Origin of the sequence: Marinobacter psychrophilus (assembly GCF_001043175.1) — a bacterium.
In the GTDB taxonomy this organism is placed as follows: Bacteria; Pseudomonadota; Gammaproteobacteria; order Pseudomonadales; family Oleiphilaceae; genus Marinobacter; species Marinobacter psychrophilus.
Genome location: NZ_CP011494.1, coordinates 2189700 through 2247370 on the forward strand (window position 1 = coordinate 2189700; position 57671 = coordinate 2247370).

Sequence of the window (57671 nt, forward strand, 5' to 3'; positions counted from 1 at the left end):
ATCAAAGACCTTCGATATGGCAATTTGCTTGACGATGACTGGGAAGGTATCGATCAGGATGAGTTTCACCTCGACATACGCAAACCGGTCCCGCTGCTAGCAGGCACCAGGCACTACTTCCTGGCCGCCACCATTGGCGATCACCCAACAGACTTTTCCAGCACCCTGGTGGGAGACCTTCTGGTGCGGCTGGATAGCGCAAAAGGGCATCATTCTGATGCTTTGAAAAAATTGCGAATCCGCCCGGAGGACTGCCGGGTATTCGAAAAACTGAATCATCTGGCGCTGCTCGACAACAAAGTCGTGCATGACCAAATAGTGGAGTGGCTGGTTTAATTAAACAGCGACGAACTGGCCTCACTTGTAGACAGATTTTAAATCTGTCTACAATTTTTTAAAGCTCATTATGCCTGTTTATACGCCACCTAATCTGCGCATAATCTTTTTGGCAGTCAATTTTAGCTGACTTAACAGGATCTCCTGGTCACCCGGAGAGCTCATCACCGGATCTGGCCCACTGATGTTTATAGCCGCAATCACCTGGCCAGTAAAATTGCGCAGGGGCACAGCCAGCGCCGTGGAGTAATCCGAATAGTGCATATTCCAGCCCTGGCTGTGCTCTTTTTCGCACAATGTGAGTAGCTCCGGCATGGTTTTCGGTGCAGGTTTGGGGTAACCATCCAAACGCTGGCCCTGAAACAAGCTTTGTAAGTCCGCCGGCGACATGCCCATCAGCAAAGCCCGCCCCATCGCCGTAGTATGCAACGGAAATCGTGTACCTACCGGCACATTTACAGATACCCGCTGCAAGGCAAGCGCACGAAATACGTAAAGCACCTCTACGCCATCGCGAATACCGATGTGGCTGGACAAACTGGTATTGTCACGCAATTCTGTAATCAGCGGTGCTGCGACCTCAACAATTTCTCGGCTGCCCAAATAACTGAAACCGCGGGAAACAACCTGTGAGCCCAGGGTATAGGTGTTGGTTCCGATTTTGTTCAAATACCCCATCGCCGTCAGTGTTTGCACGATCCGGTACAACGAACTACTGGATACTTCCAGACGTTGAGCCATTTCAACCTGGCTCAGCGTGCGACATTGACTGTCAAACATTTCAAGAATCTTAAGCCCTTTCTGCAGAGCCGGCACCGTATAGTCCTTGGCACTCACTGTTCATACTCCTTTAACTTCGATCGCCGTTGGCTGCTGGTAGTGTCCGATACGATAGTTGCGCCCCAAAATTAATACAACCAAAGCGCCTGAAATAGCCAGGAACCACGGGTTATGTGCGACCAGTGAAAGACCAGCCAGGCTCAACACTGTTTTTTCCAAGCGCGACAAAGGCGCACTGAAGAAGCCAATGTAAGCCGCCGACAACGCGACAATACACGTGATGCCGCTGATCATCGCCAAGATGAACTCGGTCCACGTGAAGTCAAGGAACAAGAGACTTGGGGCGTAAATGAACATAAACGGCACGAGCACCTTACCCATCGACAAGCGGAACGCCGTAACACCGGTGGCCATCGGTTCTGAACCAGATATACCGGCTCCCGCATAGGCGGCAAGCGCCACAGGTGGCGTCACATCCGCTAGCACCCCGTAGTAGAAGATGAAGAAATGTGAAGCCAGCAACGCGATGCCAAAGTCATCCAGTGCAGGCGCTACTATAGCCGCTAAAATGATGTACGTTGGCGTGGTGGGAATACCGGCACCCATCAAAATACAAGCCAGCGCCACCAGAATCAGCGCAATGAACAACGTCAGGCTGTCAGTGGTGATCAAGTCAAACGGGATGAACGCGCTCAATGTAGTGCCAAATTCGACCGCCAGCCCAACAATCGCGCCGGAGAACTTAAAGCCCAGCCCGGTTAACGTTGTCACACCCAGCAAGAAGCCTACACAGGCACAAGCTGCGGTGATGGCGATAGACTGCTTAGAGCCTTCTTCCAACGCAGCAACCAAGCGCTTCGGTGTCAGCACACTTTTATGATCCAGCCTGAGAAACCCCAGCGGGCGCAGAATCAGCGGAATGTAAGAACAGGTTATGGTTAATATAATGCCCCAGAACGCCGCCAGAAAGGGCGTGAACTGCATCATCAGCAACGTCACCATAACCACCAGCGGAATAACCTGGTGCCAATGCCTCGCCAGTACATTGCCCAGCTGCGGAATCTGATCCGCTGGCATGCCCTTCAAATTCAAACGGCGCGCTTCAAAGTGCACCATGCACAAAGTTGCCAGGTAGTGAAAAGCCGCGGGGATAATAGCGATCAGGATCAGTTCGTTGTACGGCACGCCCAGCATTTCGGACATCACAAACGCTGAGGCGCCCATAATGGGCGGCGTTACCTGCCCACCGCAAGACGATGCGGCTTCGGTGGCAGCAGCGAAACGCGCGCTAAAGCCGTACTTTTTCATCATTGGAATAGTGAATGCACCGGTCGTGACGGTGTTTGCAACGGGAGAGCCGGAAATCATGCCAAAAAAGCCTGAAGACACCACCGATACTTTTGCCGGGCCACCGGCGTAACGGCCTGCAACTACCGTGGCCAGTTCGATAAACAGCTGCCCCAAACCAGACGCTTGCGCCAAAACGCCGAACAAGACGAAGTGAAATACGTAGGTGGCGACAACACCAATAGCGATACCGTAAATACCCTCGGTGCCCAGATAAAGGTGCTCAACCAGGCGGATAATGTCGTAGCCGCGATGCGCCATCATCCCCGGCATTTGGGTACCGAACATGGCATACAGTAGAGCCAGCACGCCGATAATCGAAAGCGACTCCCCCATGGTGCGGCGCGCGCCTTCAATCACTAGCATGATGGCGATACCACCCATCAGGTAATCGAACGATTTCGGGAAGCCAATATTAACAATGAAGATGTCTTTAAAGAAAATAACCAGATAGGCCGAGAAACCCGCGCCGGCCAGCATCAGTGGCCAATCAATCCAGCTGGGCTTGTTACGCCCCTCCAAGGCTGCAATCGGCAGCGCTGAAATGGACATCAACAGAGCAAAGCCGTAAATACCCCAGCCCCACCAGGCTGGGATCATCCCGTCGAGGGCTGAAACAAGCTGGTAAGCGATTAATAGGTAAAAAGCACCGTAAACCAAGCTCAGAACCGCATTCACCCGCAAATGCTTCGGCGGCCGGCGCGGAAACACGATAAACAAAAGACCCATAATAAAGGCCATATGCACCGTGCGGTGGGAAATCTCATTCAGCAGGCCAAAACCTGCGGTGTAAATATGAAACACGCTCAAAACGACACAGGTAATGGTTACCAGCCATTTCAGCACGCCTTTTAGATCGCGAAAGTTGGATTCGTTATCAAACTTCTTGATTAGGCCATCAAGTTCAGCCTGATGCATCTCAGGCGTGGCTGAATCGGAGCGATCGGCACCGACTGCGTTGGATTGGGTCATGCGCGTTTACTCAGCGTTATTTTGGACAGCTGGAAACCGGCTTTAGCAACAAACCGTTGTCTGGCCAGCGATTCAGGTTGGTCGTCTCAGACCTTGTATGTAATCGATTTTCGAAGCGCACATCGGTACGAACAATGAGTTGTTCAATCGGGCGGGACATTGTCAGCACAAATTGCCCGTTCTCGATCCTGAAATCCGTGGCATCTGGCTCATTCACTAACGAAGGCAGCCCTTGACCGTGTGCGAAAAACGTTTCAGAGGTTTGCACAATCTGAAAACCCATAGGCGACTGTACAACTGTGTAATAGTCGGTAACGGGTGTTAGCGATACCGAGTGAATAAAAGACAACTCGAATGTTGATTGCTCCAATACAACGCAATCAAGTGGTTTGCCTTCACGGTACACAGAAATACTGAGACCGATCGTGTTCGGGGCTCCAGCCGATGCTGCGACAGCATCGGCTGTAGCCGCCAGAATGCACAGCATTCCGGCGGCCAGCCGCAAACATTGTTTTGACTTAATCGATAATGCCTTTTTCACGATAGTAACGCTCGGCGCCAGGGTGTAACGGAATGGATACCGATTCCAGAGCTCTTTCCAAGGTGATTTCTTTACCTTTTACGTGAACCTTGCCCAGCGTCTCGGTGTTCTCATAAAGCGCCTTGGTTACGGCGTACGCAATTTCATCTGACAGACCAGAGTGAGTAGCCCAGATTGCGCGAACCGCAATGGTTTCAACGTCTTTGTCGATACCTTTATAGGTGCCAGCCGGCAAGATGGTTGATGCGTAGTAAGGTTGTGTTTTCTGCAGCTCTTTGATTGCTGCACCGGACAGCGGAATTACATTCACAGTATGACTGTTTGTCAGCTCAACAAGAGACGACGTCGGCGAACCGGCGGTAATCAGCGACGCATCCAGATTGCCGTCCTTGATTTTTTCAGCCGACTGGGAAAATGATGAATAATCTTCGGTTACGCTGTCACGTGACATGCCATGGGCTGCCAAGAGGTCGCCCAGCAGTTGCCACTGGCCTGACCCGGGTGAACCAGAGCTGATGCTTTTGCCTTCTAAATCGTTAAAACTGGTAATGCCCTCTTGGGCGATCAGCTGAACAGTTTCTGGGTAAAGCGCTCCGAGCGCGCGCAAGTTTTTCATGGCTTTGCCTTCAAACTGGTTGCGGCCGTTATAAGCGGCGTCCAGGATATCAGCGGCCACAAAGGCGGACTCGATGCTTTCGCGGCCCAGCAGGCTGGCGTTAGCCACGGAAGCGTTTCCAGTTTCCGCCGTTGCAGACAGCTTCTTGCCTTCAATATCGGCGTTGTTCGAAATTACTTGGGCCAACATGCCGCCTAATGGATAATAAGTACCGCCTGTACCGCCCGTGGCGATGCCGAAAAAGACTCTTTCCTGCGCTTGCACTGCGCCAGCTACAAGGCCCGCACTCAGCGCTGCCGTTAGCAGTACCGTTTTAAGCTTCATCATTTTCATTTTTTATTTCCTCTTATTTTGATTGCACTTCTTTGAGTCACCCTCATGTGAGGGTTCTGGAACACAGCAGAGTATTGGCTAACAACGCCGCTGTTCTGGCGGTCATACCGGACACATCGTAAATAGGGTTTAATTCACACATCTCGACCACTGGCATGCCTTGGCGCAGGGACGGCACGATGCTCAGAATTTCATCGATAATTTCTTCAACCACAACCAGCGGCACACCGCGAGCCGCGGGCGCACTCACTCCTGGGGCCTGATAATGTGGAAGTACGTCTAAGTCTATGGTCAGATAAATCAGGTCCAGATTTTGACAAAAAGTTCTTAACCGCTGTTTTATGTCAGACATTCGATCTGGCTGCATTTGCCAGTCTTCCATGTAGCTGACGCCTAGATCGTCAGCACGCTGAAACAGTGCGGACGTGTTGCTGGTGCGTGATACGCCAAGACAACAGTAATGGAAGTTATCAGCGCCTAACTGCTCGGCCATTTGATAAAACGGTGTGCCAGATGACGGACCCTGTTCGCCTACCTTTCGCAGATCAAAATGCGCATCCAGATTGATGATGCCAATGCGGGTCGCCGCCGGATCAAAAGCCTGCACCAAACCCCTGAACGTGCCCCAGGCCGTTTCATGGCCGCCACCGACAACGAGTAGCCGGGAAACTTTGGGCAATGCTCGGGAAACAGCCGTTGCCAACGCCGTTTGCCCCGCCTCCAAACGGCCTTCGTCAACGGTGACAGTGCCAAAATCCACAACCTGCCTGTTACCTCCGTGCCAAGCCAAATTTCTTAACTGGTCGCGCAGCACGAACGGCCCTTGCGCAGCACCAATGCGGCCTTTATTACGAGCCACGCCGGCGTCAGACGCAAAACCAATCAAGCCGGACTGAGCCTGTTTGTCAGCCCCTGCTCGAGTTACCACTCGCTGATGCCAACGTATCGATTCGTCGCCGTCTTCTGGGTCAGACCGACCTTGCCAGTCACTGGCTTCAATAAACGAGGTCATGGAGTGTCTCTTTATGAATATTTAACTCATATAAGCACATGTTAGTTGATATTTGAACCTTAAAAATAAACAAGTTATTTACTAATAAATACTAAATTTCTATATGTATTTTTAGGCGTAAAATTTAAGTATATTTTTACTCTCTGAAGGGCAGTTTTTTCATTAACGCGGTAACATAATATTTTGCAGGCACTCGTCGTTTCTGCAGCCCCTGCCACTCTGCCCGGAGACAATAGCCACCGCCATGAACAGAGACTCATACCCGCACTACCAACGTGACTGCGGCTGGACGCATCCTCGTAATCTGCAGCGCACACGGCCATCGCTTGAAGACGATGACGACTGCGACGCGATTATTATTGGTGGCGGCTATACCGGCATTGGCATAGCCGCCCAATTACAAATGCTGCGGCCCAACGACGACATCAGGATTTTGGAAGCCGAAACCATCGGATCCGGTTCGCCAGGGCGTAACTCCGGCTTTTTGCTGGAACACGCTTTTGGCGCGACAAGTCCAGGCATGGCGTCTGAGCTTTATCAACATTATCGCCGCACCCATCAAACTCTGTTGCAAAATGGCTTGGGCGACAAAAAGGCCCAACCTGCACGCATTTTCAAAGGTGCCGCCACAGAACGAGGGCTGAAAGCCCTGCGTACGCTCGAACAATTCCTGAACGCAAGCCAGCAGCCGTTTGCACCTCTGTCGGCGGACGCCATGACTGAACTGACGGGCAGCCGCTATTACAAAGCAGGCATTGAACTACCCGGCAACAGCTTGCTGAACCCGTTTGACCTGATCACTAACCTAGCGCGAAACTTACCCGCATCGGTGACCCTCTACGAACAAAGCCCGGCAATTCGGCTTTTCCGCGAACAGGGCATGTGGCGGGCGCAGACACCTAGAGGGACCTTACGCGCGCCGAAGGTGTTCTTAGCGAACAACGCCTTTGCCTCTGCTCTAGGCTACGGAAACGCATACAGCGTGAAGATTTTTACCTATGCCGGTATAACGCCCCAGCTGTCAGGCGCCATTTTTTCCCGTTATTCACAGCACGGCCAGTGGGGCCTTTTGCCCGCCCATCGATTGGGCTCCACCTTACGCTCAACTGATGACAACCGTATATTAATCAGGGGTTTATATGGGTACGAAAGCGAGGGTAATGATTCGGTAAAAGACATGCTGGCGACTAGCCTGTTTTCACGTTTCCCCGAACTTCAAGCTTACGGCCTGGAGGACTGGTGGGGCGGCACAACGTCTCTCACTGCCAACGGTGCGCCGCTTTGGGGAGAATTAAAGGATGGGCTTTACGTTTCTATCGGCTGTAACGGCGTCGGCATCATTAAAGGCACCCTGCTCGGCCAGCAGTTAGCAAATTACGCCTGCGGCGAGCCCCACATCGATGTGGCAAGACTGATGGACAAGCCGGGATGGATGCCCCCAGAACCGTTCCGCCGTCTCGGTTTCCAGGCGGTCAGCGCCTATGAGCGGCGTATGGCTGGTGCAGAACGCTAATATCGTAGTCTGCCAGTGGTTTGGGCGCCAACAAGGATGACCCTACTCGTGGTAGATCATCTTGCGCACCATGCCGCCATCCACCACGATGTTTTGCCCAGTGATGAACTTGGCTTGCGGGGAAACCAGATAATGCACCATCGCCGCAATGTCGTCGGGTGTGCCGACCCTGCCAGCGGGATGCTGGACGTGGTCCAGTGCGCTTAGGGGCGCGGGCTCCTCGCTTGCCTCCGGCTCGCGGGTATCGATCCACCCCGGGCTGATGCAGTTGACTCTCACCTCCGGCCCCAAGCTGATCGCAAGGGCGTGGGTCAGGGCTACCAGTCCGCCCTTGGTGGCGGCGTAGGCTTCGGTATTGGCTTCAGACTGCATCGCCCGCGTAGAGGCAATGTTGACGATGGCCCCCAGGGTAAGCCGCAGGTGCGGTACTGAGTGTTTCGCCATTAGAAAGGGACCGGTCAGGTTTACATCCAGTCGCTTCTGCCATTCCGCCAACGACAGATTTTCCACCGCGCCGGTCACGGGATCAGCCAAGCCAGCGTTGTTCACCAGCGCATCCAGCCTACCTCCCCAGTTTATAAGCTGACGCAACGCCAACTTAACGTCGCCCTCATCTGCCACATTGCAGCGCACGTAAAGCAAGTTGGCGAAGTCCCCAAACGCTGTGGCAATCTCATTCGCGGCAGTGTCATCCAGGTCGAAAAAAGCAACGCGCCAATTCTGCGTCAGCAGGTAAGACACTATGCCCCGGCCAATGCCATGAGCTCCACCGGTCACTAGGGCCACTTGGCGATCATCAGACATGGACCAGACTCCTTGGTAAACACAAACGAAGTAAACAGGCAGGGGCTCATAGATCTGTCAAGTTCACGTCCAGTTTACTACTGCATCTGTATAAAACGGCCAGAGAATTCAGAAAACCGGGGAAGAAATTCAAACGTACTAATATGAGCAGTAATGATTGCTGGGCGAAAGGATTTATTGCTGGGGAATATTAACTTGAGAAGAAAATGGCGGTGGGTCAGGGATTCGAACCCCGGGAAGGCTATTAACCTTCGGCGGTTTTCAAGACCGCTGCATTAAACCACTCTGCCAACCCACCACATTCTTCCTTTGCTGCCTAGCGACAGCCGGGGGAATCATACCGGAATTCTTATCTCTGTCAACGCTCTGCGCTAAATTCAGCACTAGAAACTGAAAAGTCAGCTCTAAAGTTACGTTAGAGCCGCAACAGAATTAAACAATGGTTGAACAAGAGTTACGTCAACTTAATGAAATTTTTCAAACTTGCGATTGTCACAGTAGTTACCGAAAAACCGGACAAAATTAGCCGTTTAATGATTGAAAGTTGTGAAATCGACATTATTATAGACTACAGTGAACGACCCTTTGAGATAGCATCTAACCCTTGTTAATAATACGCAGTTGGTTTAGAAAGCACCCAGTCGCTTTAAACGGAGATAGCAATGCAAAACAGACAGTACAACGTTCCACAGAGTGCTAGCGACAAGACTGCCCGCGGTTCCGCGACTGCACCTATCAGTGCTGCAGCGACCAAAGTTCTGCGCAACACGTACACCCTGCTTGCAATGACGCTGGCATTTAGTGCAGTTATGGCGGCTGTTGCAATGTCGGTCGGCATGGGCCGGGGCACAAGCCTGATGTGTAGCCTGGGTGCCATTGCCCTGGTTTGGTTTGTGTTGCCACGAACCGCCAACAGCTCTGCCGGTATTGCCGTCGTGTTCGCATTCACGGGCCTGCTGGGTCTTTCACTAGGCCCGATTCTGCTTCACTACCTTCAGTTCTCCAACGGCGGGCAGATTATAACCCAGGCTCTTGGCGGAACCGCTGTGGTGTTCTTTGCGCTCTCTGGCTACGTTCTGACCACCAAAAAAGACTTCAGCTTCATGCGCGGCATGCTGGTTGCGGGCTTGGTTGTGGTACTGATTGCGGCCGTAGGTGGCATAGTAGCCAGTATGTTTGGTGTTGAGATAACGGCCTTCAGCCTCGCTCTTAGCGCTGCTATCGTGCTGCTGATGTCAGGTTTCATTTTATACGACACAAGCCGTATCGTTAACGGTGGCGAAACCAACTACATCATGGCAACCACCGGGTTATACCTGAACATTTACAATCTATTTTTAGCCTTGCTGCACCTGCTGGGTGCGTTCGGTGGTAACGACTGATTTAATCGGCCGTTAACGTAACCCGAAGCCCCGGCACTTGCCGGGGCTTTTATTATCAGACAAGATCCCAAATCATGGCTGACATTTCTCTGCAAACCTACACACTGGTCATAACCGGGGCTCCCTACTCATCCCAAGCCCCTCAAACCGCGCTGGACTTTGCCCGTGCGGCGGTTACCGCAGGCCACCAGATTGACCGTGTCTTCCTCTACGGCGATGGCATTCACATGGCCTCGGCGCTGATATGCCCGCCCTCTGACGAGCCCCACTGGCCTCGGCTATGGTCTGAGTTCTTGGTGGAGCACCAGATCCCGGCCGTAGCCTGTGTCGCCTCGGCCCTACGCCGTGGCCTCATCGACAGCGGCGAACAAACACGTTACGAGTTATCCGCACACAACATAAGGACGCCATTTGAAATCGCCGGACTGGGCGAATGGGTGGAAGCCGGTACTTGCAGCAAAGTTATCTATTTCCACAGCGGGGTTTGATCATGACTGAGTTAATTGTGATTGACCACGCGCCTTATGGCAGCTGGAGCGGGCGCGAAGGCCTGGATATGGCGTTTTCACTTGCAGCTTTTGACCAAAGCTGTGCCCTGCTGTTCAGCGGTGCCGGTGTAAACTGGCTTCGCGCCGGACAGCAACCCAACGGCCTTGGCCAAAAGTCCGTAGCGCAAAATCTGGGTGCAGCGGCCATTTTTGGCGTTGAAGCTTTGTATGCCGATGCCCGGGCTTGCCAACGCTATGGCCTGGCGAATGACGCTATAATTGGCGGCGTAACCCTGATAGCGCCTGACCAGACGTTTATGATGGGCTTCGAAAAAGTAACGTTCGCCGGCTGATCAACGGCGACCAACACCCGCCCGTTCGCGAATTGATAAACCGCCTGTTAGGGCGAAAACCATTGGACCACCTTATGAGCCAGTCTGTTGCAGACTTACCCGCACACATTCATACCCTGCACATACTGAACAAAACGGCGGAGCACCCCAGGGCTGCACAGTGCATGGCAACGCTGGCCACCGCAGACACGTTGCTGCTGATTGAAAACGCGGTGTTAAGCGCGCTTGAAGTGGCTACTGCGGCGCCCTGCCCGGTGTTCATGCTGGCCGCCGACGCCCGCGCCCGCGGCCTGATTGCCAAATCCGGGGCGGGTGCCGAAGCGACAGGAGCTACACCACAGATAAGCTACGAGCACATGGTGCAATTGAGCGCTCTGGCCACGCGCATCATCAGCTGGTGAAATAATGATCAACAAGCCAACACGTAACAATGAAGGTTTTCTGGACGATGCCCAAAGCTGGACGTCGCAGATTGCTGAACAAATAGCCGCCGATAACGGTCTGGAACTGTCGCCGGCCCATTGGGAAATTGTGCAGTTTTTACGAGGTTTTTATCAGCAGCACGCTATATCACCGCCATCAAACCGGCTGTTTGTGAAGGCGGTAAAAGAAGCTCTGGGTGAAGACAAAGGCAATAGTATCTACCTTATGCAGCTGTTCCCCGGCACTCCGGCCAAAAGCGCCTGTCGCGTTGCCGGTTTGCCAAGGCCCACCAATTGTTTGTAGCGGGCCAGATCAACCGAGGACAGGTTTTGAAGCGGAGGATATAGGCCAGGTACAGATATGAAATCTGTACCTTATGTTGCGACTTGGGGACAGATTTCAAATTTGTCCCCAACATTGAGTGTGACGTTACTGATAATACGCGTTTTCAGTCACGGTATGATCCGTCACATCGCGCACGGCCGTTACTTCCGGCACCCGTTCTTTCAACGTCGTTTCAACACCTTGCTTCAGCGTAAGGCTAACCGCAGAGCAGCCCTGACAGCCGCCGCCAAAACGCAGTACCACAATGGAGTCGTCGACAATTTCAACCAGCGACACTTCACCGCCGTGGGACGCCAGGCCGGGATTGATTTCCGACGCAAGAATGTAATTCACCCGATCTGGCAGGGGCGCGTTTTCATCGACATTGGCTACCTTGGCGTTTGGCGCCTTGATTGTAAGCTGTCCGCCCATTTGGTCCTTGGAATAATCCACGTAGGCTTCTTCCAAAAATGGCACAGAAGCATGGTCCAGATACAAAGTGAACTTTTCCAGATCGAACTGCTCATCTGTCGGCACAATTTCATTAGGCGGGCAGTATGCAAGACAGGTTTCGGCATTTTTGGTGCCGGGCTGGGTGACAAAAATGCGCACACCCATACCTTTAACGTCCTGTTTTGAAATCAGTTCCGCAAGATAATCCCGCGCGGGGTCAGTCACAGTTACCACGGACATATTCTTAACTCGCTTTAGAATTTCATCCTATTTTACGGCAGATGGCGGCAACATGAAAGACCAACCAAATTGGTTGGTCTTTATGCGGTATAATTACTTTCCGCTATTGCTCCAGAGCGGATTGTCCAGCGTATGAACTACGCCAGAGGCGCTAAGTTTGCTATGATTTGCCGCCGAAAATGCACAGTCACGCCCGCACCTGTTTTAAAACAATCGACGAAAGAGAACCCCATGACCGACCGCACCACCCGCCTGAAACAACTGCACCAAGCCCTTGAAGAACGCATTGTAATTCTAGACGGCGGCATGGGCACCATGATCCAGCAACTGAAGTTGGACGAAGCAGCATTCCGGGGTGAACGATTTGCCAATTACGCAAGCGATCTGCAGGGCAACAACGACCTGCTGAACCTGACCCAGCCCGCGCTTATGCGCAATATTCACGCAGATTACATGGATGCGGGCGCAGACATTATTGAAACCAACACATTCAACTCTTCACGTTTGTCGCAAGCGGATTATGGACTGGAAGACATCGCCAAAGAGCTGAACGTGGCTGCCGCGCGGATGGCGCGAGAAATCGCTGATGAATTTACTGCCAAAAACCCCGCAAAACCGCGCTTCGTGGCCGGTGCTGTGGGTCCCACGTCGCGCACCGCCTCGCTTTCACCGGATGTGAACAACCCGGGCTATCGCAACGTGAATTTTCAGGCTCTGGTGGATAACTACTACGAAGCAGTGGAAGGCCTGGTTGAAGGCGGCTGCGACCTGATTTTGATCGAAACCATTTTTGACACACTGAACGCCAAAGCTGCCATTTACGCCACCCAGCAATATTTTGAAGACAGCGGTATCGAGCTGCCCATCATGATTTCCGGCACCATTACCGATGCCTCTGGCCGCACGCTTTCTGGCCAGACCACCGAGGCTTTCTGGAATTCCATTGCCCATGCCAAACCCATCTCGGTCGGTCTGAACTGTGCTCTGGGCGCCGACGCCCTGCGACCATATATAGAAGAGCTGTCCGCTAAAGCGGATACCTATATCAGCGCTCACCCCAACGCCGGTCTGCCCAACGAATTTGGGGAGTACGACCAGACCCCGGAGGAAATGGCCGACATCATCGAAGGGTTTGCCCGCGATGGTTTTCTTAACATTATTGGTGGTTGCTGCGGTTCGCGCCCGGACCATATTGAAGCCATTGCCAACGCCGTCGCCAAATACCCGCCACGGAAAATCGCGCAGCCGAAGCCAGCACTGCGCCTGTCGGGCCTGGAACCCTTTACCGGCGATGAACACACCCTGTTCATCAATGTGGGTGAGCGTACCAACGTCACCGGTTCAAAGCGGTTTTTACGCCTGATCAAAGAAGAACGCTACGAAGAAGCTCTAAGCGTAGCCCGGGACCAGGTTGAGAATGGCGCGCAAATCATTGATATCAACATGGACGAAGGCCTGTTGGATTCGGAAGAGGTGATGGTCACCTTCTTGAACCTGGTGGCTTCAGAGCCAGACATCTGCCGCGTACCCATCATGATTGACTCCTCCAAGTGGGACGTCATCGAAGCCGGTTTACGCTGCATTCAGGGCAAAGCCGTGGTGAACTCCATCAGCCTGAAAGAAGGCGAGGAAGAATTCTTCAAGCGAGCCCGGGACTGTATGCGCTACGGCGCCGCCGTGGTGGTTATGGCATTTGACGAAAAAGGCCAAGCCGACACCTTCAAGCGTAAAACTGAAATCTGCAAGCGCTCTTACGACGCATTGATGAGCATTGGCTTTAAACCGGGTGACATCATTTTTGACCCGAACATTTTTGCCATTGCCACCGGCATTGAAGAACACAACAACTACGCGGTGGACTTCATCAACGCCTGCCGCTGGATTCGCACCAACCTTCCCCACGCCTCGATTTCCGGCGGTGTCAGTAACGTTTCGTTCTCGTTCCGCGGCAACGACGTGGTGCGCGAGACCATTCACTCGGTGTTTTTATACCACGCCATTAAAGCCGGCCTGAATATGGGCATCGTCAACCCCGGCCAGCTGGTGATTTACGACGACATTGAGGCGGAACTGAAAGAAGCTGTAGAAGATGTGGTGCTGAATCGCCGCGAAGATTCTACCGACCGCCTTCTGGAACTTGCCGAGCGTTTCAAAGGCCAGGGCGTAAAAACCCCGGAAGAAGATCTGGCCTGGCGTGATCTGCCGGTCAAAAAACGCCTGGAACACGCCCTGGTAAAAGGCATCACCAGCCACATCATTGAAGACACCGAAGCTTGCCGGCAAGAGGTAGATCGCCCCATTCATGTCATTGAAGGTCCTTTGATGGACGGCATGAATGTGGTCGGCGATCTTTTTGGCGACGGCAAGATGTTCCTGCCTCAGGTGGTCAAAAGCGCCCGTGTCATGAAGCAGGCGGTGGCCCACCTGATTCCGTTCATTGAAGCGGAAAAATCCGGAGGCCAACAGGCCAAGGGCAAAATCCTGATGGCCACGGTGAAAGGCGATGTGCACGACATCGGCAAAAACATTGTGGGCGTGGTGTTGCAGTGCAACAACTACGAAGTGATCGACATGGGTGTTATGGTGCCCTGCGACAAAATTCTGGCCGCGGCGAAAGAGCACAACGTGGACATTATTGGCCTTAGCGGGCTGATCACGCCGTCACTGGACGAAATGGTACACGTTGCCCGTGAGATGCAGCGTCTGGATTTTCACCTGCCACTGATGATCGGCGGTGCTACGACCTCTAAAGCCCACACCGCAGTGAAAATTGAGCCGCACTACAAAAACGACATCGCCCTTTACGTGTCAGACGCCTCGCGCTGCGTTAACGTGGCTTCAAAACTGCTGAGTAAAACCGCTAAACCTGACCTGGTAAAAGCTGCACGGGAGGAGTACGACGAAATCCGCGAACGCCGCAAAAACCGCAGCGAGCGCACCAAGCTGGTGTCGTTGAAAGAAGCTCGCGACCGTGCACCGGTGATCGACTTTGACAACTACGTACCACCCAAGCCGGCCTTTCTGGGCGCTCGCTTGTTCGAAGAATACGATCTGAACGAACTGGTGCCTTACATTGACTGGACACCGTTCTTTATTTCCTGGGATATCGCAGGCAAATATCCGCAGATTTTTGACGATCCCAAGCGCGGTGAAGTCGCCAAAACCCTGTTCGACGAAGCTCAGGTTATTCTTCGCAAAATGATTGATGAAAAGCGCGTAGCCGCATGTGGCATAGCTGGTTTCTGGCCGGCGAACCGGCGTGGCGATGACGTTGTTGTGTACACTGATGAAAGCCGCACTGAAGAGCTCGCGGTGCTGCACCACCTGCGTCAGCAAGATGAAAAGGCACCCGGAAAACCGATGATGGCGCTGTCAGACTTCGTGGCTTCCAAAGGTTATGAGCACCCTGATTACGTCGGTGGCTTTGCGGTCACCACCGGCATCGGCGCTGAAGAAATGTCCAATGAGTACAGAGACGCCAACGACGACTACAACGCCATTATGGTAAAAGCTCTGGCAGATCGCCTGGCAGAAGCCTTCGCTGAGCGCCTGCACGAGCGCGTGCGCACGGAGTTCTGGGGCTACGCCAGTGACGAGAACATGGACACCGCCGCGCTGATCAAAGAGCGCTACCAAGGTATTCGTCCGGCACCCGGCTATCCCGCCTGCCCTGACCACATTGAAAAGGCCACACTGTTTACCCTGCTGGATGCAACCGCCAAAACCGGCATCACTCTGACCGAGCACTTTGCCATGTTCCCGGCCGCTGCGGTCTCTGGCTGGTACTTTTCGCATCCGCAGTCCAAATACTTTGCCGTCGGTCGCATTGGCGTAGATCAAGTTGAAGACTATGCTGATCGTACCGGCCAAACCAAAGCCGAAGCCGAACGCTGGTTACAGCCCAGCTTGGCGTACGATCCAGCGGAATAACGCTCTGATGTAAATAGCGGAGACCGGTTATGGACACGAAAAGCAAGGATGAAGGCGCTCAGCCCGGCAGCAAAGCGCTGCCGCGGCCGAGCTTATTGAAAGTGATGCAGAGTATTTCGGCGGGCGCTCTGGGCGTTCAATCCAGCAAGCGCCACCAAGAAGATTTCGCCAACCCGAGCCCGTGGGCCTACATTGTTGGCGGGATATTGTTTACGATCTTGTTGATTGGCGGCTTGATTCTTCTTGTAAATGTGGTGCTGGCCACCGCCTGATCGTTTATATCCAATAGCAACTTACTGGCCAGAAACCCAGATCACCGCAAAAGCAACTGCAAGTGTTATCAACACAACGGCCGCAATGGCGTCGACTTGGCTATCACTGCGTACAGATTTACTCATTTTCCTTTCCCCGTGCTTAACTGTAAGAATGTCTGTTCACAGTTAAGCACGAATCGCGCTATTTGCCACTCTCGGGGTTAATTAGCCGTGTTCCAACACAATCTTGCCACTGGACTTGCCTGCCAGAAATGCTTCCAGTGCGCTGGCAAGATCACTGCGCCCGATGACCTTGGCGGACTTTTCCGTTTCCGGACAGCCCCAAGGGCCGGCCAACTTGTCCCAAATGACGTGTTTATCCGCCAGCGGAATTTCTACCGAGTCGATACCTAACAGGTTCACGCCGCGCAATATGAACGGCAGCACGGTGACAGGCAATTCAATGCCGGCCACCAGGCCGCAACAGCTGACAGATCCACCGGGCTGTACCTGCTTCAGCAGTTCTGCTAGCGGTGCGCCACCTACGGTATCCACCGCGTTGGCGAACGTCGGTTTCAACATCGGTTTCTTTTGCGCCTCCAGCGCATCACGGCCCAAAATTTCAGCCGCACCCAAGGTACGCAAAGTGTCTACCTGCTCGGCTTTGCCGCTGATAGCCACCACATCAAAACCCAGAACCGATAGAATTTCCACTGCTACGCTGCCTACCGCGCCGCTGGCGCCCGAAACCGCCACTTTACCCTGTTCGGGTGTTGCGCCCATGGTTAGCAGCTTGTGGACGCTCAGACCGGCCGTAAGCCCTGCAGTACCATAGATCATGGCGGTTTTTGCCATCCAGCCCTCAGGCATGGCAATACACCACGCTGCGGGCACGCGAATGTATTCACCAAATCCTCCAGCGGTGTTCATGCCCAAATCGTAACCGGTCACCAGCACTTGACTGCCGACCGCAGGCTTACCGGTTGCCGACTCGATCACTTCCCCCGCGGCATCAATACCAGGTGTGTGAGGGAACTGTCGGGTAACGCCTTTATTGCCCGAGGCAGACAGCGCGTCTTTGTAGTTGAGTGATGAGTGGCTGACCCGGATCAGCACGTCGCCAGCCGGCAAATCGGCTGTACTCAGCGTCGTTTCGCAGCCGCGATAACCGCCATCCTGTTCGCTAACCTGCCAGGCTTGATAAGCCTGTCCATTTTGCTGCGGCTTGCTCTGAGATTCACTCATTGACGACTCCTGGTTTGGGGCACTGTAAGGCATTACCTACAGGGCTTTTTAATGCAAGTTCTGGTTGCGGAATACGCTTATCAAGCGCCAAACCGTATGCTCAACGGCAGCACTGGCTGCCAGACCAAGTTTTTCCGGTAATGTGCGTTTGCGTTGATACGTCACCGACACCACATCTGCGCGTTCCACCGCTTCCAGCAAATACTCGTCTGAAGTTTGTATAGCGTCAATCAGCTTTACGTCTAACGCACGGCGGCCAAACCAGATATCACCGTTGGCAACCGCTGCCATGTCTAGCTGGGGCCGGCGTTCACCCACGTAATCTTTGAACAGCTGATGAATGTCTTCAAGGTCTGCCAAAAACTTCTGCCGGCCTTTGTCGGTGTTTTCACCAAACACGGTAAGGGTGCGTTTGTGCTCACCGGCCGTCAATACTTCAAAGTCCACGTTGTTCTTTTTCAGCAACCGGTGCACGTTGGGCAGCTGCGCCACCACGCCGATGGAGCCCAGAATCGCAAACGGCGACGCCACAATGCGGTCTGCTACGCAGGCCATCATATAGCCACCGCTAGCGGCTACTTTATCGACACACACTGTTAAGTTCAGGCCTTTGGCGCGGATGCGGTCCAGCTGTGCTGCCGCCAGGCCGTAGGAATGTACCATGCCGCCGCCGCTTTCCAGACGCACGACCACTTCGTCCTGCTCCGGCTTGGCCACACTGAGTACCGCCGTAATAGCACGGCGCAAGCCCTCGGTGTCACTGGCTTTTATGTCACCATCAAAATCCAGCACAAACACTCGGGTTTTAACGGCGTCGTCCGCGATCTCAGTGGTGTCGCTTTTTGCGCTTTTAGCTTTGGCTTTTACCTTTTCAGCTTTGCGCTCGGCTTTCTCTTCTTTTTTGCGCAACTTGGCAAAGGCTTTGCGATCGAGGTCCGTCATCAATCGCGCTTCGATGCCCTCACGCAATTTTCGGTAGTTGTCATTGAGTTTGCGGATGCGCAGCTCACCGTCTTCGTGTTCACCGCTTTTCTCCCGCTGGGCAGCGGAGATAATTAGGGTAATAATCACCACCACAGCCAGCACCAAGGTGACGGCTTTAGCAAGGAAAAGACCATAGTCTGCAAGGAATTCCAAAGATTTTCTCCCATAGGTTCAGATAAGCATTCAAGTGTAACCCAGAGCTCATCGGGTGATAACCCAGGCATAAATTAAAACAATCGTTTGAATGCACTTGACAGCTGTCGCTACCGGCCATAAAGTCAGCAAAAGAGTCAGGCTGTGTCGCCGTCATCGCAACCATTTGAAGGATAAATTTATGTCCGTAGAAAAAATCTTTGAGAAGCTGGAACAGAGTTTTAACGCCGAAGCCGCGCAAGGTCTGGAACTGGTTTTTCAATTCAATATTGAAGACGACAAAACCTACCACTTGGTGATTAACGACGGCACCTGCAAGCTCCACGAAGGCGCCCACGACGACCCTTCCGTTACCCTGATCATGAATTCCGAAACCCTGGAAGACGTCGTTTCTGGTGAAACTGACGGCATGCAGGCGTTCATGGCTGGCCAACTGCGCGCCGAAGGCGACATGATGTTGGCGACCAAACTCGGCGACCTGTTTAAGATGGGCTAGGTCTGTCCGCGTTTAAAAAAACCTGCCATGTCGGCAGGTTTTTTTCGTTCCGGGTTTGCGAAATCGTCGGTTCTAAAGACGAACTTCGTCCAAAGACGTTTTCGCCAGGCGTAACAGGTCGGCATTTCCGGGCTCGTGCTTGCCAATGTTGCCAATGTAGTATTCGAGGGATGTCAGAGCATCCGCCATGGCTTCCAGCACCTGTTCGGATGGCGGCTCGCGGTTGTCCAAAAGCTGGTGCTGTATGGCATCACCAACACGCTCCAGCAATTCAGCGGCATCCGGGTCGTTAATCATCACCAGTCCACCCCAAATGGTGTGCAGGGTGGTGGGCACGTTAGCCAGGTGCAGTTTGTCGTAATCCGATTCAATGAACGCTGTTATCGCTCGTTTGGCTAGAGTCAGCGCGTTACGGGCTTCATCCGCGACCACCCACACGGCTTCGCGCAGGCACAGTGACTCTTCACGGCTATCAGACGGGTTGACGCTTGCCATATCTGCATCGTTGGAAATGCCACGGTTGGCAATCTGCAACACAACTTCTTCAATACCAAGCACAGAGTCCGCCAGACTGTGCAGTTCGGTTTCGTCTGGCAGACGCGTTTCGCGCTCCAGCTGCCGCAGCTTAACGGCTTCCTTGTTAGCGGTTGTAGCCAAACGCTTCAAGTCCAACATAACCAGCGTGTTAGCCAACTTTTCCAAGGTCTCGGCAATCGATCCCAGTTCGGCCAAGTCCGGCTCGATACCACGCTCAATAATGTCCAGTTTGTCTTTTAGCTGGTTTAGCTCATCCTGCATTGCTTCTGACAGGGACTTGAGCACGTCACTGCCCGGGCCATAAAGTTTGCGGGAATGAGCTTCCAGAATCGCGTCCGAAAATTCTGTCGGCGCCAAGCGAAAGGCTTGAAGCACCTGCGCGACTTCGGGATTGGCCGAGCCGCTGCAATGCAACAGGTACACCAGATCGGTAAGCAAGTCGTCAGGTATTGGTTTATTGGCAGAATCAGCACCCACGTAAACCAGTTGGCGGGCGTATTTCTCAACCGCCATGAACAAGCGTTTACGAGCCTTGGAAAACATCATTGCACGGTCAAGCATGGTATCGGCAACAATTTCCACCAGGCACCATAGCTGACCTTGGGGTTTGCCGTTGCACAGCCGCGCAAAACCACGAGCGGCGCGGCTGATGAGCTTCTTTGTGACTGCGTCGTTGCGTTCGTGCAAAATGCCGAGCAGCGCCACTTGGTAGGTCAAGCGCATGCGCCGGGCCATAATGTCGTAGTTTTTGGTGTAGTCGGCGACGGGCCGCAGTTTCATGCCTTTGCAGAAGTCCGGACGTTGCGCAAGGTCAAGCTTGAAATGCCAGGATTCCGGGTAAACAGCTTCGTTGCGCGCTTCGCGCAGTTCGTTGATCACCGGTAACAGCAGATTGGGGTGGTCCTGACGCTGATTGTGGTGGTATTCCACGTATCGGCGCAATACAAATAAGGCTTTGTTGAGCGTGGTTAACAGAATATTTTTGTCGGTGGCTGCACCCACTGGAACGTTATTACAGGTGCTTACCGCCTCCTCGCAGAGCAAGGTCCCGCCACGCAGCTCCACCAGTGTGAAGATTCCCCGCAGCTGGTTCAGACAGTCCAGGCAGTTTTGCAGATCTTCTTCACTCTCCCGGTTTTCCTGAAAGCGCGCAAGGCCGTTTTCAGCCTGCCGGATGGTTTGCTCGATTTCACTTTTAACGAGATCGAATGACTGCGATTTCGTTGCCAGAGACGATTGCACCATAACTTACGCTTCCCTGTTGACCCTGCGGTGGCACCGCACGCTGTTTAACCGATTACATCAAAAAATGTCGTAACGTTCTTCAGTTATAACACAATTTTCACGCCACTCAACCAAGGCGTCAGGGTCAGGTAATTTCTTTCTACCCAGTTTGCTACGCAGTTCCTGATGCAGTTCTCATTCTGCTCCCAGAACCTGGCTCCACACAGTCGAGCCAGCTTTCTTTTCCATCATCGCCATAAACTCGCGATGGGCCAGATCTTCATCTGCACTGGCACGAATCACCTGCAATGCATCGCGGGCGGCCTGCACCCGGCGGATACCATCGCCGTAGGCACCCTCACCTGAGCCAGAATCCAGCAACAGCGCGGTTTGGCCGCCTGTTAACAGCAAGTACACATCGGCTAGAATTTCCGCATCCAGCAAAGCACCGTGCAATTCGCGATTGCTGTTGTCTACTCCGTAGCGTTTGCACAGCGCGTTCAGGTTGTTTTTTTGACCGGGGTGGCGCTTGCGGGCAATGGCCAGAGTATCAACAATTCCGCAGTGTTCGGCGGTTTTGCGTCCGCCGTCAAGACGGCCAAATTCGGCGTCCATAAAGCCGACGTCAAATGCTGCGTTGTGGATCACCAACTCCGCGCCGCGGATAAACTCAAAAAATTCATCAGCAACAACCGCAAACAGCGGCTTGTCTGCCAGAAACTCATTGGTGATGCCGTGTATGGCAACCGCTTCGGCTTCTACTTCGCGGCCAGGATTTACGTAAACATGATAGTTGCGCCCGGTTAATGCTCGCTCAACCAGCTCTATGCAGCCAATTTCGATAATCCGATGGCCTTCGTTGGGGTTAATACCGGTGGTTTCGGTATCAAGTACAATTTGTCGCATGCAGTTACCCTTTACTACTTTACGTTGAGCCGGTTAACCGTTCAGTTCTTCAACGCCCTGATTCGCCAGCTGGTCAGCCAGTTCGTTATCCGGCACGCCGGCGTGCCCTTTCACCCAATGCCAGTTTACCCGGTGGCGCTCACTTTGTTCATCCAAAGCTTTCCACAGATCGTCATTTTTAACCGGCTTTTTAGCCGCCGTTTTCCAACCGTTGCGTTTCCAGCCGGCCAGCCACTCGGTGATGCCTTTCCGTACATATTGAGAGTCGGTGTAGAGCTCTACGTCACAATCGCGCTTCAGCGCTTTCAGCCCTTCAATCGCGGCCATCAGCTCCATGCGGTTATTGGTGGTGTGCTGCTCGCCACCGTGCAAGGTTTTGCAAACCTCGCCCCAGCGTAGCACCACTCCCCAACCGCCGCGCCCTGGGTTGCCCTTGCAGGCGCCGTCGGTGTACATAATCACGTTACCGCTCATTCACTCTCCTGATCATTCTTATGGCTAGTACGCGCCACTCCCACCGGGCGACTACCCGCCAGGCGTATAACCTTGCTTTTACTCCACGCACGTCGGCCAGGCGTGCGTGCCAATTCACGCTTGCGCGCAAGGATACAGTAATAAGCGCCGCCCGGCATAAATCCGCTAGGCTGCTGCTGCACCGAATTACGTGCCCAGCGCTGTAACGGTAGACCGTAAAATCGGGTCACCGAATGTTCTATCTGAAAGCCCAATAACCGCAACCAGTCTTCCATTCGACCTGCTGGTATAAAAAGCCCGCCCCAAGGACCGCCCGACGGCCTGCCAAAGCGCCCGGACAAAAGTCGGCGCAGGCCCCAAACACTGAATGGATTAAAACCGGTAATGGCAATGCAGCCCTCTCCCCGTAACACCCTTGCCGACTCCCGCAGAACCTGATGGGGGAAACGGGAAAAATCCGCCGTGTGGGGCAAAATAACCAGATCCATCGAATCACCGGGAAATGGCAGTTCATCCGCGTCGCAAACCGCAACCCCGCCAGAAATATCCGAATGCCATTGCGGCACGGTAATAATTCGTTGTAAAAAGTCGGTGCCGGTGGCGAGCGGCAGGCGATGGCTTACGCCGACCTGCAACTGACGGGCGCCGGTGTGGCTGGCCAATTTGTGGTCCAGGTACTGGCGCTGATCTGCAAGCAGAGCCCGGCCAAGCGGCGTCTGGAACCATTGCTCGAAGCTGTCATGGCGCGCCTGGTAATCAATAGCTTCTTCGAGTTTCACTATACTGCTGCTCCTGTTGGCCCTGCTTTTTAACCCCACTTTTAAACTCTAAAGCTAAGCCGTCGCACGCCACCCGGGCCTGCAAGTTTTGGGGTAAATCGATGAATGCTTTATCATAGCAGCCACATTAGCTAAGCACATGGGTGGGTTATGTTGACGATTTCTGCAATACCGGCGTTCAATGACAACTATATATGGTGTATCGCTGACCCGCACCGGCACAACGCCCTGATCGTGGATCCGGGCCAGGCACAACCTGTTCTGGACCACCTGGCGCAACAGGGCCTGACGCTTACCGTCATTCTAATCACCCATCACCACCCTGATCACGTTGGCGGTGTTAAAGCGCTGCGCGAAACGTATCCCGACTGCCGCATAATTGGTCCGGCCGACAGCCCGTTCAAAGGCAGCACAAACCCCATCCATCCTGGCGACACCGCGCTATGGGAGGGCATTACGTTCACCAGCATGGCGGTCCCGGGCCACACGCTGGACCATATCGCCTTTTTTACCGACGACACATCCATAACCGGGCGACCGCTGCTGTTCGCCGGCGATACTCTGTTCGTTTCGGGTTGTGGCCGGCTCTTTGAAGGAACACCGGCGCAGATGCGCCAATCCTTGGAAAGCCTGCGTCAGTTGCCTGATAACACAGCCGTCTATTGCGCTCACGAGTACACCCTGGCGAATCTCAGGTTTGCCCGCAGCTGGTTACCACAATCAAGTGCACTGGCCGAGTTTGAACAGCAATGCGAGCAGGCACGGGCGAACAACACGGCAACAGTGCCGTCCACCCTGGCTCAGGAAAAACGCCTGAACCTGTTTCTGCGTTGGGACGATCCAGACGTGATTCGTGTTGCAGAAAGCTATGCTGGTGAGCACAAACTACCCATAAACTGCCCAGACGACGTCTTCGCCGCGATTCGTCACAGCAAGGATCACTTTCGGGGCTAACAGATCAAGATAGGGACAGATTTAAAATCTGTCCCTGGTTCGTGGTTTTTGGCTCGGCAACACTAGGGGCAGATTTAAAATCTGTCCCTAGTGTGTACGATCCTCTCGCAGCGGTAACAATCGGTTTCTTGACCGCTGGTAAACCACACCCATAAACTCTCTCTACCTTTCTATTGGCAGCCAAAATCGCCGGACGCAATTTGCCACTGATTTGGCCCGCTATTTTCTCGGAACGTGTATTTATGTTGCCCAACCGATTATTAACTTGCCTGCTTAGCGCCGCTCTTATTGCTGGTTGCGCCAGTGAACGCTCCCTCAGCAGCGCTGATGACCCTCTCGATTCCACACATGTAGCTGTCGCCAGGGGTGATGGAAACTTTAAAGAGGCGGTCATCAAAGACCAAGTCCATGCCAGCCAAGATGACCCGTTAGACGACGCCATTGCCCCCGAACTAAAAGCCCAAGCCAGAACCGCCCGAAGTAAGCTAAACACCGCCAACATTGAACAGCCCGCAACACTGGCCGATAACGCGTTCGAAAACGGGACCAAGACCGAGAACACCGATTTGTGGCAACGCCTGCGGGATGGCTTTGCGCTGGATCATGAGGTAGACCAACCGCGGCTGGAACAGCAACTGGCCTGGTTTGCCAGTCACCCTCGCTACATTGAGCGGGTGATGGAGCGCGGTGGCCGCTACTTTCACTACATCGTCAGCGAGACCGAACGCCGTGGCCTGCCTACAGAACTGGCCTTGCTGCCCATTGTAGAAAGTGCGTTTGACCCGTTCGCTTACTCCCACGGCCGTGCCGCCGGGCTCTGGCAGTTTGTACCGGCCACCGGAAAATACTTCGGCTTAACCCAAAGCTGGTGGCACGATGACCGCCGCGATGTGATCGCTGCTACCGACGCTGCTTTAACCTACCTCGAACGCCTGAGCAAACGTTTTGACGGCGACTTCACGCTTGCGTTGGCTGCGTACAACAGCGGCGGCGGCACTGTTTCCAGCGCTATACGTCGTAATCAAAACGCTGACAAACCAACAGATTTCTGGTCGCTGAAGCTGCCGAGAGAAACCCGTCACTACGTACCGAAGCTACTGGCTCTGGCGAAAATCTTCGCCGATCCGCAAGCTTATGGCATCGATCTACCAGCATTGGCCAACGAGCCTTACTTCGCCGTGGTTGAAACCGGCTCGCAGCTAGACTTGGCCAAAGCCGCCGAACTGGCTGCGACCGATATAGACGAAATGTACCTGCTAAACCCATCATTTAACCGCTGGGCCACTAATCCCGATGGCCCACACCGTTTGCTAGTGCCCGTGGCCAGCGCAGAACGCTTTCGCAAGGCCCTGAAAACCTACCCGGTCAATCAACGTGTGTCCTGGCAAAACTACAGGGTGCGCTCCGGGGATAGCCTAAGCACCATAGCCCAGCGATTTGAAACCACCGCACCGGTCATCCGCAAGCTCAACAAACTCAACGGCGACACAATCCGTATCGGTCAGCGCCTGATGATCCCATCCGCAACCGGCGACAGCGAAACCTATGCCCTAAGCGCCGCCCAGCGTCTGGAACAGAAACAGTCGCGGCCGCGTGATGGCGACAAAGTCAGCTACCACGTTCGGTCCGGGGACACCTTCTGGGATATCGCCCGAGAACACCGGGTGAAAGTGCGTGAACTGGCTGCCTGGAACAGCATGGCACCCGGCGACCCACTGATCCCGGGCAAGAAGCTCGTGATCTGGTCGCAGAACGCCGAAACCACGGTGGCCAGTTCTGGTTCCAGTGCCAGTGCGCGGATCAAAGCCCTGGTGCGCAAAATCGGCTACAGCGTGCGCAAAGGTGATTCACTGGCGGCCATTGCTGGGCGCTTTTCGGTGAACATCAGCGACATCGCTGGCTGGAATGACCTAAATACCGAGCATTATCTGCAACCTGGGCAAAGTCTGGTACTCTACGTGGACATCCGTAACAGCCCATAACCGGGTCACCATAAACGTGGTTAAAACAACAAAGGTACCCATGATAAAAAGACGCTCGAATACATCATTGGCCCGGCTTTTTAACCACTTACTTTGTGTCGCCTCCATTGGCTTGGTGATGCTCGCAACGCCCCTGATGGCGCAAAACAGCGAAGCACCCCCAGCCGCAAACTCCGCGCCTTTTAACACTCCCCAGCACGGCATCGCCATGCATGGCGATACCAAATACCCACCGGGTTTTCCCCATTTCGACTACGTCAATCCCAATGCCCCGAAAGGCGACACTTTGCGCCTTGCAGTCGTTGCCAACGGTTTTGACACTTTCAACCCATTTCACTTACGCGGAGTGGCGGCGGCTGGCATCAGTGGTTATCTTTACGACACCCTGATGGAGTCATCCGCCGACGAGCCATTCTCAGCCTACGGCCTAATTGCCGAATCCATTGAAACACCCGCCGACCGCAGCTACGTGGTGTTCAACTTGCGCTCCGAAGCCCGTTTTCAAGACGGCGAACAGATTACCGCCGAAGACGTCGCATTTTCCTTTAACACGCTTGTTACTGAAGGCCACCCGTTTTTCCGCAACTATTACGCCGATGTCAGCAACGTAACCGTGGAGAGTCCCCAGCGCATACGATTCGATTTCGACACCACTAAAAACCGCGAATTACCGATGATTCTGGGCCAGCTGCCGATACTGCCGGCACACTACTGGGCAGATCGCGAATTCGGCGACAGCGGCTTAACGCCTCCACTTGGAAGCGGCCCCTATCGGATTGCCGAATTCGATGCCGGGCGGTCAGTGACCTATGAACGAGTGGAGGACTACTGGGCAAAAGATTTGGGCGTGCGCAAAGGCCGCTACAACTTTAACCAGATTCGCTATGATTATTATAATGACGACACAGTCGCGCTGGAGGCGTTCAAAGCGGGTAATTTTGATTTTCGCCTGGAGTCTTCAGCCAAAAACTGGGCTACCTCCTACACCGGGCAACGCTTCGAAAGCGGTGAAATTATCACCGAAGCCATTGGCCACCAGCGGCCAGCCGGCATGCAGGGTTTTGTGTTCAATACTCGAAAGGCCATTTTCAGTGACCCCAGAGTTCGCAAAGCGCTGACCTACGCGTTCGATTTTGAGTGGGCCAACCAAAACCTGTTTTATGACCAGTACATTCGTAGCGACAGCTATTTCGCCAACAGCGACTTGGCGTCTTCCGGCTTGCCCGAAGGCCGCGAGCTGGAAATTCTTGAACGCTACCGCGATTCATTGCCGCCACGGGTGTTCAATCAAGCCTATCAGCCTCCGGTGACCGACGGCCAACAAGGCGTGCGCGCCAACCTCAAAATTGCATTGGAGGAACTTCGCGCCGCCGGCTACAGCATCAAGAACGGCAAGATGGTACACAGTGAAACAGGAGAAACGCTGGCCTTTGAAGTGCTGTTGTTTCAGAAAACGTTTGAGCGAGTGGTATTGCCGTTCAAAAACAACCTGGCACGCCTGGGGGTAGACGTTACTGTACGCCTGGTAGACAGCAATCAGTACGTGCAGCGGGTTCGCTCGTTTGATTACGACATGACCACCCAAGTATTTGGCCAGTCTGACTCCCCCGGCAACGAGCAGCGCGACTACTGGCACTCCAATAGCCTAGATGTAAACGGTTCACGCAATTACGCTGGCGTGAATAACCCGGTGGTGGATGCATTGGTCGAGCAAGTGATTCAAGCGCCCGACCGCGAAGAACTGGTGTACCGCACCCGTGCACTGGACCGGGTTTTGTTAAACAACTATTACGTGGTGCCACACTGGTATCTGGCCAGTGACCGAGTAGCCTACTGGTCATATCTCAAGCACCCGGGACACGCTGCGAAAAACGGCGTCGACATCAACAATTGGTGGGTAGAACGCTAAATGGGCGTTTACATTCTGCGCCGGTTGGCGCTAATTATCCCCACTCTGATCGGCATTATGCTGCTCAATTTCGTCATTGTTCAGGCGGCCCCGGGCGGCCCGATTGAACAAATGATTGCCCAAATGCAGGGCCACGGTGGCAACACTCTGGCCCGTGCCGGAGGCGGCGACAGCAGCGGCGAAGTCGTCACCAGCAACGATAGCCGGGGTAGCCGGGGTATTCCAGACGAATTGCTGAAAGAAATCGAAGTCATGTACGGCTTCGACAAGCCCGCCCACGAGCGCTTTTTTAAAATGTTCAAGGACTACGCCACTCTCGATTTTGGCGACTCGTTTTTTCGTGATAAAAGCGTACTCGAACTGATTGTGGACAAAATGCCGGTGTCCATTTCCCTCGGGCTCTGGTCCACGCTTATTATCTATCTGATTTCTATTCCCCTGGGCATTCGTAAAGCGGTCAGTGACGGCTCACGCTTTGACGTATGGAGCAGTTCGGCAATTGTGATTGGCTATGCCATTCCCGGCTTCCTGTTTGCCATTTTGCTGATCGTACTGTTTGCCGGCGGCAGCTACTATGACTGGTTCCCCCTGCGCGGGCTTACCTCCAGCAATTTCGATGAAATGACCTGGTATCAGCAAGTGGGCGACTATTTCTGGCACCTGGCGCTGCCGGTGACGGCCAATGTGATTGGCGGTTTTGCCACGCTCACCCTACTCACCAAAAACTCGTTTATGGATGAAATCGGCAAGCACTACGTGGTCACTGCCCGCGCAAAAGGCCTGGAAGAAAAACAGGTGCTTTATGGCCACGTCTTCCGCAACGCCATGCTGATTGTGATCGCCAGTCTGCCCGGGGTTCTGGTGTCGCTGTTTTTCACCGGAGCCTTGCTGATTGAAGTTATCTTCTCCCTCGACGGTCTTGGGCTACTGGGCTTTGAAGCGGCCCTGAACCGGGATTATCCAGTGATATTTGGCACCCTGTTCATATTTACTCTGATGGGCCTGTTGCTGAAGCTGATCAGCGACATTACCTACGTATTGGTAGACCCGCGCATTGACTTCGAAAGCCGGGAAGGTGCCTGACCCGTGGCAACCTTGACCGCATCGTTCTCAAAGCTTACCCCCATACAGAAGCGCAGGCTCGCTAACTTCCGCGCCAATCGTCGCGGCTTTTGGTCGCTGTGGGTGTTTTTGCTGCTGTTCGGACTGGCTCTGATAGCAGAGGTCATTGCCAACGATTCGCCGCTGCTGGTGTCGTATCAGGGCCAGTTGTACGCCCCGGTTGTTCAGGATGTTCCAGAGGAAACTTTTGGCGGCTTTTTGCCCACCACTGCAGATTACCGCGACCCGTTTATCGCTGATGAAATAAACGCCCACGGCTGGATGCTGTGGCCACCCATTCGCTTCAGTTACAACACCATCAATTACAATCTGGACGTGCCTTCACCGGCGCCGCCCAGCGCCGAAAACTGGCTAGGCACAGACGATCAGGGCCGCGACGTTGCCGCCAGAGTTATTTACGGCTTTCGCATTTCCGTACTGTTCGGGCTGATTCTGACCCTGGCCAGCTGCGTTGTAGGCGTTACCGTAGGCGCACTGCAAGGTTTTTACGGCGGCAAAGTGGACCTGTTCGGCCAGCGTTTTATTGAAATCTGGTCCGGCCTTCCGGTGCTTTACTTGCTGATTATTCTGTCTGGCATTGTGCAGCCAAACTTCTGGTGGCTACTGGGTATTATGCTGCTGTTCAGCTGGATGGGGCTGGTAGATGTGGTGCGTGCCGAGTTTTTGCGCGCGCGTAATTTTGAATATGTGAAGGCGGCAAGGGCACTGGGGCTGGATAACCGGAAAATTATGTTCCGCCATATTTTGCCCAACGCCATGGTGGCCACTCTCACCTTTTTGCCGTTTATATTAACCGGCGCCATTACCGGACTGACCTCACTAGATTTTCTGGGTTTTGGTCTGCCTTCCGGTTCGCCGTCGTTGGGCGAACTGATTGCCCAAGGCAAAGCCAATCTACACGCCCCCTGGCTGGGTATCTCGGCGTTCGTGTCCCTGTCGGTGATGCTGACGTTGCTGGTGTTTGTCGGCGAAGCGGTGCGCGATGCTTTTGACCCGAGGAAAAACTGATATGGCGGGTCAAAAAACACAGCCGTTATTATCCATTAATGACCTGGCCATTAGCTTTAACGGCCAACCGCCGCTGGTGCGAGGCCTGGACATTCAGGTACACGCCGGAGAAACCCTGGCTCTGGTCGGTGAAAGTGGTTCTGGCAAATCCATTTCAGCGCTGTCTGTATTGCGCCTGTTGGATGCCCGCCACGTTAGTTATCCCAGCGGCGAGATTCTGTTCCACGGTGAAAACCTGTTAAAAGCCCCGGAAAACCGTCTGCGCCAGGTGCGCGGACGCCAGATCAGTATGATTTTCCAGGAGCCGATGACCTCGCTGAACCCGCTGCACACCGTGGAAAAACAAATCAGCGAAACACTGGCCTTGCACAAAGGCCTGCGCGGTGACCAGGCCAGGGCCCGCTGCATAGAGCTGCTGCAGTTGGTCGGTATAGACGATCCGAAAAGCCGCCTGGCCAGCTACCCGCACCAGTTATCTGGCGGGCAGAAACAGCGGGTAATGATCGCTATGGCGCTGGCCAACGAGCCGGAATTGCTGATCGCTGACGAGCCCACCACCGCACTGGACGTAACTGTTCAAAAGCAGGTCTTGGAACTGTTGCAGCAGTTACAGAAAAAACTGGGCATGGCCATTTTGCTGATCACCCACAATTTGACCATTGTGCGCCGCTATGCTGACCGGGTGGTGGTGATGGAACAAGGCCAGTTAGTGGAACAGGCCAAAGTTAAAACTCTGTTTACAACGCCACAGCATCCGTATACCAAGCGCCTGCTAGACGCCGAACCACCCGAATCACCGCCTGCCAGACCTGACATTGAAAATGCAACGCTACTGCTGCGGGTTCGTGAGTTGAATGTGCGTTTTACCACGGCCAAAACCCTGCTAGGGCGCGTAAAATCGAGCTTCCATGCGGTACAAGACGTTAATTTCGAGCTGGAGCGGGGCCAGACTCTGGGCATTGTGGGCGAAAGCGGCAGCGGCAAAACCACCATTGGCCACGCTCTGTTGAAACTGACAGCGGCCAGCGGTCATATTGACCTGGATGGCCAGCCCTTGGCGAACCTGAACCAGAAACAGTTCCGCCCTTTCCGCAAACGCATTCAGATTGTTTTTCAGGATCCGTTTGGCAGTCTTAGCCCGCGCATGTCGATTGCCGAGATTGTTCAGGAAGGGCTTGAAATTCATACGCCAGATACCCCTGAAGCCCAAGACGCGCTGGTGGTGCAGGCGCTGACGGACGTTGGTTTAAAACCGCAGGACCGCCACCGTTACCCGCACGAATTTTCCGGCGGTCAGCGCCAGCGTGTAGCCATTGCCAGGGCTCTGGTTTTGCAGCCGGATTTGATCATTCTGGACGAGCCAACTTCGGCTCTGGACCGAACCGTGCAAAAGCAAGTGATTGAGCTGTTACAATCGCTTCAGCGAAAATATGCGCTAAGTTACATTTTTATCAGTCACGACCTGGCGGTGGTTCGGGCGCTGAGCCACAAACTGTTGGTTTTGCAGCATGGCCGTATTGTGGAATATGGCAAAGCCGCCGAGATATTTGCCGCACCTGAACAACCGTACACACGGGAGCTGCTGAGTGCAGCCTTCTTTTATCAGAAAACTTTAGACTAATTGAGCCTTACGCCCAGCCATCAAACCGGGATAATGCCCGCAAATCTTGAACATAGCGTCATTCGTTTACAAAGCGTAACGCGTTAATATAAGGAGAACACCCATGGGAATTCTCAGTGGCAAAAGAGCCCTGATCGTTGGCGTTGCAAGCAAATTGTCGATTGCCTACGGCATCGCTGAAGCCTTCGCCCGCGAAGGCGCCGAACTGGCCTTCACTTACCAAAATGAAAAACTGCAGCCGCGGGTCGAGAAATTCGCCGCACAATGGGGCAGCACGCTCACCTTCCCTTGTGATGTTGCCAGTGATGACGAAATCAACAACGTGTTCACTGAACTTGGCAAGCACTGGGACAACGTCGACATCATCGTTCACGCCGTGGGTTTCGCCCCGGGCCACGAGCTTGACGGCAACTACGTCGACGTGACCACGCGTGAAGGTTTCCGCATTGCCCACGACATCAGCTCCTACAGCTTTGTAGCTCTGGCCAAAGGTGCTCGCGGCATGATGCACGAAGGCAGCTCACTGCTGACCCTGAGCTACCTGGGCGCAGAGAAAGTTCTGCAGAACTACAACGTTATGGGTTTGGCAAAAGCGTCCCTGGAAGCTAACGTACGCTACATGGCCGCCAGCCTGGGCCGCGACGGCATTCGCGTGAACGGTATCTCTGCCGGGCCGATCAGAACTCTGGCGGCGTCTGGCATCAAGAGCTTCCGCAAAATGTTGGCCGAAAATGCAAGGCGCGCCCCGCTGCGCCGCAACGTAACCACCAATGAAGTCGGCAACGCCGCGGCTTTCTTGGGTTCCGACCTGTCCAGCGGTATCACTGGCGAAATCATGTATGTCGATGCCGGTTTCAACATTACGGGTATGGGCGAACTGGAAGACGCAGAGATTTAAAGAATTGATCGATTGGGATCAGTTATGCAAAACGCCGGCTTATGCCGGCGTTTTGCATTATTCCATTCCTGACGGGCCTAATAACCTGACGGGCCTAATAAAAAGTGACGAAGGGTGATGCAAGCTAATAACGTCCGATCAGGCTTTCAGCATGGCCATAGCAACCGCCTCCAGCCATTCCACTGCATCTGTACCGCCCGATTCAAGCACCCGACAGCCAGCTAGGTAACCGGTCGGCGGCTCTGAAGCTTCTACCAGTTCAGGCTCGCACCAGACGATTTCCAACGTCAAATGGTAATCTGGCTGGCCGTCCACCAAGTGAATTAGAGCCGGAACAAAAGCCCCCACAGGCAACGAATAAGCGCTCCATAACCGCAACCCAGACGCGGACAGGTCCCGCACCGGACAGGCCAGAACCTGTTTCCGGTCGGTGTATTGCACAGACTCGGCGGTTTCAAGATGGATCACCGCTTTAGCCTGGGCGCAAAGGCGATAATCAAAACGATTATCCGGAGACCGAGCGTCATTCGCCAGGCCGAAAATATAGTCCTTGTCAGCCACTGTAATGCCCTCCCCTTATGCGGCCAACAACGTCGCTCAGCGTGTCGTCAAAATTCACACCGCTGCCCAGTACACGAATCTGTTCGGCCACAATGTACTCAACCAGTTCCTGCTCCTGTAGCTCACGTTGATTCAGCCCAAAACGGTCTACAAACACCATTTTACGGCGGGTACTCAGGCGCATGGCCAGCTTCATACGCTCAACGCCGGCTTCGGTAATCAAGGGGTCAAGAATCATAATCCAGTGCCCCGGTTTCAGCCCGAAAACCTGTTTTTCAGCCGTCCGCAGGCGCTCCTGCCAAGCCATTTCTTCTTGCGCCTTCGCCTTGTCAAGGCGTTGATCTTCAGCCTGAAGCTGCAAGCGCTCCACTTCTACTTTGCGCGCTTCCAGTTGTTGCTGGTGCTCCTCTTCGCGTTGCTGTCGCTCGCGACGCAACGCCTCTGCCCGAGCGTGCGCTAACGCTGCCGCAGTCGTCCGCTCGCGTTTCTGGTGCGCCGCTGCCGCGGCCAGAACCGCGAGTATCTGCATTAGTACACAGCTGAACGCCACACTGTCTTGCAAAGGTTTAATCTGGCCGCGCTCGCGCTGAGCACAAAACTCGCTGAAATCCTGAAAACCCAGCTTCACACCTGCGCCGTTAGTCCACAAAATTTCGGCGGTGTCGGGCAGAAAAGCAAAAAAGTAACGGCGTTGCTCGGCACTATCTTGATGTATTTCGTACCAGCGCCCGGAAGTTGCGTCTATTTCGGTGGCTGACGGGGTTTTTAAGCTCAACCAGCGCAGGTCAGCCGCTATAGCACCAATGCACGCATCTGTAGATTGTAGCTCACCGTTGCTGCTCTCGCGCATGCGTTCCATCATCGCCAGCTGGATGCGGTAAAGGGTGTTAGCTGACAGCGCCGAGTCCATGATGCACTGCCACACGTCTAGCAAACGGTCTGTCATCTGTTCGCCCACCTGGTACAGGCGGTCGCGCTGACCATCAGATAGCGCCGGGTCACCAAACCACACCAACCATTCCAACAGCTTGCGCCCGTGGCGGAAATCGCTGCCGTCCATACCGCCATCGCGCAGTGCACGGATTAACAGCGGCAACCAATACTTTTCAATAAACTCATTGAACGTGGCTGGCAAGCGCCGGCCGTGCAACGCCCGGCTAACCAGCGCCCGCGCGGTCTGGTCGGCATAACGCTGGCGGGCCGCACCCTGCTCCGTGGCCAACAGTCGATCATGTAAATGGTTGGTTTGATTTTTCTGACGCCGAATCAGTTCGCTCCAGCGCCGAAAAAAATCATCCGCATTTACGATTTCTTGCTGCACAAACGCCTCTGTTATGGCGACGGTCATGTCGCCCAGCTGGTCGGCCAGCACCCGCGCCGAACGTCCGGCGCCGGGGCTCCAACCACGCCAATACTGCAAGCCGTCAAACGCAGCCAGCAAGCTGTCACTGAAGGCCGCCGAACCCGTTTCATTCAGCTGCCAGGCTAAATAAAAACGTGTACGAGCCAGGCGGCGTACAAGTTCCAGATGAAAGCCACTGCTGGTCAGAAAGACATCCATCAACCGATCAGCCAAGTAGGCTGCATTAACCTGTCGTACGCTAAACACGCCGCCTTCGGCACTGATCAGGTCGTTCACCCTCCCATCGCTTTGCTGTTGCCAGAACTGAGCCATCAACGCGCGCCACGCATCGGCCTGAGTATCGCAGTCGCCACTCACCGGATACGGTAAATCCGGCACTCGAATATTGCTGAGCACCTGTTCCGTTGCACCGTAATCTGTCGCCTTCGCCTGACTGGCGGGTAGCTGTGACGGCTTTAAAGGCATGGATCTCCCACTTTCAAGAGCGTTGAAAAGGCCGGATAAATAACGCAGTATAACGGACTAGCCGAGGCTTTACCGAAAACCTCCAGTGCTCTTATCAGGGAATAATCATAACTATGTCAGGCACGAAATTAGAGAACCTGAACGTGGCGAGCCAGGAAACACTGATGCCGCCTGAAACACTTAAACAAGATCTGCCGCTTACAGACAAAGCAGCCGCCACCGTGGCGAAAGGTCGCCAGGATATCTACAACATTATGGACGGCACCGATCACCGGCTGTTTCTGGTGTTAGGCCCCTGCTCCATTCACGATGTTGATGCCGCTCTGGATTATGCCCGGCGCCTGAAAAAGCTGGCTGACGAAGTAAGCGACACACTGCTGATTGTGATGCGTGTCTATTTTGAAAAACCGCGCACCACCGTTGGCTGGAAAGGTCTGATTAACGATCCCCGGCTGGACGACACTTTTGATATTCAGCAGGGCCTCCACATTGGCCGAAAACTGCTTATTGATATCAGCGAACTGGGCCTGCCCACGGCCACCGAGGCGCTAGACCCCATTTCCCCGCAGTATCTTCAAGATGCGATCTCCTGGTCGGCCATTGGTGCTCGCACCACCGAATCTCAAACCCACCGGGAAATGAGCAGCGGCTTGTCTATGGCCATTGGCTTTAAAAATGGCACCGATGGCAATCTAGACGTTGCCGTAAACGCCATGAAATCCGTGTCTCACCCCCACAGCTTTTTGGGTATAAACCAGCAAGGCCAGGTTGCCATTATTCGCACCAAAGGCAACAACTACGGCCACGTGGTTCTGCGCGGTGGTGGTGGCAAACCTAATTATGATTCAGTCAACGTGGCCCTGTGCGAACAGGCTCTAGAGAAGTCTGGCCTGCGGAAAGCCATCATGGTGGATTGTAGCCACGCTAACTCCAGCAAAGACCCGGCTATTCAATCCCTGGTAATGAACGACGTGTCTAACCAGATTCTGGACGGCAACACCTCCATCCAGAGCCTGATGATTGAAAGCAACATCAACTGGGGTAACCAGTCGATCCCGCAGAATTTGGCAGACCTGAAGTATGGCGTATCGGTTACCGATGCCTGTATTGACTGGGACACCACCGAAAAAGCAGTTCACGAGATGCGTAACAAGCTCAAAGATGTGCTGCCAAAACGCGCCAGGGCTTAAGATAAAGGACCGACTTAACACCGCAGGGGCAGATTTGAAATCCGTCCCTGCGGTGTTCCCGGCTTTAATTTGAGTTAGCCGATCTTGTCCAGACTACGCATATACGGCTTCAGAACGTCCGGCACTGTAATGCTGCCGTCTTCCTGCTGATAGTTTTCCATCACCGCAATCAGAGCACGGCCAACGGCCAGACCTGAGCCGTTGAGGGTGTGCACTGGCTCTGGCTTGCCGGTTTCCGGGTTGCGCCAGCGCGCCTGCATACGGCGGGCTTGAAAGTCCCGGGTATTGGAACAGGAAGAAATCTCACGGAACTTCTGCTGCCCTGGCAGCCATACCTCCAGATCGTAAGTGCGAGCAGCAGAAAAACCCATATCGCCGCCACACAGAGCCATGGTGCGGTACGGCAACTCCAGCAGCTGCAATACTTTTTCAGCGTGGCCAGTCAATGCATCCAGCGCTGCGTCGGAATCTTCAGGCCGCACAACCTGAACCAGCTCTACCTTGTCGAACTGGTGCTGGCGAATCATACCACGGGTATCACGGCCGTAAGAGCCAGCCTCACTGCGAAAACAAGGCGTGTGACAGACCATTTTCAACGGCAATTCAGCGGCATCCAGAATGCTGTCGGCGATCAGGTTGGTCACCGGCACTTCCGCGGTGGGAATAAGGTAAAGCGGCTTTTCACTCTCTACACGGAACAGGTCTGCTTCAAATTTTGGCAGCTGGCCGGTGCCAAACAGTGCTTCGGCGTTCACCAAATAAGGCACGTAAGCTTCGGTGTAGCCGTGCTCTTCGGTGTGCAAATCCAGCATGAACTGCGCCAATGCGCGATGCAGGCGGGCCACTTGACCACGCATCACCACAAAACGCGAGTGCGCCAGATTCGTCGCCGTCTCAAAGTCCATTCCATTCAGAGCTTCACCCAGAGCAACGTGGTCTTGCGGCTCGAACGAAAACACGCGAGGCGTGCCCCAGGTGCGAAGCTCAACGTTATCATCGTCGTCTTTACCCGCGGGCACGCCTTCATCCGGTACATTCGGGATAGCGGCAAGAAAATGATTCAGTTCTTCCTGAAGTTCGCGCAGTTGGTCTTCGGCCTGAGATTTACGGGCTTTCAGGTCGTCTACTTCATCCAGCAACGGTTGTATGTCTTCGCCAGAGGCTTTGGCTTTGCCGATGGACTTGGATTTTTTATTCTGCTCGCCTTGCAGGGTCTCGGTCCGCACCTGAAGGCCACGGCGGCGCTCTTCCAGCTGCTCAAAGGCGGCGGTATCGAAGGTGAAGTTTTTGATGGCCAAACGGCGGGCAATTTCTTCGGTTTGGCTGCGGACGCGTTTTGGGTCGAGCATGATTATCCTGACTGGTCGGTTTAACAATGATTTTATGAAAGGCCGCCATTATACCGTCACGGCAGCCCGTGGCCAGTGCTTCAGCCTGATAGAAAGCCCAGCGCCTCAGCTACAGGCACCCTTAAACATAACCCAGTGCTTCAGCTATAGCGTTTGCGTGGGCTGGCGGCGTTCAGCTGGTCCAGGCGCTGGCGTTTTTCAGCGAGTTTGATTTCGAGGCCGCGAGCCACCGGCTCATAATACCGGCGCTTGCTAATGGCTTCAGGTAAGTAACCTTCACCGGCCGCAAAAGCGTCGGGTTCGTCATGAGCGTAACGATAAGATTCGCCGTGGCCCATGGATTTCATCAATTGGGTAGGTGCGTTGCGCAGATGTACCGGTACTTCGAAGTCTTTATCTTGGCGGATGTCAGCCATACACTGATTAAACGCCTTATAAACAGCGTTGCTTTTTGGCGCCATAGCCAGGTAAATCACCGCTTGCGCCAGCGCAAGTTCACCTTCGGGTGAACCCAGGCGCTCTTGGGTATCCCAAGCTTCGAGGGTCAGCTGCAGCGCCCTGGGATCGGCGTTACCTATGTCTTCACTGGCGATGCGCACCAGCCGGCGGGCCACGTATAGCGGGTCGCAGCCGCCGTCAAGCATACGGCACATCCAATAAAGCGAGCCGTCTGGATCAGACCCCCTTACCGACTTGTGCAACGCCGAAATCTGGTCGTAAAAAACGTCGCCGCCTTTATCGAAACGACGCAGACTGGTTTGCATCACCAGCTCAAGCTGGTCTTCACTGACGCTGTCGACACCGTCAACGTCTGGCTCCGCCAGATCGGCGGCCACTTCCAGAATATTCAGTGCCCTGCGGGCGTCGCCGCTGGCGGCGCTGGCCATCATCGCCAATACGTCCTCGGCTACCCGCAGGCGACCACCAAAGCCTTCCTCGGCGCTTAACGCGCGGATAAGCAAGCGCTGAATGTCGTCATCTTCCAAGTTTTTCAATACGTAAACGCGGGTGCGGGACAGCAGCGCACTGTTTAACTCGAAAGACGGATTTTCGGTGGTGGCACCCACAAAAATAAAGGTACCGTCTTCAATGTGCGGTAAAAAGGCGTCTTGCTGGCTTTTATTGAAGCGGTGAACTTCGTCCACAAACAGCAAGGTGTCCTGACCGCTGCCCTGCTTGCGTGCCCGCGCACGCTCAACAGCCGCGCGTATGTCTTTTACCCCGCTGAGTACCGCAGATACGCTTTCAAAGGCCAGGTCACTCACGTTAGCCAGCAATTGGGCGAAGGTGGTTTTGCCCACCCCGGGCGGGCCCCACAGAATCATTGAATGCAGCTGACCCTGTTCCACCGCCCGCCGTAGCGGTTTGCCGGGCCCAACCAGATGGGGCTGACCCACATAGTCTGCCAACCGAGTTGGCCGCATGCGTGCGGCCAACGGGCGAAATCCACCGCTAATGGCAAACAGGCTATCTTGCATTAGCTACCGTCACGGATAATATCCACACCGGCCGGGTAGTCCAGCTTGAATACCGACGCTGCTATATCCGCGTTCAGCACAATGTCATCAAAGCTCATAATACTGATTTGCGACAGGGAATCTTCCATTCGCATTTCCTGCAGCTGCCCGTCAAAAAACGACATCCGCAACGCGACGAACAGTGAATCCGGGCTTTTAGGCGTTAGCGTAAATTCGCGAATGTTGTCGCCCATCCTGCGGGTAGAGACGTCATAGGTCTGCGCCAGGTTATCCACCTCACCGCTCAGCAGCAAAGCCGGCGTGGCCTGCACATCGCTGTTTAGCTTGTGCACGGTAACCTGCTCCAGGTCTGGATCGTACACCGACACCTCGTCGCCGTTACTGACGATGTACTGGGCCATAGGCGCTTTGCTTTCCCAGTAAAACATTCCCGGACGCTTGGCCTTCATAGAGCCGTGGCTTTCCTGAACGCTCTCGCCGCCGTTGCCCACCACAATTTGAATAAAGTCAGCCTGGTATGTCTGGTAACCCCTCAACAACGCAGCCAGCTGAGTCGCCGCGTCTTTATGCAGTCCCTCTTTTTGTAAATCGTCACTGACAGCCGCCGTTGCCGCGCTGGTCAGAATCATTGCGAACAGCGCTGTGGCCAGCTGTTTCAAAACACCTGTTGTGCTTTTATTCGCCATATTGCCTGCTCCTGGGCACTAGTTCCGTGGAGGCGGCGGAGCCAATACTTCCCGCGCGCCGTTGTGGCCTGCCGAACTGACAACCCCCGAAGCTTCCATTGCCTCGACCAGGTTGGCGGCACGGTTATAGCCAATCTTTAATTTACGTTGAACCGACGATATTGATACCCGGCGGCCTTCTGTCACGAACGCCACGGCTTCATCGAACAAAGTATCCGTTTCGCTGTCATCGTCGTTCAAGCTGGGCACGCCAGGCAGATTTTCGCCTTCGGCGCCATTAAGAACGTCGTCTATGTATACTGGTGCGCCTCGGGCTTTCCAGGCACTAACCACCCGATGCACTTCATCGTCGTCGACAAAGGCGCCGTGTACCCGCACAGGCAAGCCAGATCCCGGTGGCAAGTACAGCATATCGCCGTGGCCTAACAGCTGCTCCGCACCGCCTTGGTCGAGCACGGTACGGGAGTCAATTTTTGACGACACCTGAAACGAGATACGGGTGGGAATGTTGGCCTTTATCAAACCGGTAATGACATCCACCGACGGCCGCTGAGTAGCCAGAATCAGGTGGATACCGGCGGCGCGAGCTTTTTGGGCAATTCGCGCAATAAGCTCTTCCACTTTTTTACCAACAATCATGATCATGTCGGCAAATTCGTCTATCACCACCACAATAGAAGGCAATGGTTCCAGTTCCGGCCGTTGCTGCTCGTCGTTATCCAAGTATTCGTCGGGCTTCCAGAATGGGTCTCGCAAGGGCTCACCGGCCTCCGCCGCTTCTTTTACCTTACGGTTATAACCGGCCAGGTTACGCACGCCCAAGGTGGCTAGAAGGCGATAACGCCGTTCCATTTCAGCCACACACCAGCGCAGTGCATTGGCGGCTTCTTTCATGTCTGTAACCACCGGCGACAGCAGGTGGGGAATGCCGTCGTAGATGCTCAGTTCCAGCATCTTCGGATCTACCATAATAAAGCGCACGTCTTCCGGCCCGGCCTTCAGCAACATGCTCAGCAGCATGGCGTTCACCCCGACCGATTTACCGGAACCGGTGGTACCTGCCACCAGCAGGTGGGGCATTTTCGCAAGGTTGGCCACTATGGGGTTGCCGCCAATGTCGTTGCCCAGAGCCATGGTCAGCGCAGAGGTAGATTCGGTAAATACCCGCGAACTCAATACTTCACTCAGCCGCACCATCTGACGGTATTCATTGGGAATTTCAATGCCTACCACAGATTTTCCGGGGATCACTTCAACCACCCGTACACTCAGCACCGCTAGCGAACGCGCCAGGTCTTTCGCCAGGTTGGAAATTTTGCTGACCTTAACGCCCGCCGCCGGCTTAATCTCGAAACGGGTAATCACCGGGCCGGGATTCACCTCGACTACTTCGACAGTGACCCCAAAGTCAGCCAGTTTTTCTTCCAACAGCCGCGACATATGTTGCAGGGATTCTTCGGTGTAGCCTTTTTCCTGCTGCTCCTCTGGCGGGTCTAACAGCGAGATAGGTGGAATCGGGCTCTCGATATCTTCCAGCAGCGAAGATTGCTTGCCGGCTCCATTACTGCCACCGGGCTTGCCCTGATCGTCTTTTTTAAACGGCGCGATTTTGAATGAACGGCCGGTGCCTTGGGAGCCACCTTGAGGCGTGCTGTTAGCGGAAGGCGCTGCAGATGTACGCGCTGGTAATCGCGATGCAGTTGCGGATTTACTAAGTTCGAAATCGCTGTCGTTGCCGCCGGCGCTCTCATCATGGGCACTGAAACTTTCAATACGCGCCGGCTCGTCGTCCGAATCGGCGCTCAAGTCAAGCCAGTCCTCGGAGTCATCGCTGCCCTCCGTTTCGGATTGGCCACGGCCGCCAAGCCCGGGAATGCGCTGCCACCAACGCACTCGTTTACTCGCTCTGTCCGCGCGAATCTCGGCATCAAACTGGTTTGAAGACTTGCCTTCAACCCTATAGTTTAAAAGCGGTGGCTGATAATCGTCGGCGGCTTCTTCAGCGTCTTCCCGGGCCGAATTGCGACCTTTAAACCAATCTTGTATCCGGGCGATTGCTCTCAGAGCGATGCCGCCCAACTGGTCCATCAGCCAGAACCAGGAAAGCCCAGTGGTAACGGTTAGAGCAAACAAAAATATGGCAATCAATACTAAAGTGGTGGCTGGCAGGTTAAAAAACTGCACCATAGCATCGGCTACCGCTATACCCATCACGCCGCCGGAAGATTCACCCAGACCGAAAAGAGAATACAGCGACAACAGACTGGTTGCCGACAGAAGAATCAGAATAAACCCGCCAAAACGCACGATTAACAGCGGCCAGTGGACGTCTTGGGATCGATTGCGAAGGCGGATCAGCAGCAACGCGTAGCCTGCAACCATGGCTGGAAAAAGCCATGCCACGTAGCCGAAGAAATTACGCAGCAGGCTGGCCAACCAGGCACCACTGCGGCCGGCGTGATTCAGCACCTGGGCATCATGCCCCACACTGGCCCAACCGGCGTCATTGGCGTGGAAGCTGAACAGCGCCATGCACAAATAAATTGCCAGGGCAATTAGCGCAATAACAGCGCCCTCGCGGGCGCCTTGGGACAACAGCTTGCGAAAACGCAGCTGTTTATCAGTCAACGGCTGGGCCGATGTGTCTTTTGCTTTTGCGCTTGCGGCCATGAAGACTCAGATGTTGCCATGACCGGGGTTCTGAAGGGCCTGAAAACCCCGGTCAAGATCGGCTTTCAAGTCGTCAATGGCTTCAATGCCTACCGACAGGCGAATCAGGTTTTCACTGATACCTGCCTGCTCTTTATCGTCGGGTGACAATCGCCCGTGGGTCGTTGTTGCAGGGTGGGTGATGGTGGTCTTCACATCGCCCAGATTGGCGGTAATAGACACCATGCGTGTGGCGTCAATAAAGCGCCAGGCCTCTTCCCTGCCCCCTTTTACCCGAAACGACAATACGCCGCCAAAGGCTTTTTGCTGGCGTTTGGCCAGTTCATAATGAGGATGCTGCGGCAGGCCGGTATAAAATACCGTTTCCACCGCGCCTTGCTGCTGCAGCCATTGGGCCAACTCTAACGCATTGTCACAGTGGGCTCGCATACGAATTGGTAAGGTTTCCAGGCCCTTCATGAACACCCATGCGTTAAACGGGCTCATGGTTGGGCCTGTTGCCCGCAAAAACACGAATATTTCTTCCAGCAGCGCGTGGGGACCTACAACGACGCCGCCTACGCAACGGCCCTGGCCGTCCAGATATTTGGTGGCGGAGTGGGTTACCAAGTCTGCGCCCAACGCCAGCGGCTGCTGCAGCACCGGGGTGCAAAAACAGTTGTCGACGACTAACAGCGCATCGTGGGCGTGGGCCAAATCGGCCATCTTGCGAATATCTGCCACTTCGCACAGCGGGTTAGACGGCGTTTCCAGAAACAACATCCGGGTGTTGGGCCGCATCGCCGCTTCCCAGCCGGCTTCGTCTGTTAATTTTACAAAGGTGGTTTCAACGCCAAATTTGCTCAGGTATTTCTGAAACAGCGAATTCACCGTGCCAAATACGTCCCGTGAACACACCACATGGTCACCCGCCTTCAGCAGCGCCATGCAGGTGCTGGTAATAGCGGCCATACCCGAAGCCATTGCCACTGCCCGTTCGCCGCCTTCCATCGCCGCAATGCGGTTTTCGAAAGCGGTCACCGTGGGGTTAGTAAAGCGCGAATAAATATTACCGGGCTCTTCACCGGAAAAACGCGCGGCCGCTTGCGCCGCGCTGGCGTAAACGAAGCTGGACGTCGGGAATATAGCGTCGCTGTGTTCCAGCTGGCCGGTACGAACCTGCCCCGCGCGCACCGCCAGGGTATCGCCAGACATGCCGTCCAGGTCTGATTCTGGTATCAAAACCGATTCTTCGCGGCAAAATGTCATTGTCTTCTCCTGGTCATGGTTTTCTGCTGGTCATAGCATTCTTGTGCTGTTTAGAGCATCAGTCTTCATCGTTATGCATGTCTATACTGCCGTTTTCGGTATCGCTCGTCACAGCACCGGAGCGGGTTGCATCGTTACGCTGGCCATCCAGGCGATCCAGATAGGCGCGATCAATATCGCCGGTTACGTATTCACCGGTAAATACCGAACATTCCCAGCCATCGATGTCATTATTGACATCGCTCACTGAGGTAATCAGGTCTTCCAGGTTCTGATACAGCAACCAGTCAGCGCCGATCAATTCGCGTATTTCTTCCACAGTGCGATCGTGAGCAATCAGCTCTTTAGCAGACGGCATATCAATGCCATATACGTTGGGATAACGCACCGGCGGCGCAGCCGAAGCAAAATACACTTTGCGAGCGCCGGCATCGCGGGCCATCTGCACGATTTCCTTGCAGGTGGTACCACGTACAATAGAGTCGTCGACCAGCATCACGTTCTTGCCGCGGAACTCCAGATCAATGGGGTTTAGCTTCTGGCGTACCGATTTCTTCCGCATGGTCTGGCCGGGCATAATAAATGTACGTCCAATGTAGCGGTTTTTGATAAAGCCTTCGCGGAATTTCACGCCCAGACGGTGGGCCATCTGCATCGCCGAGGTGCGGCTGGTGTCTGGTATCGGCATAACCACGTCGATATCGTGATCGGCGAAATCTTTCAGCACTTTATCCGCCAGCGTTTCGCCCATGCGCAAACGCGCTTTATAAACCGAGACTTTGTCCATGATGGAGTCCGGACGAGCGAAGTACACATGCTCGAAAATACACGGATAGAGCTTTGGCTGTTTGGCGCACTGCTCACTGTGAAAGGTGCCGTCGGTTTCAATATACACCGCTTCACCCGGCGCAATGTCGCGCACCAGGGTGAAACCGGAGGCGCCTAGGGCCACACTTTCAGACGCAATCATATATTCCTTGCGGCCGTCGCTGGCTAAGCGCACGCCATAACAGATCGGGCGAATGCCGTTGGGGTCGCGGAAACCGACGATGCCGTAGCCGGTAACCATCGCGATAACCGCGTAGGCACCACGGCAGCGTTCGTGTACAGAACGCACGGCGGCAAAAATATCGTCTTTGGTCGGGTGCAACTTGCCCAGTTTTTGGAGCTCGTGAGCGAACACGTTCAACAACACTTCCGAGTCTGAATTGGTGTTGATGTGGCGCAGGTCAGTGCGAAACAAGTCAGTACTGAGCTCGTCAGAGTTTGTCAGGTTGCCGTTATGGGCCAAAGTAATGCCGTAAGGACTGTTGACATAAAACGGCTGGGCCTCGGCAGAGCTCGCACTGCCCGCGGTAGGGTAACGAACGTGACCAATACCGACGTTGCCCACTAACCGGTGCATATGGCGGGTATGAAAAACATCGCGCACCAAGCCGTTATCTTTGCGCAGGTAAAAACGCTCGTCTTCGAAGGTCACAATACCTGCTGCGTCCTGCCCCCGATGCTGAAGAACGGTCAGCGCATCATAAAGCAACTGATTCACGTGCGAAGTGCTGACGATACCGATGATGCCACACATGGGTTAGAGATTCTCCGAGTGTTAAAACTGAATGGAAGCCACGCCAGGCAGATTGCCTGATACAGCGCCTGGCGTTTGAATAACCGGGTTTTACAAGATGCCCTACTCTGCGCTTTGGGGAGTAAGGAATCCGGAAAGCTCATCACCGAAGGTACGGCGGGACCAGTCTTCTAACACCGACAACCGGTCAATCATCAGCGATTCTTGCCACCAGATGTCTTGAGACACCGGTGTGTAACGCAACAAAGCGATGCCCACCACCACAACCAGCACCCCACGCAACAGACCAAAGCCCATACCTAGAACCCTGTCAGTGCCGGACAAGCCTGTGGCCCTTACCAGCTGCCCGATAATGCCATTAATGATAGCGCCCACGATAAGCGTACCAATAAACAGAATCGCGAATGCCGCAACTGACCTAACCATGGGCGTTTCCACGGTGCTGGCCAGTAGCGACTGCATCTGGGGGTGAAATGTGCGAGCAACAATGAAGGCCATTACCCACGTAACCAACGACAACGCTTCGCGAACAAAGCCGCGCCTCAGGCTGATCAGCGTTGATATGGTAATAACCGCAATAATGACCCAGTCAATCCAGATCAACGCATCCATGAAACACCCGGGCGACGCAAATAGAGAGCGCGGATTCTATCAGGAAACCGCGCTCTGCCAAACCACCGTTGCGATAAAACCTTGCTGGACGGCTTATTAATCAGGGCTGGTAACCAAACTGTTTAGGCTAAAAGCCTTGTCAAGGGCCGCTTTGGCCGCTTCGGATTCGGATTTGCTGGCGAAAGGCCCACTAAATACCCGGGTCAGCCGGGTGTCGCCGCGGCTGAACTCTTGAAGATGTGAACTGTAGCCTTTTTCGCGGGCGCTATCACGCAAACGTCGGGCATTATCAGCATCACCAAAGCTGCCCAACTGAACAACCCAAGCGCCTTCCAGAGAGCGACTGAACTCTTCCTCGGTTTGCGGACCGGGCTCCGGCTGAGCCGGTGCCGGCTTAACCTCGGCCACCGGTGGCAGCGTAACAGTGTTGCTGGCCGTAGTCGGCGTTGCCGGCTCAGGCGTCACTTCTTCAATCAGCTTAAAGTCCCCAGACCCGCTGGCACGGTCCGCTGCGGCTGGCCCCGAAACGTTCTGATATTCCGGCATGGAGGTCTGCGGTGGTGGTTCGGTGCTCACTTCCGGAAATGGCGGTTCTTCGGGAATGTTTATCGAGGTGGAGTTGCGCCCGGAATGGGGCTCGTCAAAGATCATCGGCACAAAAATAACCGCTAGTGAAATCAGCACCAGGGCGCCGATGATCCTCTGTTTTAATCCGTCCACAATCATGCTCCCGGGTTGGTAACGGCGGCGTTTGGATACAAAAGGTTGCGGGCCGCCGCCACAGTAAAGAACGAACCAAACACAATCACGATGTCGTTAGCACGGGCTTGGTCGCGGGCTTCAGCCAGGGCCTCCGGCACCGATTGCCAGTGACCTGCAGACTCAATACCGCACTGCTCGAACTGCGCATTCAGAGCCTCGGCGCTAAAGCCGCGGGGAGCTTCATTCACCAAGCCGGCCAGATACCAGCTGTGAACCACGCTGTCCATCGCTTTGGCAACGCCTTGCACGTCTTTATCCGCAAGCGCACCGTAGACCGCATGAATGCGGGTTTCCGGGTGTTGTAGCAGGCGCAACCGACTCGCCAGCCAGCAAGCCGCATGAGGGTTATGCCCCACATCCAGAATCACCAGCGGCGACGTGGCTACCTGTTCAAAACGCCCGGGCACAGACACTCCAGCCACGGCTCGCTCGATTTGTTGAACACCCAGATTGGGCGCCAGGGTGCGCGATGCGACAACCGCTGCAGCCAGACTTTTTACCGGCAGGGCAAAATCTGGCAGGCGAAACTCTTCGTCTCCCAACTCCAGATTCACCATCGCCGGCTGGCTTGAACACTGCACCAACTGATAATCACGGCCCAGCAACGCCAGGTCTACCTCCTGCGATAAAGCTTGCTGCAATACCGAACGCGGAGGATCAAAATCGGCGTAAACCGCAGGGATACCCCGTCGCAAAACTCCGGCTTTTTCAAAGCCGATTGACTCACGATCGTTACCCAAAAAGCTCGCATGATCGATGTCAATCGACGTAAGGATCACAAAATCCGCGTCTAACACGTTTACAGCATCCAGACGACCACCCAGACCAACCTCCAGAATCCAGTCATCTACATCAGCTTCGGACATGGCCACAAACGCAGCCAAAGTGCCAAATTCAAAATAGCTCAACGACACTTCTGCCCTGGCCGCCTGAACCCTTTCGAACCCGTAAATCATTTGCGCGTCTGAAATCTGCTCGCCCAGCAGACGTACGCGCTCGTTGTACACCTGAAGATGCGGCGACGTGTAGGCTGCCGTACGGCGCCCCGCTTCCTGCAACAGAGCTTCTAGGGCTGCGACCGTGCTGCCCTTGCCGTTGGTGCCAGCCACAGTAATAATGCGGGCCTTGGGCTTGGCCGGGAACAGTCTTTGCAAAACCACCATCACTCGGTCCAGTCCCAGCTCGATTTCAACTGGGTGAATGGCCTCAAGGTAGCTCAACCATTGGCCTAGGCTGGCATCGGCGCCGGGGGCCGTTATTTTCGGCGCGTACTGATCCGGATTATGCGACTGAGGCATCTTCGTCCGGCTTTTCAGTCACTTCAATTTCAATGGGTGCTTCGGTTTCAGGTTTTTCCAAATTGCCGAATTTTGCCAACAGGTGTGCAATTCGTTCTCGCATCTGGTGACGGTGCAGAATCATATCGATAGCGCCATGCTCTAACAAAAACTCGCTGCGCTGGAATCCTTCGGGCAACTTTTCACGCACGGTCTGCTCAATCACCCGCGGCCCGGCAAAGCCGATCAGTGCGTTAGGTTCAGCGATGTTCAGGTCGCCCAACATCGCCAGGCTGGCCGACACGCCGCCGAATACCGGGTCGGTCATTACCGAAACATACGGCACGCCGTGTTGCTTCATACGCTCAAGAACAGCGGCGGTTTTGCACATCTGCATCAATGAGAGAATGGCCTCCTGCATACGCGCGCCGCCGCTGGCAGCGAAGCACACCAGAGGAATACGCTCTTCCAGCGCCACATTGGCCGCCCGTACAAATTTTTCCCCAACCGTCTGGCCCATAGAGCCACCCAGGAAATTGAACTCGAAGGCGCAAGCCACCAGTGGAAGCCCCATGGTAGTGCCCTTCATGGCCAACAAGGCATCTTTTTCGCCCGTCGCTTTCTGGGCTTGCGTCAAGCGGTCTTTATAACGCTTGGTGTCTTTGAACTTGAGGCGGTCCCAAGGTTCCAGATCTGCGCCAATGTCTTCACGGCCGTCTGCATCCAGAAAAATATCAAGACGGCGGCGGGCACCCACTCGCAAGTGATGATTACACTTCAGGCACACGTCCAGGTTTTTTTCCAACTCGGGCTTGTACAAAAAAGCACCACATTTCGGGCACTTTTTCCACAAACCTTCCGGAACACCGGTCCTCGTCTTGGATTCCGAGCGGATCTTGCTCGGCATTATTTTATCTAACCAACTACTCATGATTTAATCCCGTCTGTAGAACCTGTTTTGATCGTTCTATTGCAAACACTCGCTAGCGGCCAGCAATTACAGCCTCGGATAGCGTGTTTAATGACCCTATTCTGGCAGCATGCCATGCTGTGTAAACGTCTCATTTAATGAAACATAGTACATACAACGCAGGGCTGGCCCAATCTTTCCAATCGCGTACCTTGCACCCGCGCTCTATTTAACCGATCCGTAAGTCTACCAAGACCCAGCACTTCTGGTCGCGGCCACAAAGTCTGCCATCTTTTTGGCGCATTTGATGCCTTTGCCGATTTCCACGCCGCCACTGACGTCCACCGCCCAAGGGCGTACCTGATGCACGGCTGCAGCAACGTTATCAGGTTGCAAGCCACCGGCCAATATCAGTGGCAACGGCCGTTGTTCAGGAATCAGTGACCAGTTAAATCCGTGGCCGGTGCCCCCGTATTGCTCAGGATGCCAGGCATCAACGAGCAAACCAGCTGATTTTTTGTACTTCTCAAAGGCCTGTTCAATCTGCCCTTGCTGCCGTACCCGTATGGCTTTAATCCAGCGGCGCTGAAACTGCTCACAGAAAGCAGCCGTTTCGTCACCGTGGAACTGCAACAAGTCCAGAGCCACCTGCTGCGACACCTGCCTTACAAAATCCGCCTGCGGATTCACAAACAATCCCGTTACGCTCACAAACGCCGGTATCTGCGCTGCCAGTTGCCGCGCTAAATCAATACTGACAGCCCGCGGGCTTGGGTCATAAAACACCAGGCCAATTGCGTCAGCGCCAGCGGCCACTGCAGCGTCGATATCCTCTGGACGGGTCAGACCACAGATCTTTACACGGCTAGCCACAGTTGGAAGGCCTCTGTTTACAGTGAATATGGGTGGCCGGTACCGGCCGATTCTGCTCCGCGCTAAACCATGGTTCAGCAAACGCCGGACCACAGCTGGGCTGGGGTATTCCAAATTCGACGGGGTAACCCACGTCTACCAGGTACAAACCATCAGGCGGTGCGGTCACGCCAGCTTGCCTGCGATCCTTCGTCGCCAGAACTTGGCCAATCCAATCCGGCGTCTGCTCTTGGCAACCTACGGCCATCAAGGCCCCGGCGATATTGCGCACCATGTGATGCAAGAACGCATTGGCCTGAACGTCAATCACCAGATAATCGCCTTTGCGTCTTACGCTGATGTTCTGCAAAAATCGAATTGGGCTATGAGACTGACAGCCAGCAGCACGAAAAGCACTAAAATCGTGTTCGCCAACCAGCGCCTGGGCCGCCTGATGCATGTTTTCGGCATTTAAAGGCTGAAAGTTCCAGCTAACCTGGCCGCGTTGAATACTTGGGCGCACCGGGTTGTTGTAGATAATGTAGCGATAGCGACGGTAAACCGCGGAAAACCGGGCATGAAAGTCTCCCTGGCACTGGCCAGCCCAGCGCACGGAAATATCAAAAGGCGAAGCAGTATTAATACCCATCACCCAAGAACGCATCGTGCGCAGTGACGGCGTATCAAAATGAACCAGCTGGTAACTGGCATGAACACCGGCATCGGTGCGGCCCGCACACACCAGTTCCACATCGTGATCGGCGACTTTACTGGCGGCTTTTGCCAACTGTTGCTGCACAGCGCGAATGCCGGATTTTTGTTGCTGCCAGCCGTGGAATTCGCGGCCATCGTATTCCAAGACCAATGCCACACGGCCGTTGCCAATGGGTGTATCCGCTGTAAGCGCCTGGGGTTCAAGAAACAAGAGTCAGCTCGATGTGTTATCTGAGTGTTAAAAGACAAAGCCGGCGATCAGAAGGCTCTGAGCACCGGCTTTACTCGAAGGATTATAACCAATCAGGACAGATTTTTAAGCAGTTCCTTCGCTTCTGCCTTCTGTTCGGCGGTGCCTTCGAGTTCCACTTCTATCAAAATGTCGCGCGCACCGTCAACATCGCCCATCTCAACGTAGGCCTGCGCCAAATCCAGCTTGGTTGCTGCCTCGTCGGTGCCAGCCAGAAAGTCGAAATCATCGTCGTCACCCAGATCGCTCTCGTCGATCGATCGAGGCGCACCAGGTGCCACAACGGGGAGGTCTTCTTCTAGAAGATCATCTTCAAACAAATCCACTTCTGGAAGATCGTCTTCCGACAGGTCGTCCTCAGGAAGGTCATACGCCGGAAGGTCTTCTTCGGGCAATTCCAGCGTCTCCAGATCATCCAGGCTGATGTCGTCTTCGTCGTCTTGGTTCTCGGCCAACCTAGCGCCCAGCTCTTCCTCGGCTTGCGGATCGTCACCCAGCTCCAAAGCCAACAGTTCTGCGTCGGTCATTTCCGGCAGCTCTTCTGCTTCGGATTCGGTTTCATCGCCACCAGTGAGACTGGTGCTATCTGCGCTATCAGCAAATTCGCCCATCAGCGTCAGGTCTTCGTCCGAAATTTCCAGGTCCAATTTATCCAGATCAGGATCCAGCTTGCCCGAATTCGATTCTTGCATGTCAAAAGGCTTGAGTTCAGCCTCGGGGTCGTCTTTATCAAGTTCTGCATCCAACTCGTCCAGGAAGGCCTCGTCTAGACTTAGATCATCATCGTCAAGTGTCTTGCCGGCCGTGTTTACAGATTCGTTAGCCTTGGCCAAAGGCACAGCGTCTTCATCGGCAAATTCTCTGGCGAATTCGTCGGACAACGCAAAATCGTCAAAGTTGTCAAAATCTTCCGACGCTTCCGACTTTGCAGGCTCTCCCTTGGCGCCCAAATCTTCAATAGTGGCCAGATCGTAGTCTATAGGATCGTCTAACGTCGGATTGGTGCTGCCTATTGCGTCTTCAGCTTCCTCATCGAAGCTCCCAAAAGAGCCTGCAAAGGAACCAGAGCGCAATTCGGATTCAAGATCATCGATGCTGGGTGCCGCTTCCGCCTGTTCCAGATCTGTCAGCAAACGATCAGCTTCGGCCATGGCCGCGCCATCATCCAAAGCGATCAGCTCGCCATACTGACGTTCAAAAGCCACTCTATTCTGGGCGTCCGCGTAGACCGCCAGCAACTTCAAGCGCAGGTCGGTGCGGCTAGGCTCGCGGGAAATCGCAGACTCCAGAGTATTTACCGCCTGTTCGTGCTGACCGTAAGCCAAGTAGGAATCAACCTCTACCAGTATGTCTGGCCCAGCTTCAGGCATTGACGGTTCGTGATCGACAAGGACCAGGTCAAACGAGTTAGGCCTTGGTACGGGTTCAATCGGAGGCGCTTGATCAAAGTCGGTATCGTTCTCGGCTACATCCTCGTTTTTAGATTTGCGGCGAGACACCAGAAGCAACAGTAGCAACAGCAACAGCAAACCGCCGCCCAAAACCATCTGGTACAGCGGGTTGCTCATAATGCTGTCGACCAAACCACTCGGAGCCACGTTTGCTTCGACCGCATCAGGCTGCGTCGCCTGTGGTTGTGAGTCCTGCTGAGGTTGCACTGCCACCTCAGCAGCCGGTTCGGCTTCGGCCTGAGTTTCGGCGACATCATCAGCAACTGCGGGGTCATCGGCTGCATTTTGGTTCATGCTGTCAACCGCGCTCTCGCCGTTGATACCAGCCTGCTGCATGTCGGCCAACTGGCTGTTTTTCAGCTCCAGCAACCGCTGCAGGGTTTCCATCTGCTCTTGCAGTGCATTAACACGGGTATTTAACTCGCTGTTTTCACGGCGCGCACTATCAAGCTCTTCGAGCGCTACCACGGTGCCGGCATCTGCGCCATCCGCCTGGTTGCCGTCAGTACCGGCAGACCCGCTCTGTTCAGTGTTATTATCTGCCTGCGGCGCTTTGGTCTCGGCCACAATCAGTTTCAGTTCCGCATCCCCGCCGTCTATTGCCGCGGGCGCAGGGGGCACAGCCGCTGCACTGGCATCAATAGTTGCACGGGCTGCGATGATGTCCTGGTTTTGGGCTCGCACAGCCTGGATGGCCTGGCCCTGGCCAAGTCGCTCAATCTGCGCAAGCGTAGGTGCGCGAAGAACTTTACCGCGTTTCAGCCGGTTGATATTGCCATTTATGAAGGCATCAGGATTAAGGTCCTGAATCGCCAGCATAACCTGTTGCACCGATACGCTGTTGCTTGGGCGCATCTTGATGGCAATACTCCACAGGGTGTCAGACGACGCTGTAGGGCCGTAAACACTGCCAGACGCAAGAGACTGCGCAGAACCAGAACCGGCTGACTCAGAGCGGATTAATGAGCCGCTCTCTGCGCTGGGCAATGAGTTGCTGCGGCCGGCAGACGATGCCGCGATAAGCGGTTCCCGGGTTCCTGTCTCTGCCGCATACACGGGTGGGTCTACCAACACCGAATATTCACGCAGCACCCGGCCGCTGGGCCAAGTTAACTCCAGCAGAAAACTGAGGTACGGCTCTCGTAACGGTTCGCGGGAAGACACGCTTACCGCCAGGCCGCCATCACTGCGGGTAACCACCTGAAATTCCAACTTACTGGCAAACTGGCCGCGATTAAGGCCGACCCGCTGGTAAGCGGATTCCGAAGCCACATTTACGAAAACATCACCAGGGCTTACGCCGCGACTCTGGCGCAGCACAATTTGTGCATCCAGAGGCTCATTCAAGTAGGACTGAAGCTCCACCTCCCCTAATCCCAGGGCTTGTGCAACGCCAGAGCCAAGACCTCCAGCCAGTGCCAGAGCAACCGCAAGCTTGCGTACCTTCATGCTTTTTCCTTTCCAGTCTCCGTTATTCGTACCTGCTTCGGTGCACAGCGGCGTTGAAGCAGTTTCGGACGAGGTTGGATGACTTCCGTCTGGGTGTTGTATAAGTGTGGCGGAACTTTAATTCTCACCTCGGCCAGTATTGTTGATAAGCATCATTTTATCAATGAATCAACGTTCTTCAGTGCACTGCTACGCTACTTTGCCAACTTTTCACCGTAAACGTATAGCCATTACAAACGTAAAGTCATTGCGGGCACTGAGGCGACACCGGCTTTTGTGGTTCTAAAAATAACAGGGGCGAAGGCTGAAAGCAGCCTTCGCCCCTCACCGGTTGTTTGAAACCGGACGCAGTTGGCATTAAATCAACGACTCTGAAGAATTCGCAGCATGCGCCTCAGCGGTTCTGCCGCGCCCCACAACAACTGATCGCCCACAGTAAACGCAGAAATGTACTCCGGCCCCATAGCCAATTTGCGTATACGGCCCACTGGAATACTCAGGGTGCCGGTTACCTTTGCTGGTGTCAGCTCGTGCATGCTGGCCTCGCGCTCGTTGGGGATAACTTTCACCCAATCGTTGCCGGCGGCCAGAATCTTCTCGATTTCAGCAACAGGCAGATCTTTGCGCAACTTTATGGTCAGTGCCTGGCTGTGTGAGCGCATGGCACCGATTCGAACGCACAAACCGTCAATGGGAATCGGATTGTCGCTGCGGCCCAGAATCTTGTTGGTTTCAACACCGGCTTTCCACTCTTCCTTGCTCATACCGTTTTCGAGCTGTTTGTCGATAAACGGAATCAGGCTGCCCGCCAGCGGCACGCCAAAGTGCTCAGTCGAAAACTCGTTGCTGCGCATGGTGTCGGTCACCTTGCGGTCAATCTCCAGAATTGCAGAAGACGGGCTGTCCAGCTCGGCTTTAACGCTGCCATTCAGCTCGCCCATCTGGTTCAGCAACTCGCGCATGTTCTGCGCGCCGGAACCGGAAGCGGCCTGATACGTCATGGGCGATACCCATTCAATCAAGTCCTGCTCCAGCAAACCGTCCAAGGCCAACATCATCAGGCTGACTGTGCAGTTGCCTCCGATGTAATCTTTCACGCCTTCGTCGAGCGCAGCGTCAATCACGTTGCGGTTAACCGGGTCTAGCACAATGACAGAATGGTCAACCATGCGCAGGGTAGACGCAGCGTCTATCCAATAGCCATTCCAGCCGGCATCTCGCAGCTTCTGATACACCGCCGAGGTGTAGTCGCCGCCCTGACAGGTCAGAATCACGTCGAGGGTCTTTAGTGTCTCGATATCAAAGGCATCCTGCAGCGGCAGAATGCCTTCACGGCCCACATCCGGCGCCGGTTGCCCGGTTTGCGACGTGGAAAAGAATACCGGTTCGATATCCGCGAAATCGTTTTCTTCACGCATACGATGCATGAGGACAGAGCCCACCATGCCACGCCAACCTATAAGCCCAACTCGCTTCATGCGGCTTTTGAACCTCTTTAATACCTGTCAGCAGCCGGTGTCGCTGGCGCAGACAAAATGAATTTTTACGCAGCAATAACGCTGCATTACTGCGAATTAAAATGCTGTCGATTTAACATACTATCGACTTGAGCACACTGTCCAATTATAGCTGCGCCAGTACTGCCTCACCCATTTCACGGGTAGAAACCCGGGTACAGCCCTCAGACATTATATCCGCTGTGCGCAAGCCCTGGTCCAGTACCTTGCCAACCGCGGTCTCAATGGCTGCGGCGGCGGCGCCTTCATCAAGGCTATAGCGTAGCATCATCGCAACGCTAAGAATGGTCGCCAACGGGTTTGCAATGCCTTTGCCGGCAATATCAGGTGCCGAACCATGGCAAGGCTCGTACATGCCCTGCTTCGCCGAATTCATCGAAGCCGATGGCAGCATGCCGATGGAGCCTGTCAGCATAGCGGCTTCGTCAGAAAGAATATCACCAAACATATTGCCGGTTACAATCACATCAAACTGTTTGGGTGCGCGCACCAGCTGCATCGCGGCATTGTCCACGTACATGTGGGACAGCTCTACGTCCGGATACTCGAGCTTGAGCTCGTTCATGATCTCACGCCACAGCACGGTCACTTCCAACACGTTTGCCTTGTCGACCGAGCACAGTTTTTTGCCACGCTGCTGGGCCGTTTCAAACGCGACCCGGCCAATACGGCGAATTTCAGTCTCTGTGTAGGCGTAAGTGTTATAGCCCTGGCGCTCACCGCTTTCCAGCTGCCGCACACCGCGGGGCTGACCGAAGTAAATGCCGCCGGTCAGCTCACGGATAATCATGATATCCAGCCCGGACACCACTTCCGGTTTCAGCGAAGAAGCAGACGCCAGCTGCGGATAAAGAATAGCAGGGCGAAAATTGGCAAACAGTTCAAGTTTGGAACGCAGGCCCAGCAAACCTTTTTCCGGACGTTTGGCCATCGGCAAGCCGTCCCACTTCGGGCCGCCAACGGCGCCCAGCAGAATCGCGTCGGCCTTGGTGGCCAACTCCAGGGTTTCATCCGGCAGCGGAGTGTCGGAATCGTCCAGCGCAGCACCGCCAACCAAGCCGTGTTGAAAGCTCAAATCAAGCTTGAACGACTCATTCACCCAGCGCAGTACTTTTTCGGCCTCGCCCATGATTTCAGGGCCAATGCCATCGCCCGGCAGCAATAATATGGTTCGTGACATTTCAGGTTCCTTGATATCGTTTTCGACATGGGTGTGGCAGCCAAATTACTGGCCGGCACCAAACAGCCAGGGCGCGGTTTTGCGGCGCGCATCTTCGTAATGCTGAATAACATCGGCGTCTTCCAACGTCACACCAATATCGTCCAGGCCATTCAACAGGCAATGGCGACGAAAGCCGTCTACGTCAAAGCTAAAAGATTCGCCAGACGGCGTGATAACGGTGTTGGCTGCAAGATCCACCGCCAGTTCATAACCTTCGCTCGCCTCAGTTTCAATAAACAGCTGGTCAACTATTTTTTCATCAAGAACAATAGGCAACAGCCCATTTTTAAAGCAGTTATTATAGAAAATATCAGCAAAACTGGGGGCAATAATCACCCGAAAGCCGAAATCTCCAAGCGCCCAAGGCGCATGTTCACGGCTGGAACCGCAACCAAAATTGGTGCGGGCCAACAGCACGCTGGCGCCGCTGTAACGTTTTTGATTCAGCACAAAATCCGTGTTTAACGGGCGCTTGGAACTGTCCTGACCAGGCTCGCCCTCGTCCAGATAGCGCAATGGATCAAACAGGTTGGGGCCGAAGCCGGTGCGTTTGATGGACTTCAAAAATTGTTTGGGAATGATCAGATCCGTGTCCACGTTGGAACGGTCCATGGGGGCTACCAGGCCCTGGTGTTGGGTAAATGCGCGCATGGTCATTGTCTCCTGTAGCTCAGTTCAGCATTTCACGAACATCAACAAAATAGCCGGCAATCGCTGCCGCCGCTGCCATAGCCGGGCTAACCAGATGGGTACGCCCACCAAAGCCCTGACGTCCCTCAAAATTACGGTTAGAGGTAGACGCACAATGCTCGCCCTGCCCTAACTTATCGGCGTTCATGGCCAGGCACATAGAGCAACCGGGGTCACGCCATTCCAGGCCCGCTTCCAGGAAAATCTTGTCCAGCCCCTCAGCTTCGGCCTGCAACTTCACCAAGCCCGAGCCCGGCACCACCATGGCCTGCTTCAAACTACCCGCCACTTTGCGACCTTTAACCACCAGCGCCGCCTCGCGCAGGTCTTCAATCCGACTGTTGGTACAGGAACCAATAAATACCCGGTCCAGCTTGATGTCGGTGATCAACTGATTGGGCAGCAGACCCATGTATTTCAGCGCACGCTCAAGCCCTTCCCGTTTGATCAAGTCGGTTTCTTTAGCCGGATCTGGCACCTGGCCGGCCACATTCGCCACCATTTCCGGGGATGTGCCCCAGCTAACCTGAGGCTCAATATCCGCACCTTCAAACTCAACCACTTTGTCAAATTCAGCGCTCAGATCACTGTGCAAGGTGCGCCAATGAACAACAGCTGCATCCCAGGCTTCACCCTCAGGTGAAAACGGTCGACCCTTGACGTAATCAATAGTGGTGTCGTCTACCGCCACCATACCAACGCGAGCGCCGGCTTCAATCGCCATATTGCACACCGTCATCCGGCCTTCCATGCTCAGGCCGTGTATGGCGTCGCCACCAAACTCGATGGCATGGCCGGAACCGCCAGCGGTCCCGATTTTGCCAATAATCGCCAGCACGACGTCTTTGGCGGTTACGCCTTTACCCAACTGGCCATTCACTTTCACCAGCATGTTTTTCATTTTCTGCTGCACCAGACACTGGGTAGCCAGCACGTGTTCCACTTCCGAAGTACCAATACCGTGGGCCAGGCAGCCAAAC

General features: G+C 54.4%; 50 protein-coding genes and 1 tRNA gene (2 of these 51 cut by a window edge). 18 read left to right on the forward strand and 33 right to left on the reverse strand.

Annotated elements, in window-relative coordinates; genetic code table 11:
- Positions 1–336, forward strand: partial view of an esterase/lipase family protein gene (locus ABA45_RS09845; RefSeq protein ID WP_048385745.1) — the end only. 867 nt of this gene lie to the left of the window's left edge; 336 of the gene's 1203 nt are visible here — the last part of the coding sequence; the start codon falls outside the window, past its left edge; the stop codon is at positions 334–336.
- Between the two features lie 78 nt (positions 337–414).
- Here the strand turns inward: ABA45_RS09845 and ABA45_RS09850 are convergent, their stop codons facing one another.
- From ABA45_RS09850 to hutG, 5 genes are read right to left on the reverse strand one after another with little or no spacing between them, the layout of a single operon-like run.
- Entirely contained in the window at positions 415–1173 is a 759-nt protein-coding gene (locus tag ABA45_RS09850; protein WP_048385746.1) for an IclR family transcriptional regulator, read from the reverse strand.
- 3 nt (positions 1174–1176) lie between these two features.
- Positions 1177–3435 carry a TRAP transporter permease gene (locus tag ABA45_RS09855; protein WP_053076164.1) on the reverse strand — a complete coding sequence of 753 codons (2259 nt, stop codon included), beginning with the start codon at positions 3433–3435 and terminating at the stop codon, positions 1177–1179.
- Positions 3436–3451: 16 nt separating this feature from the next.
- Positions 3452–3922 carry a DUF1850 domain-containing protein gene (locus tag ABA45_RS09860; protein WP_157035541.1) on the reverse strand — a complete coding sequence of 157 codons (471 nt, stop codon included), beginning with the start codon at positions 3920–3922 and terminating at the stop codon, positions 3452–3454.
- 31 nt (positions 3923–3953) lie between these two features.
- The gene (locus ABA45_RS09865; RefSeq protein WP_084708318.1) at positions 3954–4925 is read right to left on the reverse strand and encodes a TAXI family TRAP transporter solute-binding subunit; all 972 of its coding nucleotides are present in this window, start codon (positions 4923–4925) and stop codon (positions 3954–3956) included.
- Between the two features lie 43 nt (positions 4926–4968).
- Positions 4969–5937 carry a formimidoylglutamase gene (hutG, locus tag ABA45_RS09870; RefSeq protein ID WP_048385750.1) on the reverse strand — a complete coding sequence of 323 codons (969 nt, stop codon included), beginning with the start codon at positions 5935–5937 and terminating at the stop codon, positions 4969–4971.
- Positions 5938–6181: 244 nt separating this feature from the next.
- Here hutG and ABA45_RS09875 point away from each other — a divergent pair, with 244 nt between their 5' ends.
- Positions 6182–7450 (forward strand): NAD(P)/FAD-dependent oxidoreductase, encoded by a 1269-nt coding sequence (locus tag ABA45_RS09875; protein WP_048385752.1) that lies wholly within the window; start codon positions 6182–6184, stop codon positions 7448–7450.
- 42 nt (positions 7451–7492) lie between these two features.
- Here the strand turns inward: ABA45_RS09875 and ABA45_RS09880 are convergent, their stop codons facing one another.
- Entirely contained in the window at positions 7493–8254 is a 762-nt protein-coding gene (locus ABA45_RS09880; RefSeq protein WP_048385755.1) for an SDR family oxidoreductase, read from the reverse strand.
- A gap of 207 nt (positions 8255–8461) precedes the next feature.
- Positions 8462–8552: transfer RNA gene (locus ABA45_RS09885), tRNA-Ser, on the reverse strand.
- 364 nt (positions 8553–8916) lie between these two features.
- Here ABA45_RS09885 and ABA45_RS09890 point away from each other — a divergent pair.
- The 5 genes from ABA45_RS09890 to ABA45_RS09910 all read left to right on the forward strand — a co-directional run bounded on the left by ABA45_RS09890 (position 8917) and on the right by ABA45_RS09910 (position 11203).
- Positions 8917–9636: a Bax inhibitor-1/YccA family protein gene (locus ABA45_RS09890; RefSeq protein ID WP_048385757.1), complete on the forward strand. Its 720-nt coding sequence runs from the start codon at positions 8917–8919 to the stop codon at positions 9634–9636.
- Between the two features lie 74 nt (positions 9637–9710).
- Entirely contained in the window at positions 9711–10124 is a 414-nt protein-coding gene (tusD, locus tag ABA45_RS09895) for a sulfurtransferase complex subunit TusD (RefSeq protein ID WP_048385759.1), read from the forward strand.
- A 2-nt stretch (positions 10125–10126) separates the two neighbouring features.
- Positions 10127–10477 carry a DsrE family protein gene (locus tag ABA45_RS09900; RefSeq protein WP_048385762.1) on the forward strand — a complete coding sequence of 117 codons (351 nt, stop codon included), beginning with the start codon at positions 10127–10129 and terminating at the stop codon, positions 10475–10477.
- Between the two features lie 74 nt (positions 10478–10551).
- The gene (locus ABA45_RS09905; RefSeq protein WP_227506003.1) at positions 10552–10878 is read left to right on the forward strand and encodes a DsrH/TusB family sulfur relay protein; all 327 of its coding nucleotides are present in this window, start codon (positions 10552–10554) and stop codon (positions 10876–10878) included.
- 4 nt (positions 10879–10882) lie between these two features.
- On the forward strand, positions 10883–11203 hold the full coding sequence (locus ABA45_RS09910; RefSeq protein ID WP_048385765.1) for a TusE/DsrC/DsvC family sulfur relay protein: 321 nt from the start codon (positions 10883–10885) through the stop codon (positions 11201–11203).
- 126 nt (positions 11204–11329) lie between these two features.
- Here the strand turns inward: ABA45_RS09910 and nfuA are convergent, their stop codons facing one another.
- A complete protein-coding gene (gene nfuA, locus ABA45_RS09915) occupies positions 11330–11917 on the reverse strand; it encodes a Fe-S biogenesis protein NfuA (RefSeq protein WP_014871391.1) in 588 nt (195 codons plus the stop codon).
- A 231-nt stretch (positions 11918–12148) separates the two neighbouring features.
- On the opposite strand from nfuA, the gene metH reads away from it, so the two are divergent.
- Together metH and ABA45_RS09925 are read left to right on the forward strand one after the other, a co-directional pair.
- Entirely contained in the window at positions 12149–15847 is a 3699-nt protein-coding gene (gene metH, locus ABA45_RS09920; protein ID WP_048385767.1) for a methionine synthase, read from the forward strand.
- 29 nt (positions 15848–15876) lie between these two features.
- Entirely contained in the window at positions 15877–16119 is a 243-nt protein-coding gene (locus tag ABA45_RS09925) for a DUF2970 domain-containing protein (protein ID WP_048385769.1), read from the forward strand.
- Between the two features lie 207 nt (positions 16120–16326).
- On the opposite strand, the gene ABA45_RS09930 is transcribed toward ABA45_RS09925, so the two are convergent.
- Complete coding sequence (locus tag ABA45_RS09930; RefSeq protein ID WP_048385771.1) at positions 16327–17346, reverse strand: YhdH/YhfP family quinone oxidoreductase; 1020 nt, start codon at positions 17344–17346, stop codon at positions 16327–16329.
- Positions 17347–17394: 48 nt separating this feature from the next.
- Positions 17395–18483, reverse strand: a complete 1089-nt coding sequence (gene sohB, locus ABA45_RS09935) for a protease SohB (protein WP_048385773.1) — start codon at positions 18481–18483, stop codon at positions 17395–17397.
- Between the two features lie 181 nt (positions 18484–18664).
- Between sohB and ABA45_RS09940 the strand changes: the two genes are divergently transcribed.
- On the forward strand, positions 18665–18979 hold the full coding sequence (locus ABA45_RS09940; RefSeq protein ID WP_048385775.1) for an SCP2 sterol-binding domain-containing protein: 315 nt from the start codon (positions 18665–18667) through the stop codon (positions 18977–18979).
- 72 nt (positions 18980–19051) lie between these two features.
- Here ABA45_RS09940 and ABA45_RS09945 read toward each other — a convergent pair whose 3' ends face one another.
- The 4 genes from ABA45_RS09945 to ABA45_RS09960 all read right to left on the reverse strand — a co-directional run bounded on the left by ABA45_RS09945 (position 19052) and on the right by ABA45_RS09960 (position 22899).
- Positions 19052–20761 (reverse strand): hypothetical protein, encoded by a 1710-nt coding sequence (locus ABA45_RS09945; RefSeq protein WP_048385777.1) that lies wholly within the window; start codon positions 20759–20761, stop codon positions 19052–19054.
- A gap of 174 nt (positions 20762–20935) precedes the next feature.
- Positions 20936–21646 (reverse strand): DNA polymerase III subunit epsilon, encoded by a 711-nt coding sequence (dnaQ, locus tag ABA45_RS09950; protein WP_048385779.1) that lies wholly within the window; start codon positions 21644–21646, stop codon positions 20936–20938.
- A gap of 33 nt (positions 21647–21679) precedes the next feature.
- A complete protein-coding gene (rnhA, locus tag ABA45_RS09955) occupies positions 21680–22120 on the reverse strand; it encodes a ribonuclease HI (RefSeq protein WP_048385780.1) in 441 nt (146 codons plus the stop codon).
- Positions 22117–22899, reverse strand: a complete 783-nt coding sequence (locus ABA45_RS09960) for a class I SAM-dependent methyltransferase (RefSeq protein ID WP_048385782.1) — start codon at positions 22897–22899, stop codon at positions 22117–22119. The genes rnhA and ABA45_RS09960 overlap by 4 nt, the downstream gene beginning before the upstream one ends.
- A 150-nt stretch (positions 22900–23049) precedes the next feature.
- On the opposite strand from ABA45_RS09960, the gene gloB reads away from it, so the two are divergent.
- The 7 genes from gloB to ABA45_RS09995 all read left to right on the forward strand — a co-directional run bounded on the left by gloB (position 23050) and on the right by ABA45_RS09995 (position 32393).
- Complete coding sequence (gene gloB / locus ABA45_RS09965) at positions 23050–23853, forward strand: hydroxyacylglutathione hydrolase (protein WP_048385784.1); 804 nt, start codon at positions 23050–23052, stop codon at positions 23851–23853.
- 242 nt (positions 23854–24095) lie between these two features.
- Entirely contained in the window at positions 24096–25835 is a 1740-nt protein-coding gene (locus tag ABA45_RS09970; protein WP_048388938.1) for a lytic transglycosylase, read from the forward strand.
- Between the two features lie 40 nt (positions 25836–25875).
- Entirely contained in the window at positions 25876–27744 is a 1869-nt protein-coding gene (locus tag ABA45_RS09975; RefSeq protein WP_048385786.1) for an extracellular solute-binding protein, read from the forward strand.
- Positions 27745–28827 (forward strand): microcin C ABC transporter permease YejB, encoded by a 1083-nt coding sequence (locus ABA45_RS09980; RefSeq protein ID WP_048385788.1) that lies wholly within the window; start codon positions 27745–27747, stop codon positions 28825–28827.
- A gap of 3 nt (positions 28828–28830) precedes the next feature.
- Positions 28831–29874: an ABC transporter permease gene (locus tag ABA45_RS09985; protein WP_048385789.1), complete on the forward strand. Its 1044-nt coding sequence runs from the start codon at positions 28831–28833 to the stop codon at positions 29872–29874.
- 1 nt (position 29875) lies between these two features.
- Positions 29876–31495 carry an ABC transporter ATP-binding protein gene (locus tag ABA45_RS09990; RefSeq protein WP_048385791.1) on the forward strand — a complete coding sequence of 540 codons (1620 nt, stop codon included), beginning with the start codon at positions 29876–29878 and terminating at the stop codon, positions 31493–31495.
- A gap of 103 nt (positions 31496–31598) precedes the next feature.
- Positions 31599–32393, forward strand: coding sequence for an enoyl-ACP reductase FabI (locus tag ABA45_RS09995; RefSeq protein WP_048385793.1), 795 nt, complete (start codon positions 31599–31601; stop codon positions 32391–32393).
- A gap of 138 nt (positions 32394–32531) precedes the next feature.
- On the opposite strand, the gene ABA45_RS10000 is transcribed toward ABA45_RS09995, so the two are convergent.
- Positions 32532–32954 carry a PilZ domain-containing protein gene (locus ABA45_RS10000; protein ID WP_048385795.1) on the reverse strand — a complete coding sequence of 141 codons (423 nt, stop codon included), beginning with the start codon at positions 32952–32954 and terminating at the stop codon, positions 32532–32534.
- Positions 32947–34782: a DUF1631 family protein gene (locus tag ABA45_RS10005; RefSeq protein ID WP_048385796.1), complete on the reverse strand. Its 1836-nt coding sequence runs from the start codon at positions 34780–34782 to the stop codon at positions 32947–32949. Before ABA45_RS10005 ends, ABA45_RS10000 begins: the two co-directional genes overlap by 8 nt.
- A 113-nt stretch (positions 34783–34895) precedes the next feature.
- Between ABA45_RS10005 and ABA45_RS10010 the strand changes: the two genes are divergently transcribed.
- Positions 34896–35972, forward strand: a complete 1077-nt coding sequence (locus ABA45_RS10010) for a 3-deoxy-7-phosphoheptulonate synthase (RefSeq protein ID WP_048385798.1) — start codon at positions 34896–34898, stop codon at positions 35970–35972.
- A gap of 74 nt (positions 35973–36046) precedes the next feature.
- Here the strand turns inward: ABA45_RS10010 and serS are convergent, their stop codons facing one another.
- The 17 genes from serS to leuC form a co-directional block, all read right to left on the reverse strand.
- Entirely contained in the window at positions 36047–37321 is a 1275-nt protein-coding gene (serS, locus tag ABA45_RS10015; RefSeq protein WP_048385800.1) for a serine--tRNA ligase, read from the reverse strand.
- Between the two features lie 140 nt (positions 37322–37461).
- A complete protein-coding gene (locus ABA45_RS10020) occupies positions 37462–38799 on the reverse strand; it encodes a replication-associated recombination protein A (protein WP_014871411.1) in 1338 nt (445 codons plus the stop codon).
- Complete coding sequence (gene lolA / locus ABA45_RS10025) at positions 38799–39485, reverse strand: outer membrane lipoprotein chaperone LolA (protein ID WP_048385802.1); 687 nt, start codon at positions 39483–39485, stop codon at positions 38799–38801. Before lolA ends, ABA45_RS10020 begins: the two co-directional genes overlap by 1 nt.
- A gap of 18 nt (positions 39486–39503) precedes the next feature.
- Positions 39504–42155: a DNA translocase FtsK gene (locus ABA45_RS19610; protein ID WP_048385804.1), complete on the reverse strand. Its 2652-nt coding sequence runs from the start codon at positions 42153–42155 to the stop codon at positions 39504–39506.
- A 6-nt stretch (positions 42156–42161) separates the two neighbouring features.
- Positions 42162–43403, reverse strand: a complete 1242-nt coding sequence (locus ABA45_RS10035) for an O-succinylhomoserine sulfhydrylase (RefSeq protein WP_048385806.1) — start codon at positions 43401–43403, stop codon at positions 42162–42164.
- 58 nt (positions 43404–43461) lie between these two features.
- On the reverse strand, positions 43462–44985 hold the full coding sequence (gene purF, locus ABA45_RS10040) for an amidophosphoribosyltransferase (protein ID WP_048385808.1): 1524 nt from the start codon (positions 44983–44985) through the stop codon (positions 43462–43464).
- Between the two features lie 102 nt (positions 44986–45087).
- Positions 45088–45597: a CvpA family protein gene (locus tag ABA45_RS10045; protein WP_014871416.1), complete on the reverse strand. Its 510-nt coding sequence runs from the start codon at positions 45595–45597 to the stop codon at positions 45088–45090.
- 96 nt (positions 45598–45693) lie between these two features.
- A complete protein-coding gene (locus tag ABA45_RS10050; RefSeq protein ID WP_048385810.1) occupies positions 45694–46323 on the reverse strand; it encodes an SPOR domain-containing protein in 630 nt (209 codons plus the stop codon).
- Positions 46320–47657 (reverse strand): bifunctional tetrahydrofolate synthase/dihydrofolate synthase, encoded by a 1338-nt coding sequence (gene folC / locus ABA45_RS10055; protein WP_048385812.1) that lies wholly within the window; start codon positions 47655–47657, stop codon positions 46320–46322. Before folC ends, ABA45_RS10050 begins: the two co-directional genes overlap by 4 nt.
- Positions 47641–48567 (reverse strand): acetyl-CoA carboxylase, carboxyltransferase subunit beta, encoded by a 927-nt coding sequence (gene accD, locus ABA45_RS10060; protein WP_048385814.1) that lies wholly within the window; start codon positions 48565–48567, stop codon positions 47641–47643. The genes folC and accD overlap by 17 nt, the downstream gene beginning before the upstream one ends.
- A 225-nt stretch (positions 48568–48792) precedes the next feature.
- Complete coding sequence (locus ABA45_RS10065; RefSeq protein WP_048385815.1) at positions 48793–49419, reverse strand: phosphoribosylanthranilate isomerase; 627 nt, start codon at positions 49417–49419, stop codon at positions 48793–48795.
- Positions 49412–50323, reverse strand: a complete 912-nt coding sequence (gene truA, locus ABA45_RS10070; protein WP_048385818.1) for a tRNA pseudouridine(38-40) synthase TruA — start codon at positions 50321–50323, stop codon at positions 49412–49414. The genes ABA45_RS10065 and truA overlap by 8 nt, the downstream gene beginning before the upstream one ends.
- 92 nt (positions 50324–50415) lie before the next feature.
- Positions 50416–53262, reverse strand: a complete 2847-nt coding sequence (locus ABA45_RS10075) for a FimV/HubP family polar landmark protein (RefSeq protein WP_048385820.1) — start codon at positions 53260–53262, stop codon at positions 50416–50418.
- A 362-nt stretch (positions 53263–53624) separates the two neighbouring features.
- A complete protein-coding gene (asd, locus tag ABA45_RS10080; protein ID WP_048385822.1) occupies positions 53625–54740 on the reverse strand; it encodes an aspartate-semialdehyde dehydrogenase in 1116 nt (371 codons plus the stop codon).
- Between the two features lie 145 nt (positions 54741–54885).
- Positions 54886–55959: a 3-isopropylmalate dehydrogenase gene (leuB, locus tag ABA45_RS10085; RefSeq protein ID WP_048385824.1), complete on the reverse strand. Its 1074-nt coding sequence runs from the start codon at positions 55957–55959 to the stop codon at positions 54886–54888.
- Positions 55960–56004: 45 nt separating this feature from the next.
- Positions 56005–56652, reverse strand: a complete 648-nt coding sequence (gene leuD, locus ABA45_RS10090) for a 3-isopropylmalate dehydratase small subunit (RefSeq protein WP_048385826.1) — start codon at positions 56650–56652, stop codon at positions 56005–56007.
- Between the two features lie 19 nt (positions 56653–56671).
- Positions 56672–57671, reverse strand: partial view of a 3-isopropylmalate dehydratase large subunit gene (leuC, locus tag ABA45_RS10095; RefSeq protein ID WP_048385828.1) — the 3' portion only. The gene runs 419 nt beyond the window's last position; the window shows 1000 of its 1419 coding nt (coding positions 420–1419); its start codon lies beyond the right edge, outside the window — the gene reads right to left on this strand; its stop codon occupies positions 56672–56674.

Coding starts and splice junctions, on each gene's coding strand:
- ABA45_RS09990 (WP_048385791.1), top strand. CDS start 29,876: ATGGCGGGTCAAAAAACACAGCCGTTATTATCCATTAATGACCTGGCC.
- rnhA (WP_048385780.1), bottom strand. CDS start 22,120: ATGAGCGGTAACGTGATTATGTACACCGACGGCGCCTGCAAGGGCAAC.
- ABA45_RS10010 (WP_048385798.1), top strand. CDS start 34,896: ATGTCAGGCACGAAATTAGAGAACCTGAACGTGGCGAGCCAGGAAACA.
- accD (WP_048385814.1), bottom strand. CDS start 48,567: ATGAGTAGTTGGTTAGATAAAATAATGCCGAGCAAGATCCGCTCGGAA.
- ABA45_RS09980 (WP_048385788.1), top strand. CDS start 27,745: ATGGGCGTTTACATTCTGCGCCGGTTGGCGCTAATTATCCCCACTCTG.
- ABA45_RS09975 (WP_048385786.1), top strand. CDS start 25,876: ATGATAAAAAGACGCTCGAATACATCATTGGCCCGGCTTTTTAACCAC.
- ABA45_RS09860 (WP_157035541.1), bottom strand. CDS start 3,922: ATGCTGTGCATTCTGGCGGCTACAGCCGATGCTGTCGCAGCATCGGCT.
- ABA45_RS09890 (WP_048385757.1), top strand. CDS start 8,917: ATGCAAAACAGACAGTACAACGTTCCACAGAGTGCTAGCGACAAGACT.
- ABA45_RS09905 (WP_227506003.1), top strand. CDS start 10,552: ATGAGCCAGTCTGTTGCAGACTTACCCGCACACATTCATACCCTGCAC.
- ABA45_RS09970 (WP_048388938.1), top strand. CDS start 24,096: ATGTTGCCCAACCGATTATTAACTTGCCTGCTTAGCGCCGCTCTTATT.
- ABA45_RS09925 (WP_048385769.1), top strand. CDS start 15,877: ATGGACACGAAAAGCAAGGATGAAGGCGCTCAGCCCGGCAGCAAAGCG.
- ABA45_RS09880 (WP_048385755.1), bottom strand. CDS start 8,254: ATGTCTGATGATCGCCAAGTGGCCCTAGTGACCGGTGGAGCTCATGGC.
- ABA45_RS09865 (WP_084708318.1), bottom strand. CDS start 4,925: ATGAAAATGATGAAGCTTAAAACGGTACTGCTAACGGCAGCGCTGAGT.
- ABA45_RS09855 (WP_053076164.1), bottom strand. CDS start 3,435: ATGACCCAATCCAACGCAGTCGGTGCCGATCGCTCCGATTCAGCCACG.
- asd (WP_048385822.1), bottom strand. CDS start 54,740: ATGAAGCGAGTTGGGCTTATAGGTTGGCGTGGCATGGTGGGCTCTGTC.
- metH (WP_048385767.1), top strand. CDS start 12,149: ATGACCGACCGCACCACCCGCCTGAAACAACTGCACCAAGCCCTTGAA.
- hutG (WP_048385750.1), bottom strand. CDS start 5,937: ATGACCTCGTTTATTGAAGCCAGTGACTGGCAAGGTCGGTCTGACCCA.
- dnaQ (WP_048385779.1), bottom strand. CDS start 21,646: ATGCGACAAATTGTACTTGATACCGAAACCACCGGTATTAACCCCAAC.
- leuD (WP_048385826.1), bottom strand. CDS start 56,652: ATGCGCGCATTTACCCAACACCAGGGCCTGGTAGCCCCCATGGACCGT.
- ABA45_RS09930 (WP_048385771.1), bottom strand. CDS start 17,346: ATGAGTGAATCTCAGAGCAAGCCGCAGCAAAATGGACAGGCTTATCAA.
- serS (WP_048385800.1), bottom strand. CDS start 37,321: ATGCTCGACCCAAAACGCGTCCGCAGCCAAACCGAAGAAATTGCCCGC.
- gloB (WP_048385784.1), top strand. CDS start 23,050: ATGTTGACGATTTCTGCAATACCGGCGTTCAATGACAACTATATATGG.
- ABA45_RS19610 (WP_048385804.1), bottom strand. CDS start 42,155: ATGGCCGCAAGCGCAAAAGCAAAAGACACATCGGCCCAGCCGTTGACT.
- tusD (WP_048385759.1), top strand. CDS start 9,711: ATGGCTGACATTTCTCTGCAAACCTACACACTGGTCATAACCGGGGCT.
- ABA45_RS09945 (WP_048385777.1), bottom strand. CDS start 20,761: ATGGTGCAATCGTCTCTGGCAACGAAATCGCAGTCATTCGATCTCGTT.
- lolA (WP_048385802.1), bottom strand. CDS start 39,485: ATGGCGAATAAAAGCACAACAGGTGTTTTGAAACAGCTGGCCACAGCG.
- ABA45_RS10020 (WP_014871411.1), bottom strand. CDS start 38,799: ATGCAAGATAGCCTGTTTGCCATTAGCGGTGGATTTCGCCCGTTGGCC.
- ABA45_RS10075 (WP_048385820.1), bottom strand. CDS start 53,262: ATGAAGGTACGCAAGCTTGCGGTTGCTCTGGCACTGGCTGGAGGTCTT.
- ABA45_RS10050 (WP_048385810.1), bottom strand. CDS start 46,323: ATGATTGTGGACGGATTAAAACAGAGGATCATCGGCGCCCTGGTGCTG.
- purF (WP_048385808.1), bottom strand. CDS start 44,985: ATGTGTGGCATCATCGGTATCGTCAGCACTTCGCACGTGAATCAGTTG.
- ABA45_RS09995 (WP_048385793.1), top strand. CDS start 31,599: ATGGGAATTCTCAGTGGCAAAAGAGCCCTGATCGTTGGCGTTGCAAGC.
- folC (WP_048385812.1), bottom strand. CDS start 47,657: ATGCCTCAGTCGCATAATCCGGATCAGTACGCGCCGAAAATAACGGCC.
- ABA45_RS10045 (WP_014871416.1), bottom strand. CDS start 45,597: ATGGATGCGTTGATCTGGATTGACTGGGTCATTATTGCGGTTATTACC.
- ABA45_RS09900 (WP_048385762.1), top strand. CDS start 10,127: ATGACTGAGTTAATTGTGATTGACCACGCGCCTTATGGCAGCTGGAGC.
- ABA45_RS09940 (WP_048385775.1), top strand. CDS start 18,665: ATGTCCGTAGAAAAAATCTTTGAGAAGCTGGAACAGAGTTTTAACGCC.
- ABA45_RS09910 (WP_048385765.1), top strand. CDS start 10,883: ATGATCAACAAGCCAACACGTAACAATGAAGGTTTTCTGGACGATGCC.
- ABA45_RS10005 (WP_048385796.1), bottom strand. CDS start 34,782: ATGCCTTTAAAGCCGTCACAGCTACCCGCCAGTCAGGCGAAGGCGACA.
- leuB (WP_048385824.1), bottom strand. CDS start 55,959: ATGTCACGAACCATATTATTGCTGCCGGGCGATGGCATTGGCCCTGAA.
- ABA45_RS09875 (WP_048385752.1), top strand. CDS start 6,182: ATGAACAGAGACTCATACCCGCACTACCAACGTGACTGCGGCTGGACG.
- nfuA (WP_014871391.1), bottom strand. CDS start 11,917: ATGTCCGTGGTAACTGTGACTGACCCCGCGCGGGATTATCTTGCGGAA.
- ABA45_RS10035 (WP_048385806.1), bottom strand. CDS start 43,403: ATGACATTTTGCCGCGAAGAATCGGTTTTGATACCAGAATCAGACCTG.